Origin of the sequence: Nannocystis sp. RBIL2, assembly GCF_026626745.1 — a bacterium.
Taxonomy (GTDB): Bacteria; Myxococcota_A; Polyangia; order Nannocystales; family Nannocystaceae; genus Nannocystis.
Window position 1 is genome coordinate 633,460 of sequence record NZ_JAPNJW010000002.1, and the last position, 57,671, is coordinate 691,130.

Consider the following 57,671-nt stretch of genomic DNA (forward strand, 5'->3'; position numbering starts at 1 on the left):
TGGGGCGGCGCCGATCCCAACAACCGCCTGATGTGGCGCCCCGACGACGAGCTGTCCGCCGACGAGCTGGCCACCCTCGCGCACACGCGCAAGCTCGGCACGGCCCGCCAGCAGCTCGCCCCGCTGCGCCGCGGCGCCTACGTGCCGCTGTACGCCGACGAGGACACCCTGGTGTTCGGCCGCAAGATCGCCGACGGCGACGCCGCCATCGTCGCGCTGACCCGCGCCGGCGCCCCGCAGATGGTCACGATCGACGCCGGCCCCGCGCTCGGCTTCGCGGCCACCACCGAGCTCACCGACGCCCTCGCCGGCGGCAAGGCCACGGTGACCGCCCTCGGCAAGCTGAGCTTCACGATCCCGGCGAGCGGCTCGCTGATCTTCGCCCCGTGACCTTTCGGACATGTCGTCCAGGGCATGCCCGTCGCGGCATGTCCTGGCGGGCATGTTTCAAAGGACATGTGTCATGAGGCAGGCCTCGTCAGCCTCGCGGTGACCGGCCGAGGCCCCTAGGACGGGTCGACTCCCGGACCACAGCGCGTCGCAGCGTGTCGCTGGGATCGCCGACCTGGTAAGCTGCGCGCATGTGCATCATCGTCGGTTCGTTCGCGCCGACGCGGGCCGACCTCGATCGCCTCGACCCGCGCTTCCGCCTGCCCGCCGACGTCTGGCGCGAGCTGCCGGCCTACGACGACTGGGGCTTCGTCGTGTTTCAGTTCCGCCCGGGCGCGCAGGACGTGCATGCGATGGCGCTCGAGTTCCCGTCGCGCTTCCCCGACTGGTTGTACTTCCCGAGCGTGCACGTCCACGACGGCCGGATGCACGCGACCGCGCGCTTCGATCACGTGCTGTACTTCCAGGGCCTGTCGCGCGCCGCCTACCGCGACATCGTGTTCGGCGACGACCTCCGGGTCACGCCTCATTTCCTTTACAAGGGCGAGAACAGCGGCCAGCCCGCCGGGAGTTTCGCCTCGGCCGCCGCCGTTCGCTCCGACGTGGTCGACGCAGGCGCGCCGGTCCTGCGGCTGTTGCTGGCCGGTAAACTGCCGAACGAGGACACCTGGCTGCGCGAGCCCGCCTGATTGCACCTCATGTCCTTCGCCAACTACGAAGCCCGCGAGATCAACTTCAAGGTCGTCTACTACGGCCCGGCCCTGTCCGGCAAGACGACCAACCTGCATTACATCCACACCCGGATCCGCCCGGACCGGAGGAGTGCGCTGCTCATGCTGCCGGCGGTGCACGACCGCGTTCTGTTCTTCGACTTCATGCCGGAGACGCTCGAAGCGATCGGCGAACTGAGGCTCCGCTTCCACCTGCACACCATCCCCGGCGCGGTGTTCTCCGACACCTCGCGCAGGCAGGTCCTCAAGAACGCCGACGGGGTCGTGTTCGTCGCCGACTCGCAGGACGCGCGCCGCGAAGCCAACGTCCTGTCGTTCGCGGATCTCGAGGCCGGCATGGCCGCGCACGGCCTCGACCTGCGCGCAACCCCGCTGGTGGTCCAGTACAACAAGCGCGACACGCCGAACGCGATGCCGGTCGCCGAACTCGACGAGCTGCTGCCGACGATCCCGTGCCCGCGATTCGAGGCGATCGCGTCGACGGGAGTCGGCGTGTTCGACACGCTCAGGGCGGTCGCCAGGGCGATCGTCGGCCGGCACCGCGCCGAGTCTGGCGACACACCCACCGGCTAGCTGCGGGCGTCACAGCGCCTCGCCGGGCGTGCCCGTGGCTGTGCGCGCCGTCGCGGGCTTCGACCGGCAGCACCAACGAGCTCGTCGCCGCGGAACCGCCGCTCACTTCGCGCAGCCCTCGCGCAGCGCCGCCTGCACCTTCGGCCACGGCCGGCGCTGCGCCTCCGCGCGGGCCTCGTCGGCGCGGCCGAGGGCGCACAGGGCCCGCACCCGCACCTCCGCGCGGTGCTCGACCAGCTGGCTGTTCGGGTAGTCGCGCGCGTGTTGGTCGGCGTAGGCCAGCGCCTGCCCGGGCGAGCCCTTGAGCGCCTTGCGGGCCGCGCCGAGCATCTCGAGCTCGACGATCACGTTGCCCGGGTCCTTCGCCGCCGCCTCCGCCTCGCGCCGGGCCTGCGCCTCCTTCTTCGCCGCGACGTCCGGGCCGCGCCCGCCCTTCTTGCGCACCACCACCTGGCGCTTGGACCCTGTACTTTTCGCCATGTCCTTGGGGGCATCCAGGATCGGCCCCTCGATCGGCGGCGCCGGGGTCGGCACCGCCGCCTCGTGCAGCGGCGGCCGCTCGCTCGCGGTCGCGGCCACCGGGGCCAGCGCCGGCTCGGGCGCGGGCACGGGCGCGCGCGGGCGCAGGGCCACCAGCACCGCCACCGCCAGGATCGCCACCGCCGCCGCGGCCGCCCGCGGGATCCCCGGCTCGCCTGCCTCTTCGGACATGCCCAGAAGTTCAGCCAGCGCCTGGGCCCGCCAGCCCGGCGGCGCGCGGTCGACCACCACCGACTCGGCCAGCACCGACGCCGGACCGCCCGCGGCTGCCACCGCCGGGTCGGCCGCGAACGCTCGCCGCAGCCCGACGATGAGCGCCTGGCCGGCCGCGGGCGGGGCCCCGATCGCCTGCGCCAGTTGAATCGCGTCGAAGCCGCCCAGCTCGGCCAGCGCGAACACTGCCCGCTCCTCGCTCGAACGGCGGCCCAAGAAGCCGAGCAGCGCCGCCTCGCCGCTCGCGCGCGGACCCGGCGGCACCTCGGACGGTCGCGCCCGCGCCAGCGCGCGCATGAGCGCGGCCCAGCCGGTCGCGCTGTCCTCGGGGACAGCCGCCGCCACGCCGCGGAAGCATTGAGTCACGGCCGCGTCACGCTCGTGGTCGTCGATCCCGAGCCAGCGCGCCGCCGTGCGCAGCCGCTCCGCGTGGCGGTCGTGCAGCCGTCGCAGCGCCCCGGTGGAGTCCCGGGGGGCGCGACCTGCTTCCGGGCCCGAGTGCATGGTCGGCGCGATCCTACCCGACTGCTCGCAGCGCGGGGCGCTGGCTTGTGCGGCGGGGCCGTGCCACAGTGCTGGCCTCCCCGTGCCCGCTCGGCTTCGGTTCGTCCCGCTCTTTTTCGCCGCGGCCCTCGGCTGCGGGCTGCACCTCCACCGTCCGCGCGACGCGGCCACGGCCGAGGGGGCCGACGGCGAGCTCAAGGCCTCGCGCCTGGTCGACGGCTTCACCGAAGAGCTGGCGCAGTCGCAGGCGATGCTGACGGACGAGGTCGCCGCCGCCCAGGCCTGGGCCGAGGTCGGGCGCAACCGTGATCTCCTCGACATCCTCGGCGCCCGCGGCGAGGCCGACCCGGACGTCCAGATCCTCTTCTTCACGCGCTGCCGCGCGCGCTTCAAGGGCGACGGCTGGACCACCTTCTGCAGCAAGATCTCGACGCGCCTGCACGCCCTCGTCGGCCACGCCTTCCCGCTCGCCGAGCCGCCCGCGCCGGTGGTCGGCAGGCCCAAGTCGCCGCCTACCCCCGCCCCCGATCCGTCCGCCGACCTCCTGCGCGAGCTGCGGACCCTGCAGCGTCACTGGAAGGGCCCCGACAGCGGCGAGAGCCGCCTGGCGCGCGCCGTCAACGAGCACCAGATGGCCGCGCGCGCCCTCCACCTCGGCTCGGCCGACGCCGCCGGCCCGGGCTGCCCAGGCCTCCTGCAGCCTGGCACCTCACCTGTCCTGCAGGCCAGCCGCGATCGCCAGCGCCGGCTGTGCATGGACCGCCGCGACAACCTCGCGGCCCTGCGCGAGCGCGTCGTCTGCAACGGCCCCGCCTGCGCCCCCAGCGAGCTCGGGGCTCAGGTCGATCAGCTCCTCGCCGTGCACGACGCGCTGCAGCAGCACCACGAGGAGCTGTCGCGCCGCCTGTTCGCCTACGAGGCCGCCAAGCAGCCCTGCTCCGCGCTCGAGCCCCCCGCCAAGGGCAAGGCCCGGCTCACCCCCACGCCCCGGCCGGCAAAGTCGCCGTCCTCGAGCCAGCCCGAGCCCGCACCGGCCACGTCGGCCCCGTCGCCCGCGCCCGCGCAGCCCGAGCAGCCGCGCCCCGCCTCGGTCGCCTCGCTCCCTGTCCCGGACGCCGCGTCCCCCCATACCGGCCCCTTCGCCCTGTCCTCGATCGAGATCGAGCCTGTCTCTCTCGACATGCCCTCTGAAACAGGTTATTTCGAACCTGTCGCCAGGAGCATGTCCCCGAGCACAGGTCCCTTCGCGCCTGTCCGCTTCGACCTGCTCCAACAGCCAGCCGCCCACGCAATCTTCCCCGGCGCCGGCCTCATCGGCAAGCCCTGGCTCGCGCCCGCCCCGAGCCCCGCGCCCGGCGACGCATCGGCCCCTTCCGGCGCATCCACCACCTCGCCCGGCGCCCCGACCCCCTCGCCGACGCTCGCCCCGGGCAACGCCACCCCCTCGGCGTCGCCCGCCCCGAGCACCGCGACCTCGGGCCCCGCGCCCGCCCCGATCTTCACCCCGGTCAGCCAGGCCTGCGACGACACCGTCCTGCAGACGCGCTTCGCCGAGCTCGCCGAGGTCCCGATCCCCGCGCTCCTCACCGCCTACGACCTGCGGCCGCTGGCCGAGCTCGGGCGCTGGTACCAGCTCGCCGAGCAGCTCGCTGCAGTCGACGCCTTGATCGAGGCGGGCCAGATCCGGGCCCGGCGCAAGGCGGCCGCCGACGCCGATCCTGCGGCCGCCAAGGCCCTCGCCGGCGCCCCGCGGTTCGCCCGCGTCGTCCACACCACCATCACCGGCATCGACCGCCTGCAGCAGACCGTCGACACCCTCGAGCTCGCAGTGCTCGCCCTGATCCGCGAGACCCTGCGGGTCGAGCACGACGCCCTCGTCGCCGCCATCGGCCACGGCGAGCGGCGGCTGCGGCTCGCGCGGGCCAAGCTGGTCGCCCAGCTCGACGAGGCGGTCCTGCTCATGGAGGCCCAGGCCAGCCTCGTCAAGCTCGAGCGCGCCGGCTGCCCCGCGCAGGCGCTCATGGCCGCCTACGAGGGCGGCAAGTGCCGCGACGAGCTCACCAAGGCGCTGGTCGCTTTCGGCAACGCGTGGACGCTCGGCCGCGCCGACCAGAAGCGGGCCGACGCGCTCGACCTCGGCGTGCGCCACGACGCCAGCATCGTCCGCTCGCGCGCCGCCATGGCCCTGCGCCAGGTCTACCTCGCCGCCGGCGTCACCGAGCTGGTCAAGTTCACCAGGGGCGGCATGGCCCCCGAGGCCCTCGCCCAGCTCATCGTCTCCACCGTCGGCTTCGGCGTGCTCGCCGGCGCCGTCCTCGCCCCGTGATCGCCATGTCTCATCGCACATGGACCTTCGGACCTGTCCTCTTCGCCCTGTCCCTCGCGCCAGGCTGTGCGCAGCGCGAGATGCGGGCCCAGGCTGCGGTGCTGGCCGAGGCCGGCGCGCGGCTCGAGCGCGAGACCGCCGAGTTCGCGGCCGCGCGGGCCGCGGTGGCCCAGCTGCGCCAGCGCAACCTGGTCGAGCGCCAGCAGCAGATCGCCGAGCAGGGCCAGTTCAACGTGCGCACGATCCACTTCTGGAAGATCGCCGGCGACCCCGAGCGCGCCAAGCAGCTCGCGCTCTACGACGCGCTGGTGGCCGCCTCGACCGCCGCCGACGCAGTGCAAGATCGCTCGTTCGAGTGGGAAGAGTCGGTGCTCGCGCGCACCCACGGCCTCACCATCGACAGCGCCGCGCTGCACCGCTTCGTCCAGCAGCTGCTCATCCTCTCGAGCCCGCCGCGCTTCCTCGACGGCGCGCGGTTTTACGTCGAGTACGGCGCGATCGTCGGGCAGCAGGTCGACGCCGGGCTCAAAGACGTGCGCGCCACCGTCGGCGCCGCCACTGCCAGCGGCGGCAGCTCGGGCGGCGGAAGCAGCGGCGGCAGCGGGAACGGCGTCACCGGTCCGGGGACCATCACCGCGCCCGACGACGAGCCGCCTGACGAGCCGACCCCGCCCACGCGCGGGCCCGACGAGCGGCGCCCGACCGAATCGCACCGCGAGCCGGGCAACCCTGCGGGGCCGAACCCGACCCCGCCGTGACGCAGTCGCCCGCGTGTCGCGAACGCGCCGCATCGCCCGGCTGGCGCCCTCGCGGCGAGTTGCGTAGTGTTTCCCGGTGGCGAACAGACGGCAGCGCAAGCGGCCCGCGCGGCCCGGCGACGCCGCCGCCGCACCGCCCGCGAAGTCCCTCTCCGGCCCTTTTGCCCCGAACCTCGGCATGAGCAACAAACACGAACTCCTCGAAGACCTGTCGCAGGCGCTCGCGCGGCTGACCGAGGCCAGCGAGCGCATGCGTCAGCGGCTCGACCAGGTCGATCCGTACGAGCAGCCCGCCCGCTGGAGCGCCATCAACGACCAGATCCGTGGCCTCGACGAGCGGATCAGCGTCCTCCGCGACGAGCACCAGCGGGTCAGCCTCGTCGTCGTCGAGCTCATGCCGCTCTCGCGCGACGAGCTCGAGGGGCTGCGCCAGGCGATCGTCGGCCTCTCGGGCATCGTCCGCGCCATGGGCACCTCCGCCGCCGTCGCCGAGGCCGCGGGCAAGCTCGCGGTGGTCGCCAGCGACCTGGTCAAGAAGACCTTGCCCAAGGGCTAGGTCGCCCGCGGCCCGATGTCCTCCTCGTCGCCGCCTGCGTCGCTCGTCCCGCGCCGCGCGGGCCGTGTGCCCGCGGTGCTCGAGTTCACGGTCACCGCCGACCCGGCCGAGGTCGAGCGGCGCTTCCTCGACTCGCCCGAGGTCGCGTTGTTGCAGGCGCACACCGGCCACGGCGAGGACCCCGGCTACGCGCTCGAGCGCAGCCCGCAGGGCTTCTACCTCACCGCCGATCCGGGCGCGTGGCGGCCGGGCACGCGGGCGATCTGCGAGGTCGAGCTGACCCGCGAAAGCGAGGGCGCCCGCGTCGTCGTCCGCTTCCGCCTCCACCCGCTCACGCGCACCGCGTTCGCGTACATCATCGCGCTCGGCCTGGCGATGGCCGGCTTTCAGCTGGCGATCGCCGGACCTGTCGTCGCCGCCACCTTGCTGGTCCCGTTCCTCATCGTCGTCGGCCTCCTCGCCGCCGATCGCAGCAGCCTGCGTCGTCAGCAGCGAGCGCTGCGGATGCTCGTCGAGGCGACGCTGACGCCGATCGCCGTCCCGCACGAACGGGCCCGTACGGCCCCGTTCCGCCGCGGTACGGGCGATTGAGCGCGTACGCCGCCAAAACCGCGTCGACGTGTTCCGGCACTGCGTGTCGTCGGCGACAGCCCGCTGACGGCCCGCCTCACCTGCCCAAGCCGCGCCAGATCCGATACACCCGAAGCATGGCAGGCACAGGCGATCAGGTCCCCGGCTATCGCCGACCGCACGAGGACGCGCGTCCCGCCGCCGCGACCGACGGCCCGCGCGAGGCGCTCGGGCGGCTCGAGCTCCCGGTCGTCGGCCCCCTCGATCTCGAGCTCGCGCTCGCCGCCCCGCTGCGCCTCGCGGTCGACGCCGAGGTCCTCGAGATCGACCCCGGCAGCGCCTTGCTGGCGCGCCTGCCCGACCTCCCGACCGTCGAGCTGCGGCGGACCCGGATCGACCTGGTCCATGGGACAGTCACCGCCGACGCCGACGCCATCGGCCCGTTCCTGTTCACCGCCGCCGGCGTCGCCCTGCGGATCGCCCTCCGCCGCGGCCTCGGCTGGCACCCCGGGCGCAGCGTCGTCGACTTCCTGGCCCAGAACCTGCCCGCAGATCCGCATCGCCGCGCCCGCCGCCTGGTCCACGGCCCGCTCGGCCTCGGCGCCTGGTTGCCGATCGACGCCCGCCTCGTCGCCGAGCTGCGCGGCGACCGGGCCGAGGTCGCCCTGAGCCGGCCCGCCGTGGTCCACGTCCTCGGCCTCGCCCTGCCGATCCTCGCCGTCCGCCTGCTGTTCGGCCCGGCCCGCCTCGAGATCGACCCCGGCCCGACCGGACCTGTCCGCCGGGCCATGTTGCACTTCGCCGCCTGGGTCGCCACTCGCTGGCTGCGCGCCCGCCTGCCCGCCGCCATGACCATCCCGGGCTACGACCTGTTCGCCGACGAGCAGCGCCGCGTCCGCCTCGCCGACCTCGTACGCCGGCTCCGCGGCCAGAAGCGCCCGCGCCGGGCCCCCGCGCGCGGCGGCGCCGCCAGTCCCGCCGGACAGGCCCCTGCGGACATGTCCGCAGCGACAGGCCCTATCGGCCATGCTCCTTCCGACATGCCTGCTGCGACAGGTCCCGGAGCACCTGTCCCCAGCGACCTGTCCCCCGCGCCAGCCACCGGCCTGCGCGCCCGCCTGGCCGACATCGTCCCGCCCGAGCTGCACGCCGGCCACCCGCCGCTGGCGGCCCGGGTGCTGGCCCGGATCTCGCTCGGCGCCCGCGGCGAGCTGGCAGTGATCGCCGACCGCGAGCTCCTCCTCACCCGCGCCACCGGCGGGGCCCGCTTCGAGGCCGCTGGCGGTCTCTACGTCCACTGCGACGAGCTGCCCGAGCTGGCCGAGCTGCGGCTGGTCCGCGCCCTCCTGGTCGCCGCGCCTCCGGCCGCGCCGGGCGTCGAGCCGCGGGTCCGCGTCGAGATCCAGACCGACCCGCCGCTCGGTCCGCTGATGCGCGCGCTGCTCCGCCGCGTCGTCGACGCCCGCGTCATCCCTCGCCTCTCGTCGGCGCTCCTGGCCCGCCTCGGCCTCGTCGGCGAGCCCGACCCCGACGAGCTGGTGCTCCTCGACCAGCCCTTCAATCCGCGCACCGGCGTGCGGCTGACCACCGACGCCGACGCCGAGGTCCGGGTCCGCCACGCCAGCGACGCCCTCGTCGTCGAGGCCCCCGCCGGCCTGCGCCTGCGCTTTCACGGCCTGCCGGTCCTGCCCGACGCCGAGATCCACCGGATCGAGTACCGCTGGCACGACGGCAGCGTCGTCACCGAGGCCACCCCCGACCTCGGCGAGTTCGGCCACCTCGCCCTCGCCCAGCTGATCCGGGTCCGCGCCGCGCCTGTCCTTCCGGACATCCTCGGCGTGCGCCGCGACGGCGGCCCGACCCTCGACCCTCGGCTCGAGAAGCAGCTCCCGGCCCTCCTGGCCAGCGTCCGCGTCCCGGTGGTCGGCCCGCTCGACGTCCGCTTCGACCCCGCCGACGTCCTGGCGGTCCGCCTCGCCCCCGACGCGCTCCGCCTCACCAGCGCGCGCAAGCTCGCGGTCGTCGCCCCCGAGCTGGGCCTCGTCCTGCGCGTCGCCGCGATCGATCACGACATCGCCACAGTCGCCCTGGTCGCCGACAGCGACCCGCCGCTCGGCGACTACCTGTCGCAGCTCGCGGCCCGCTGCGTCGAGCAGTTCGGCCTCGCCCGCGTGCGCCCGCACCTCCCGCTCGCCCCGCAGCAGCTGCCCGAAGCGCCATGGCTCTTGGCGCATGTCCCCAAGGACACCTCCAAGCGCGTCCGCCTGCGCGCCGAGCTGCCCGCCGGCGCCGGTCTGCGCCTCGAGCGGCGCTCCGACGCGCTCGAGCTGCGCGCCGAGGCCCCGCTGCAGCTCGTCCCCGAGGGCACCGCCCTGCTCGCCCAGGTCGCCGTCCACGGCCTGCGCTGGCGCCCCGCCGTCGCCTCGCTCGAGCTGCTGAGCGACCCGCCCGCCGGCCCGCTGGTCCACGAGATCTTGCGGCGGCTGTTCGCCCGCTTCGTGCCCGACAAGCCGCTCGCCGAGCTGCTGCGCCGCCTCGCCCTGCCGGCCGCCGCTCCGCTCCCGCCGCCGCTGCCGGTCCCGCCCGGCGCCGTCGTGTGGGAGCAGACCGTCGGCGCGTTCGGGGCAGTGCGCGTCAGCGCCGACCAGGCCCGCACGGTCGACCTCTCGCTGCGCCGGGGCGGCGCCCACATCGCCTTCGGCAAGGGCGCCACGGTGCGCGTCGTCGGCCTCGGCCTGCACATCACGGTGCGCACGGTCGACCTCACCTTCCTGCCGTGGACGCTCGTGATCGACGCCTCGCCGCCGGCCGGCGAGCTCGGGCAGCACCTGCTCAGCCACGCCATGCGGGCGCTGTTCGCCGAGTTCATGCGCCACTTCTGGCCCAGCGACCGCTCGCCGCGGGCCGGCCACGACACCCTCCTGGCCGTCGGCGCCGACAAGCCGTGGGGCCCGCTCAAGATCTGCGTCGCCAAGGGCGGCTCGATCGACCTCCACCTCGACCACGACGGCGTCGCCCTGCGCTCCGCCGCCGGCCTGTTCGTCACCGGCGAGGCGCTCGACTGGCTGCCCGACTTCTACCTCCACGACCTCGACCTGCGGGCCCGCGACGCCGCAGTGAAGCTCGCTATCAGCGGCATCGCCGAGGAGCACTACCACGAGGCCGCGGCGGTCAGCCCCGTCACCGAGGCTGTCCTTTCGCACCTGTACAAAGTGCTAGCTGCGCCGAAGCTGCCCGCGGTGTGGGCGCAGCGGCTCGGCCTGCCGCGTCCTCCGCTGCCGCCGGCCCCGCCCGACGCTCCCTCGCGGATCGCAGTGTTCTCGGCCCGCCTGCCCGGCGACTACGGCGAGTTCGCGCTGCTGATGGATCCGGCCGACACGGTCACCCTCACCGCCAACGAGACCGAGATCGCCGTCGAGAGCGAGCGCGGCCTGTCGGCGCGGATGCCCGGCCTGCGCCTGGCGATCCAGCTCCGCGGCGCCCGCTATCACCTGCAGTCCGGCGAGGTCCAGGTCGGCGGCCTCGGCCAGCTCGAGAACGCCCTGGTGGAAGCCCTCGTCCGCCGCCAGATCGGCGACCCCGCCGACCCCGGCGCCTCCGGCGTGCGCGGCGTCCTCGACCGCTTCCCCGCCGACGAGCGCGGCCGCCTGGTCCTGTTCCACCACCCCCTCGTCGACGTCCTGCTGCTCCCGGGCACCAGCGTGCGCCTGCGCCTCGACGACCGCGGCCTCAAGATCGGCGCCGACCCGGCGCTCGTCGTCGACGGCCCGGCCCGCCTCAACTTTCTCGTCTGCGGCCTGCGCTACAGCTTCGGCGACGCCCGCTTCAGCATCGATTTCGAGGGCGACACCGTCGTCGCCGACCTGTTTGAAAAGATCGTCGACGCCCGCGCCGAGAAGCGGCTCAACGACCAGCTCCTCCCGCTCCTGCCCGCCGCCATGCGCACCCCTGGCTACCGCCTCAGCACCGATCCTCAGGTCCGCGCCAACATCGCCGCCCTGATCCGCTCGTTCGCCCGCCGCAAGCGCACCTCGTGACGTGTCCTCAAGGACCTGCACGAACAGTCATGCTCTCATGAACCTGTCGCCGGGAGCATGTACGATCGAGCCTGCCCGCAAGGACATGCGCGTCACCGATGCGCGGCGTCGCCGCCCGCTGCTCGCCTCGCGGGGGCGGCATGAAATGCGATTACCGCCGCAAGCTGCTCCGCGCGAACGCGACGCCCTCGCACCGCCGGCCGCGCAGCCCCGCCGCGCCTCGCCGCCGAACGCTGTCACGCTGCCTGCTCCATGTGTCCCGAGAGACAGCCCTCTCGAAACCTGTCCTTGAGGTCATGGATGATTCCGCCCACGCACGCGTGACCTCGCCCGGGGGCGTCAGGACGCGCTTTGGACCCATGCAGTGTCTGCCGCCGTGACCCCCGTCCCGGAAACCCGAGCCGCCGGTCCGGGGGCCGGATCGCCTGTCTCTGGGGACAGGTGTCTTGCGCCCCCTCCTGGATCGGCGTGCTACGGTCGAGCTCGATGAAGCCCGACCCGTCGCCCTCGTTGCCGCAGCACGAGCCCGACCCGGCCGCGCGGCGTCGGGCGCTCCGCCTCGCGCGCGAGCGCTACACCTACGCGCGCAGCGAGGACAACCCCCTCGCGCCGATCGCCGTCGCCGGCGAGTTCCCGCCGGGCGAGCTGTACGGCCCGCGCTGGGCCCTGCCGTACCTCCCGCACCTGCTGCGCTCCGTCGCCGGCGCTCAGGGCAAGAAGCTGTGGTACCGCCTGCGCGGCGTCCTCGGCGGCGTCGACAAGCTCGCTAGCTTCCGCGGCCTGTTCAGCGAGCGCCTCGGCCTGCGCGCCCCCGCGGCGGTGACCGAGCACCAGCGCGACGGCCTGTTCGCGCGCAACCGCATCGACGGCCCCAACCCGCTGCTGCTCGCGCGGGTGCGTGACCTCGCCGACCTGCGCGCGCGCCTCCCCGTCAGCGACGACCAGCTCGCCCGCGTGCTCGGCCCCGGCGTCACTCTCGCGGGCGAGCACGCCGCCGGCAACCTGTTCATCGCCGACTTCGAGCTGCTGGCCCGCAGCCTCGGCCAGAGCGGCGCCGTCGGTCGCGACTCGCGCTGGCGCGGCAAGTACCTCCCCAGCCCGATCGCCCTGTTCTGCCAGCGGCCGGGCCGCGATCCGCAGTGCGACCTCGTGCCCGTGGCGATCCGCGTCGACCAGCCCGGCGCCGCCGATCCCAACCCCGTCTACCTGCCCGACGGCAGCGCGCGCTGGGACCTGGCCAAGACCTACGTCGAGATCGCCGAGTTCAACCTGCAGGCGCTGTCGAGCCACATCTACCGCCATCACTACGTCGCCGAGCCGTTCGCGGTCAGCTCGCGGCGCCAGCTCGCGCCCTCGCACCCGATCCACGTGCTGCTGCGGCCGCACACCCAGCACACCATCGCGGTCAACCGGGCCGCCTTCAACCTGCTCAAAAAGCCAGGCGGCGTGTTCGCCACCCTCTACGCCGGCGAGCTCCGCGAGACCCGCAACATCATGCGCTGCAGCTACGAGCGCTGGTCGGTGCGCGAGCAGGAGCTCGAGGCCGACCTGGCCGCGCGCGGCGTCGCCGACGGCCCGCGCGAGTACCCGTGGCGTGACGACGCCCGCCTGTGGACCCCCGTCCTGCGCCGCTTCGTCGCCGACTACGTCGCCCTCTACTACCCGAGCGACGCGGCGGTGCGCGACGACGCCGAGCTGCAGGCCTTCGTCGCCGAGCTGCAGGCCGACGACGGCGGGCGCCTGCGCGGCCTCTTGCCCGCCGGCGAGCTGGGCGGACGCGACGTCCTCGTCGACCTGCTTGCGCAGTTCCTGTTCATCGCCGGCCCCGGTCACGCCGCGGTCCACTTCCCGCAAACCGACCACTTCACCTACGTCCCCGCCTTCCCCGGCGCCGCCTACCGGCCCCCGCCGCGCGAGGGCGAGCTCGTCGACGCCGCCCGGATCGCCGCCACCTTGCCCCCGCTCGACGTCGGCGTCACCCAGTTCCAGAACAACCAGATGGCCTGCTACCGCTTCGATCGCTTCGGCGACTACGACCGCTACGAGCTCGGACGCGTCGCCGCGGCCCGCCCGCTGGTCGCACGGCTGCACGCCGACCTCGCGGCGGTGGAGCAGGAGATCGAGCGTCGCAACCGCGCGCGGCCGCGGCCTTACCCGTACCTGCTGCCGCGGCTGGTCCCCAACAGCATCAACATCTGACGAGCGAACCCGTGGAGCTGATCGCGAACTACAAGTGGCGCAACTGGAACGACAACCTCGGCTGCACCGCCGACCTCTATCGCCCGTGCGGCCTGCACGAGCTGCGCGAGGCGGTGCGCCGGGCGAGCCGTAAAGGCCGGATCCGTCCGCTCGGCAATTCGTGCTCGTGGAGCCCGCTGGTGCCCACCCACGGCAGCCTCATCGATCTCGGGCGGCTCCGCGGCATGCACGAGACCAGCTTCGACGGCGCCCCCGCCATCTGCGTCGAGGCCGGCGCGACCGTGCGCGACCTCGTCAACTTCACGCAGGCCCGCGGCCTCACCCTGATCACCCCGACCATCTTCCAGGACATCTCCGTCGGCGGCGCGATCGCGGTGGCGGCTCACGGCACCGGCCTGCACACCTCGACGATGTCGGACGAGGTCGTCGCCCTCACCCTCGTCGACGCCCGCGGCGACGTCCACCACCTCAGCGCCGCCGACGGCTCGCTGTTCGACGCCGCCCGCTGCTCGCTCGGCGCGCTCGGGGTCGTCCACGACGTCACCATGCGCTGCTGGCCCGAGTTCCACCTCCACGTCGAGGACCGCATGATCGGCGTCGACGACGTCCTCGGCAACCTGCCCGACCTGCTGGCCACCTACGAATTCGTCGAGCTCTACTGGTTCCCGTTCACCGACACCCTGTGGTGCAAGCTGATGCGCCGCACCGACGAGCCCGACGCCGGCGCGGGCCTGACCGACCGGCTCAAGTTCGCCTTCACCTACGCCTGCACCTTCGCCTCGTGCAACGGCCTCTTGCCGCTGCTCGGCCGCGTCGCCCCCGAGCTCACGCCCGCCTTCATGCAGCTCGCGCCGTGGCTGACGATGACCGCCGGCAGCGCAGTCGCCCCGGCCTCGCGCGCCTTCCACTACCAGCGGGCCTACCCGCGCTGCTGGGACATGTCCTACGGCGTGCCGCTGGCCGACGCCGAGGAGGCCTGGCGGCGCACGATCGGCCTCATCGAGCACCTCGCCCGCGCCGCCAGCTTCCCCGTCAACATGGTCGTGCACGCCCGCTTCATCGGCCCCAGCGCCGCCCTGCTGGCCCCCGCGCACGGCCGGGCGATCTGCGACATCGAGGTCGTCACCACCCGCTCGGCCCGCGACGCCGACGGCTTCTACGAGCAGTGGAGCGGCGAGATGCTCGCCATCCCCGGCGCCCGCCCGCATTGGGGCAAGTACCTGCTGCACCCCCGCGCCGTCCGCGAGCGCTACCCGCAGATGGACACCTTCCTCGCCCACCGCGCCGACCTCGACCCCGACGGTATTTTTTTGAATGACTGGCTCGAGGACGCGGTGTTCCAGCTGCGCCCCTGAGCGAGATGACATGTTTTCAAGGACATGCGCGATCGGGCATGCTCTCCCGGCCATGCCCGATCGAGCCTGTCCCTCCGGGCAGGCTCAGCCGACCACCGCGCGCACCAGCCGCGGCAGCTCGAGCGGCGTCCCTGCCCGGTGATCGGGCGTCTCGGCGCCCGGATCGGCCGCGTAGCCCCACGCGCACCAGATCGTCGTCGCCCCGAACGCGCGCCCGCACTTCACGTCGGCGGCCGAGTCGCCGATCATCAGCGCCGAGCCGGTGCGGCCGACGCGGCGGCTGGCCTCGGCCAGGACCCGCGGGCTCGGCTTGCTCTCGGGCAGCGTGTCGCCGCCGATCACCGCCGAGAACAGGCGCCCGACCCCGAGCGCCTCGAGCAGCGCCGCGCTCAGCCGCTCGGGCTTGTTGGTCACGCAGGCCAGGCTGCCGAGCGCCGCCAGCTCGACCAGCGCGTCGCCCATCCCCGCGTACAGCCGGGTGGTGACGGCGATGTGCGCCAGGTAGTCGGCCTCGTAGGCCGCACGCACGTCGTCCACCGTCCCGCCCGCGCCCACATAGTCGGCGAAGCACTGGCGGTACAGGTGGTCCATCCCCGCGTTGACGTACGGGCGCCAGGTCTCGCCTGGCTGTTCGGACAGGCCGAAGCTGGACCGCACGCGCAGCACCGCCGCGACCATGTCGTCGCGGCTGTCCTCTAGCGTGCCGTCGAGGTCGAGGGCGATCAGGTGGCTCACGACTCGCTCTCCTTGGCCAGGGCCTCGACGCTGCCGCGGCCGTCGCCGTGCTCGGTCACGTGGCGCTCGCCGCTGCGCGAGCCCTTGTAGGCCGAGAACGTGCGCCCGTTGTGGCTGCGGACCTCGTGCTGCACCCCCGACGGGATGATGAGGATGTCGCCCGCCTCGAGCGTCACCGGCCCCTCGTCGAAGTGGAACGTCGTCACTCCGGTGACTGCCCCGCGGATCTCCTCCTCGTCGTGCGCGTGGCGGCTGCGGAAGAACCACGCCGGCACCGTCTGGAGGTCGTAGCTGCGGAACCCGAACCGGGCCATCTCGGCCGCCACCGACTCGGCCGTCGGCTCGACGTTGTGCGGCCACTTGTACACTGTCACGCCGTTGGGGAGCCTCTGCGTCGGTTGCATCGCGCCGATCCGTAGCGCGAACCACCGCCCCTGCGCAACCGCGGCGCGCGAGCGAGCCTGGGCCCGCTCGGGGCGCGCCCACAGACGCGGCCGACGAGGCTGCGAGCGGCGCGAGCAGCGGGGCTCACTGACACGTGGCGCCGAACACCTGCCCGCTATCGAGGTCGACCTCGGGGCCGACGCACTGCTCGCCGGGGCTGCAGTCGCCGTCCGCCCCGCACTCGCCGCAGGCCCCGAACTGCAGCAGGCCCATGACGGACGCCGAGCCGCAGTGTCCCGACGCGCAGGCCGCGTCGTTCTGGCAGCCGAAGCCGTCGGGCACCGAGCCCTGGGCGACGCAGTCGAACCGGCCGCCGAAGTTGGCGAGGTCGTACTTGGGCGCGCATACCGGCGTCTGGCCGCCGCAGTCGGCGTTCGTCTCGCACTCGCCGCAGGTCGAGACCGTGATGATGCCCGGGACCTCGTAGAGCGTCCCGCACACGTCGTTGCTCGCATCGGAGCAGACCGCGTCCGACTGGCAGCCGTCGCCGGGGCCGCCGTCGTTGCACGCCGCGCCGACGCCGGCCAACGGATTGGCCACCGTGCAGCCGCCGCCGTCGCAGTCGGCGTCGACCAGGCACTCGCTGCAGAAGCCGCCCAGCACCGGCACGACGAAGCACTTGCCCGAGCTGCAGCCGCAGCCGCTGCTGTCGGTGCAGGCCCCGTCCTGGGGGTGACCCGGCTCGTCGGTGCACGGGCCGACGTCGGTGGTCATCGGCCCGCCCGACGGGTCGCTGTCGGAGCCCTGGGTCGTCGTCGCCCAACCGGTGGTCGGCTCGCCGGTCGTGCCGACCCCGCCGCCGCCGCAGGCCGGCTCCTCCGGGTACAGCATGCCGAAGGTGTTCAGGCTCGACGCGCAGCTGTCGATGCAGCCCTGCGCCACCTCCGGGGAGCTCTGCCAGTAGGTGCCGGCCGGGCCGAACGTCGACTCGGCGGTGGGCAGCGCGTCGGGCGAGACGACCGCGACGCACTCCAGATACTGCTCGCACGACCCGTGGCTCTGCCCGCCCGTGTCGGTCCCGCTGCTCGTGCCCCCGTCGGTCGGATCGCCGCTCGGGCCCCCGCTCGGCCCCCCGCTCGGCCCGCCCGTCGGCCCGTTCGAAGCTCCGGTGGCAGAGTCGAGCGGGTCCCGATCGGAGCCGCAGGCCGCCAGCCAGAGCGCGGAGACGACAGAAAACGTCGACACATGGCGAGCGACCGCGACTACCATGCGAGGAGCTCTATCAGAGCCGCGAATACCCCGCAAGCGCGGCTTCAGGAACGACGCGCCGGCGAGGGCGATGCTGGCCGCACACGGCGGTCGAATTCCTGTCCCAAGGGACAGCTCGCTCGTCACGCCCCGAGACGTCGACGTCAGCCCATGCGAGGCGAGGTCGTCGGCCATATCGGCGGCCTCGATCGCCACGCCTCTCGTGCGCAGCGTAGGTCGGCCCGCTTCGAGGTGAGGTCGACGGCCACATCCGCGGCTCGAACGTCGCGGCTCTCGAGGCACCCTCGAGCGCCACGCACCATCACCCGCCACGACCATCATCGACCTGACCGATCGGTCATGCCCGATCCGACATGTCCTGAAAACGCAGTTCGACGGTTGTTCGCGCGCATGCGGGCGGGCTGCGGGATCACCCGAAGGAGGCCGGCCCTGTGCTGCGGATCACGGGTCCGGGCGGCGCCGGCGCCCGTCCTGCGCGACATTCGGCCGCGCGAACGAGTTTCCGCACGGGCCGGCGCGCGGCGGAGCGGGCGGCCTCCTGGGGCTAGCAGCTACATTGCCGGGGCTCATGGCCGACCGCCTCGACATCTCGCAGCGCAAGAAGGACCACCTCGCCCTGTGCGCCGGCGACAACGTCGGATTCCGCGACAAGACCAGCCTCCTGGAGCAGGTCGAGCTGGTCCACGACGCCTTGCCCGAGTTCCACCTCGACGACGTCGACCCGAGCGTCGAGCTCCTGGGCAAGCGCCTGCGCGCGCCCGTCGTCATCGCCGCGATGACCGGCGGCACCGACGAGGCCGCGGTCATCAACCAGGACCTCGCGCGCGCCGCCGACCAGCTCGGCCTCGGCTTCGGCCTCGGCAGCCAGCGGGCCATGTTCGTCCGCCCGCACACGGCGCACACCTTCAAGGTCCGCGAGCACGCCCCCAACGTCCTCTTGCTCGGCAACCTCGGCATCGTCCAGGCTCGCAGCATGACCACCGCCGAGATCGCGACCCTGTGCCGCGACACCGGCGCCGACGCCCTCTGCATCCACCTCAACCCGGCCATGGAAATCGTCCAGCCGGGCGGTGATCGCGACTTCTCGAACGGCCTCGACACCCTGCGCCGCCTCGTCGAGGAGCTGCACATCCCGATCGTCGTCAAGGAGACCGGCTGCGGCCTGTCACGCGGCGTCGCCGAGCGGGTCCGCAGCGTCGGCGTCGAGCACCTCGACGTCAGCGGCTCGGGCGGCACCAGCTGGGTCGCCGTCGAGGCCCACCGCGCGGTCGACCCCGACGAGCGGGCCCTCGCCGACGAGCTGTGGGACTGGGGCATCCCCACCGCCGCCAGCGTCTTGCAGGTCCAGGGCCTCGGCTTCCGCGGCGTCGTCGCCACCGGCGGCCTGCGCACCGGCAGCGACGTCGCCCGCGCAGTCGCCCTCGGCGCCACCGCCGGCGGCCTCGCGGCCCCGGTGCTCAAGGCCCACCGCGCCGGCGGCTTCGACGGCGTGGTCGCCTTCCTCCGCCGGGTCGTCCTCACCGTCCGCAGCATCATGCTCCTCACCGGCTCGCGCACCGTCGCCGACCTGCAGCGCGCCCCGCGGGTGCTCGGGCCCACCCTCGCCCGCTGGGTCCCGGAGCCGCGGCGATGACCATCCCGCTGCACCCGCGCGCCGAGGCGCACGGCAAGGTCATCGTCCTCGGCGAGCACGCCGTCGTCTACGGCTACCCCGCCGTCGCCGCCGGCCTGCCGCAGGGCATCGTCCTCGAGGCCCAGCCGCGGCCCGACCCGCGCCTGCCCGTCACCCTCATCATCCCCGCCTGGGACCTCGACCTCGAGCTGCACCCCGGCAGCGATCATCCGGTCGCGCGCGCCTGCCTCGAGGTCCTCGCCCACTGCGACGGCCCCGTCACCGGCTGGGCGATCCGTGGCAGCAGCGCCTTGCCCTCGCGCGCCGGCCTCGGCTCCTCCGCCGCGCTCACAGTGGCTCTCGCCCGCCTGGTCTATGGGCCAGACGCGAGCATCGACGACGTCGTCGCCGCCTCGCTGGCCGGCGAGCGCGTGTTCCACGGCGAGCCCTCGGGCCTCGACAGCCGCGTCGCCGCGCAAGGCGGCGTCCTCCGTTACGTCCGCGGCGAGCCCCCGCGCACGATCAACCCCGGCGCCCCGCTGCCGCTGTGCATCATCCCCAGCGGCATCCCGCGCAGCACCGCCGATCAGGTCGCGCGCTGCCGCAGCCGCCTCGAGCACCTGCCGAGCGTCGTCCGTCCGGTCCTGATCGCCGTCGGGCAGGCCGTCGAGTCGGGCATCCACGCCATCGAGCACGGCGACCTCGACACCCTCGGCGTCCTCTTCGACGTCGCCCACGGCCTGCTCGGCGCGCTCGACGTCTCCTCGCCCGCGCTCGACCGCATGGCCGCCGACGCGCGGGCCGCCGGCGCGCGCGGGGCCAAGCTCACTGGGGCCGGCCGCGGCGGCTGCCTGCTCGCCCTCGTCGGCGACGCCCCCGAAACACTCACCGCCGCCTTCCCCAACCTTCGCCCGCTGTTCGTCGAGGTCGCCGCGTCATGAAGAGCGCCCGCGCCGTCGCCCACACCAACATCGCCCTCGTCAAGTATTGGGGCAAGCGCGACTCGTCGCTGGCCGATCTCAATCTGCCGGCCGTCGGCTCGCTGTCGCTGACCCTCGATCGCCTGCGCAGCGAGACCGCCGTCGCGCCGGCCGAGCAGGACTCGTTCCACCTGAACCAAGAGCCAGCCTCGGGCGAGGTCGCGGCCAAGGTCCTGCGCCACCTCGATCGCGTGTGGCAGGCCGCCGGCCACTCCGGCGCGCGCCCGACCTGCGAGGTCCGCTCGCACAACTACCTGCCGACCGCCGCCGGCCTCGCCAGCTCGGCCTCCGGCTTCGCCGCGCTGACCCTCGCCGCCGCCGCGGCCTTCGACTACGACCCCGGCCGCCCCGCGCTGTCGGCCCTCGCGCGCCGCGGCTCCGGCTCGGCCGCGCGCTCGCTGTGGGGCGGCTTCGTCCGCCTCGATCGCGGCGTCCTGCCCGACGGCAGCGACTGCCGGGCCTACCCGCTGCAGCCGCAGTCGTTCTGGGACGTCCGCCTGCTCATCGTCCACACCGAGAAGGGCCCCAAGGCGATCGGCTCGACCGCCGGCATGCAGCGCAGCCGCGACACCTCGCCCTACTACGGCCCGTGGGTCGACACCTCCGAGGCCGACCTCGCCGCCGCCGAGGCCGCGCTGGCGGCCCGCGACCTGCCTGTCCTCGGGGACATCCTCGAACACTCCTGCTTCAAGATGCACGCCTGCATGATGGCCAGCCGCCCGCCGATCGTGTACTGGCGCGGCGCCACCCTCGACGTCATCCACGCCGTGTGGCGCCTGCGCGCCGAGGGCCTGCGCGGCTACGTCACCAGCGACGCCGGCCCGCACGTCAAGGTGCTGTGCGCCGTGGACCAGGCCGACGAGCTGGCCGTCCGCCTGCGCGCCGTCCCCGGCGTCCACGCCGTCGACGTCGTCGGCCCGGGCCCCGATCCGACCGTCGAGGTGTCCGCGTGACCCGCCTCGCCGTCTCTGCCCCGGGCAAGGCGTTCCTGATCGGCGAGTACGCGGTGCTCGCCGGCGCCACCGCCCTCGTCACCGCCGTCGGTCGCCGGGCCGTCGCCGCCGACTGCGACGACCCCGATCGTCCGCCGGCCTCGCCGCTGACCGAGGCCGCCTACGCGCATGTCCGTCAGTTCCTGTCCGAAAGCGCAGGAACCAAAGCACCTGGCCCATTGACCAGCGTCGACACCGGCTCGTTCGCCGCCGGCGCGCGCAAGCTCGGCCTCGGCAGCTCGGCCGCCGCGGTCGCCGCGGTGGTCGGCTTCCACCTCGCCGAGGCCGGCCACGACCCCGAGGATCCGGCCGTCCGCGCGGTCGCCCTGCGCCTGGCCCAGGCCGCCCACGCCCAGGTCCAGGGCGGCGGCAGCGGGGCCGACGTCGCCTGCGCGGTGCTCGGCGGCACCATCGCCTTCACCCGCGGCGAGGCGCCCGTCCCCGTCGCCCACCCGGCCTGGCTGCACGTCGGCTTCTTCGACGCCGGCGCCCCCGCCGACACTGCTTCGTTCGTGCAGCAGGTGCGCGCCGCCGGCGAGCGCGACCCCGCCGCCTACGCGGCCGCCACCGCCCAGCTGCGCCGCGCCGCCGAGCTGTTCCGCAGCGGCTACGACAGCCCTGAGTCCGCCATCGGCCTCACCGCCATCCGCGACGCGGTCGCCCTCCACAACGACGGCCTGCGCGCGCTGCAGCGCCTGAGCGACGCGCCGATCGTCACCCCGACGATCGCCGCGATCGTCGACCAGGCCGCGCGCATGGGCCTCGCCGCCAAGCCGAGCGGCGCCGGCGGCGGCGATCTCGTGGTCGTGTTCGCCAGCCGCCAGGCCGACCTCGACCTGCTCGCCGAGCGGCTGCAGCGCGAGCACGGCCTGTGCGCCATCGGCCGCCTCCCGGTCGCCGCGCCCGGCCTGCGCCGCGACGAGCGGCCGCCGCTGTCGTCGCGCATGTCGGGCTTCTTCCGCCTCGGCGTCGACGGCCGCCGCGACGCGGTCGCCAGCGCCACCCGCATCGCCCGCGACCGCTTCGCCGCGCTCGACCCCGGCAGCCTCGACCTCGGCAGCGCGGACAACCTGATCGAGAACGTCATCGGCACGCTCGAGCTCCCGCTCGCGGTTGCCACCAACTTCCGCATCAACGGCCGCGACTTCCTGGTGCCGATGGCCGTCGAGGAGGCCTCGGTGGTCGCCGCCGCCTCCAACGCCGCCAAGATGATCCGCGCCGGCGGGGGCTTCTACGCCCGCAGCGACCCGCCGTGGATGATCGCCCAGGTCCAGCTCACCGCGCCGAAGAACAGCCAATCTGCCGAGCTCGCCGTCGCTGCCATTCACGCCGCGAGGGCCGACCTGCTCGCCCTCGCCGACTCGGCCCACCCGCGCCTCGTCGCTCGCGGCGGCGGCGCCCGCGACCTGCTGGTCCGCGTCCTCGCGCCCGACATGCTCGTCGTCGACGTCGTCGTCGACTGCCAGGACGCCATGGGCGCCAACCTCCTCAACACGATCGCCGAGGTCCTCGCGCCCCGCCTTTCGGACATGACCGGATGGACAGCCGGTCTGCGGATCCTCAGCAACCTCGCCGATCGTCGGCGGGCCCACGTCACCTGCCGCGTGCCTCCGGGCGCGCTGGCCGGGCGCGGCTTCTCGGGCGCCGCCGCGGCGGCCGGCATCGCCTCCGCCTCGCGCTTCGCCGAGCTCGACCCTTACCGCGCCGCGACCCACAACAAGGGCGTCATGAACGGCGTCGACGCGGTCGCCCTGGCCACCGGCCAGGACTGGCGCGCGATCGAAGCCGGTGCCCACGCGTACGCGGGTCTCACCGGCGCCTACCGTCCGCTCGCCACCTGGCGGGTCGACGCCGACGGCTGGCTGTGCGGCGCGATCAGCCTGCCCGCGGCTGTGGGCGTCGTCGGGGGCGCCACCAAGGTACATCCCGCGGCCCGGCTCGCGCTCGAGATCCTCGGCCCGACCTCGGGCGCCGAGCTGGGGCAAGTCATGGCCGCCGTCGGACTCGCCAGCAATCTCGCGGCCTTGCGCGCGCTCGCCACCGAGGGCATCCAGCGCGGCCACATGTCGCTCCACGCCCGCTCCGTCGCGCTCGGGGCCGGGGCTCAGGGCGCGGAGGTCGACCTCCTCGTCCACCGACTCGTGGAGTCGGCCGAGATCAAGCACGATCGCGCCGTCCAGCTGCTGCGCGAGCTCCGATCCGAAACCCGTTAGACTCCCGCTCACTTCAGCGGACCCCGAGCGGCCTCGCGCCACCTGCACCAGCAGCACCACCCGCCGCAGCCGCCCCCTAGCTCTCCTCGCCTCGCCTGCTACTCCTCGGAGAAACCGTCATGGTCAGCGCCACGGAACCCCGCCTCTTCTGCGTCCCTCCGCCCCCTGAAGGCGACCTCGAGGGCCAGCGCGTCAGCTCGCCCGACGGCGCCCCGCCCGGGCCGTGGACCCTCGAGACGGCCTACCGCTACTGCGAGCGCATGGCCACCACGCACTACGAGAACTTCCCGGTCGCCTCGCGCTTCCTGCCGGCGCACCTGCGGCCGAACATCATGGCGATCTACGCCTTCGCCCGCACCGCCGACGACTTCGCCGACGAGCCGCGCTTCGAGGCCCGCCGCGTCGACGCCCTCGATCGCTGGGAGCAGCTGCTGGTCGCCGCCTACCACAAGGAGATCCAGCACCCGGTGTTCCTGGCGCTGCGCGACACGGTGCGCCGCCACAACATCCCGATCGGCCCGTTCAAGGCGCTGCTGACCGCCTTCCGCATGGACCTCACGCAGAAGCGCTACGGCACGTTCGCCGAGCTGCGCCACTACTGCAAGCACTCGGCCCACCCCGTCGGCCAGCTCGTGCTGTTCGTCCACGGCCACCACGAGCCCGAGCTGCACCGCTTCAGCGACGAGATCTGCGCCGCCCTGCAGATCGCCAACTTCCTGCAGGACCTGAGCGTCGACACCCCGCGCGGCCGCTGCTACCTGCCCGAGGAGGACCTCGTCCACTTCAACGTCACCCGCGAGGACCTGCTCGCCGGCCGCCACACCCGCGCCTTCAAGGAGCTGATGGCGTTCTCGGTGTCGCGCTGCCGCAGCATGTTCCTCCGCGGCTACCCGCTGGTCCGCCGCGTCGAGCCCGGCCTGTCGATGGAGCTCGAGGCGACCTGGCGCGGCGGCATGGCCATCCTCCAGCGCATCGAGGACCTCGACTACGAGGTGCTCGGCTTCCGCCCCACCCTCGAGAAGCAAGACATGCTCGGCATCGCCGCGCGCTCGATCTTCTCGTTCGGCCGCCGCTTCCTCCGCGGCGAGGTGTAGCTGTCCGATGGCCCAGTTCATGGAACTCGCGCGCACGATCCCGAGCGGCGCCGCGGCCCTGTGGCGGCGGCTGGTGCAGCGCTCCAACTCGAACTTCAAGTTCGCGTTCCTGTTCCTGGGCCCCGAGCAGCGGGAGGGCCTGCAGCAGGTCTACGAGTTCTGCCGCGTCGTCGACGACATCGTCGACGAGCGCGAGCCGGGGCCCGAGGGCGAGGAGACGGCCCGCCGCGCGCTGGCCGGCTGGAGCGCCGAGGTCGCGCGGATCTACGGCGACGCCTACGTCGACGACGACCCGCCGCACACCGAGCTCGGGCGCCAGCTCGCCGAGAGCAACAAGCACTTCCACTACCCGCGCGAGGCCTTCGACGAGATCATCGCCGGCGTGGCGATGGACCTCGACCGCAGCACCTACGACGACATGGAGCAGCTGCGGCTGTACTGCTACCGCGTCGCCTCGTGCGTCGGCTTCCTGTGCGTGGCGATCTTCAAGGATCAGCGCGAGCCGGCCCGCCGCTACGCCGAGCACCTCGGCCTCGCGCTGCAGTACACCAACATCCTCCGCGACGTCGCCGAGGACGCCGCGCGCGGCCGGATCTACCTCCCGCTCGAGCTGCTGGCCCGCCACGGCCTCCAGCCCGACGACATCTTCAACTACCGCTACGACGGCCGGTTCGTCGGCGCCGCCGCCGACTTCGCCGCCGCGGCCGAGCGCGAGTACCACGCCGCCTGGGCGCTGCTGCCGGAGATCCAGCAGCGCCGCCTGCTGCCGGCCGAGATCATGGGCCGGACCTACTACGAGATCTTGCAGGAGATCCGGGCCCGCAACTACAACGTGTTCACCCGCCGCGCCTCGCTGCGCCGCCGCGACAAGCTCCGCGTCGCCTTCCTCGCGCTGGCCCGCGCCGGGGCCAGCGTCCTGTCCTGAGCGTCCTGTCCTGAGGGCCATGTCCCCCGGGACCTGTCGCATCGGCCCTGTCCTCTCGAGAATGTCCTTTCCGTCATGTCCGAAAGCACCCGCAGCGTCATCGTGATCGGCGGCGGCCTCGCCGGCCTGTCCGCCGCAGTGCGCCTGGCCGAGTCCGGCCGGGTCGTCACCCTGATCGAGGCCACCCGCGCCGGCGGAGGCCGGGCTCGCTCGTTCCACGACGCCACCCTCGACCGCGAGGTCGACAACGGCCAGCACCTGATGATGGGCTGCTACCGCGAGACGCTGGCGTTCCTGCGCGCGATCGACAGCACCGACGGCATCTACTTCCAGAAGAACCTCGAGGTGACGATGGTGAAGCCGGGCGGCAAGCGGCTGCACCTGCAGTGCCCGGCCCTGCCGGCGCCGCTGCACCTCGCCACCGGCCTCCTGGCGATGCGCGGCCTCGGCTTGCTCGACAAGGCCGCGGCCCTGCGCGCCGGCCTCATGCTGCGCGGCGAGGTCCAGCGCCCCGACGACAACGAGACCTGCGACAGCTGGCTGCGCCGCCTCGGCCAGACGCCGACCCTGCGCAACGCCTTCTGGGACCCGCTGATCTGGGGCACCCTCAACGACGACCCGCTGGTGTCGTCGGCGGCGATGTTCACCGCGGTGCTCGACCGCGCCTTCCTCACCAGCCGCGACGCCTCGCGCCTCGGCGTGCCCAAGGTCCCGCTGTCGCGCCTCTACGTCGAGCAGGCGCTGGCCTTCCTGCGCGCCCGCGGCTGCGAGCTGCGCCTCGGCGAGTCGGTGCGCGCGCTCGAGGTCGTCAACTCCCGCGTCACCGGCGTGACCCTCAAGTCGGGCGACACCCTCGCCGCCGACGTGGTCGTCTCGTCCGTCCCCCCGCAAGCCTTCCTGGACATGCTCCCGGGCACCTTGCCGAGCCACCCCGTCTATCAGGACATCGCCCGCCTGCGCCCGTCGCCGATCGTCAACCTGTGGTTCTCGGTCGACCGCGCCCCGTTCGAGGACCCGTTCATCGGCCTGGTCGCCGGCCCGCTGCACTGGATGTTCAACCGCTCGCGGATCGAGGGCGAGGTCGGCGGCGAGGTCATGATGAACTGCACGATCAGCGCCGCCCGCTCGTGCGTCGACGACCCGCCCGAGACCCTGCAAGCGCTGCTGCAGTCCGAGCTGCAGCGCTACTTCCCGGCCGCCGGCCCGCAGGGCCCCAAGATCAAGCGCTTCAAGGTCATCAAGGAGAAGCGCGCCACCATCTCGCACGCCGCCGGCACCTACCACTGCCGCCCCGAGGTCACCGGCCCCGTGCGCGGCCTCTACATGGCCGGCGACTGGGTCCGCACCGGCCTGCCCGCCACCATCGAGTCCGCGGTCCAGAGCGGCCACGACGCCGCCAAGGCGATCCTCACCAGCGAGCGCAACTGAAGCGCCCCGGCGCCGCGAGCTCCGTGCAGCACCTGTCTCGGCGTACGAGCTCGCCGCTCCCCGCTCGTACGAACCACAGCGCTCGCGCGACTGCACCTGAAGCAATGCGGGCGCGGTGAGCTCTCCGCAGCGACGGTCCCGCCGCACGAGCTCGTCGCTCCTGCTCGCATGACCGCAGCGCTCGGGCCGCTCCGCCCTGCCTGCGCCCGCTCTGGCGCCCGCGCGCGACATGGGCGACCCTGCCCGCAGTGCCGATCGCCGTCGACGCCCGTCCTGCTCCCGAACAGCTCGTCGACGCCTTTCGCAAGCTCCGCGCCGCCGGCCACGACGACGAGCCGGCCGTCCTCGTCCACGACCTCGATCGCCTGCGCGCCAAGCTCGACGACCTCGCCGCAGCCTTCGCCGTCCCGCGCGCGCTGCACACCGTGGCGATCAAGGCCAACCCCCTGATCGGCGTCCTGCGCGTCGTCGTGGCCGCGGGCGCCGGCCTCGAGGCCGCCTCGATCGAGGAGGTCCACCTGGCCTTGCGAGCAGGTTGCAGCCCCGACCGGATCGTCTTCGACTCGCCCGCCAAGACCGAGGCCGAGCTGGCCGAGGCGCTGCGCCTGGGCCTGCGGATCAACGCCGACAACTTCGCCGAGCTCGAGCGGATCGCCGCCCTCCACGGCCCCGCCAGCGCCAGCCGGATCGGCCTGCGGATCAACCCCGAGCTCGCCGAGGCCGCCCTCGCGCTCACCAGCGTCGGCCACCGCGGCAGCCGCTTCGGCGTCCCGCTGTCGCAGCGCGCCGCCATCGTCGACGCCTTCGTCCGTCACCCCTTCCTCACTGGCCTGCACGTCCACATCGGCTCGCAGGGCGTCACCATCCCCGAGCTCGTCGACGGCGCCGCTCGCGTGTGGCAGCTGCGGCGCGAGCTGCTCGCTGCGCGACCTGGCCCGATCGACATGTTCGACCTCGGCGGCGGCCTGCCCGCCCAGTACAGCGACGACGCCCCGCGCCTCACCCCTGCCGCCTACGTCGCCGCCCTGCGCCAGGCCATCCCCGACCTGTTTCGCGACGACGTCTTGCTCGTCACCGAATTCGGCCGCTCGCTCCTCGCCGACTGCGGCTTCGTCGTCTCGCGCGTCGAGGTCGTCAAGCCCGGCCCCGTCGCAGTCCTCCACGTCGGCGCCGACCTGTTCGTGCGCCGCGTCTACCGCCCCCACGAGTGGCACCACGACTTCCTCGCTCTCGGGCGCGACGGCCAGCCCCTCGCCGGCGACCCCGTCGCCACCACGCTCGCCGGCCCGCTCTGCTTCGGCGGCGACGTGCTCGCCCGCGACCTCCCGCTCCCGCCGCTGTCCGTCGGCGATCACGTCCTGATCCGTGACACCGGCGCCTACACCCTGTCGATGTGGTCGCGCTACTGCAGCCGCGCGGTCCCCCTGGCCCTCGGTCTCGACCGCGGCGAGGTCACCGTCCTGCGCCCGCGCGACACCATCGCCGACGTGGTCGCCTTCTGGGGCGGATAGCACTTCGGACATGTTTTAAATGGCATGCCCCCTCGGACATGTCCCCATCGACATGTCCTGAAGCGCGAACCCGCTGCCGGCGGCTCACCTCCCTCGGCTCGCCAGCTCGACCCGCCCGACTTCGCGCGGCCCAGGGAAGACCAGAGGTTCGACCCGCGCGAGATCACGCCGGAGCGCCGACCTACGCCCCGCCGCCGGCGCCCCCTCGTCCCACCGCGCTTCCGGGCGCACGGCGAGTACGACCGCGACGCTGGCTGCCCTACCCGCCCGCCAAACCCTCGTTTGCAGCGAGATTGACCCTCCCCCGCCACATTTTTTAAAGTCGTGGATCGGAGCCGCGAGCGACACCCCGCGTCGATGATCATGCCCATTGTCTTCGAAGAGCTCCTGACGCCCCGCGGTCGCCCCTACGTGCGCGTGGCTGTCTCCGGCGATTTCGATCTCGCCGACGCCCAGCAGTTCGTCACTCGCTTCGGCAAGGACGGGCCCTACTTCATGAAGCCCTCGATGTCCGTGGTCCCCCGGGGCACCGAGTACACCAGCGACGCGCGCAAGCACCTGCAGACCATGGGCGACGCCGGTCCGACCGCCACGGTCACCACCAGCCCGCTGGTCCGCGCCGCCGTCAACCTGATGCTCCGCCTGAGCGGCCGTAAGAACACCCTCCGCATGTTCGGCACCGAGGCCGAGGCGCTCGCCTGGCTCGACGAACAGCTGACGTGAACCCGCGGCGGGACATGTCCCCGAGGCCATCACTGCGCGGCAAACCGTGCGCGACGCCCGACCCCGCCTCCGCTAAGCTCCGCCCATGCTCGGCGCGCTGCAGCTCCACTCGCGAGAGGCGTTCCAGATCTGGCTCGCAAGCGACGTCGAGCTCCGGGACGAGCTCCACGCCCTGATCGGCGAGCCGCTCGCCACCGACCTCGAGTCGCTCGACGTCCTCGAGGCCTTCCTCCTGTCCCGGTACCGCACGCAGCGCAAGATCTTGCAGCTCGGCGAGCGCGAGATCCTCGACGCCGCCGCCCGCCACGTCGGCCTCGTCATGCTCCTCAACCTCGACGGCGCCGCCTGGGCCATCGAGCTCGACGACGAGGACAACGCCTACTATCGCCTGCCGATCATCCGCCTCGCCGACGACGCCGAGGAGTGCCCGCTGACGATGATCACCGCCGCGCTCGATCGCCGCAAACGCGGCTACCTGCGCGGCATCGTCGACAGCTACGCCTGACGGGCCGCGCGCGGACCTGTCCCAAAAGACACCTCTCGCCGAACCGACGGCGCTCGCGCGCCGCCTAGTGGTCGAGCATCGGCTTGCCCTCGTGCGCGACCAGCAGGTCGTGCATGTCGTTGGCGTGCTCCTCTTCCTGCGCGAGGATCCTTTCAAGAAGCATGCGCGTCGTCGGGTCGTGCTCGGCGAAGTAGCGGATCATCTCGCGGTACGTCTCGATGGCGATCCGCTCGGCCACCAGGTCTTCCTTGATCATGTCGACCAGGTTCTTGCCCTCGACGTACTGCGACGCCGAGCGGCTCGACAGACCGTCGGGGTTGAAGTTGGGCTTGCCGCCGAGCTGGTTGATGCGCTCGGCGATCCACAGCATGTGCGCCTCTTCCTCCTGCGCGTGCTCCTCGAACTCGGCCTTCACCGACTCACTGGCGATCCCGGTCGCCGTGACCGCGTGGAAGCGGTAGCGGAGGACACAGACGATCTCGGTCGCCAGCGCCTCGTTGAGCACGCGGATCGCCGTCTCGACGTCGGCGCCGTAGTTGGGCGTGAGCGCCCCCTTCTCGAGGTGCTCGCGCGCTCGCTTGCGGATGGTCGCGATGTCGGTGGAGAAACTGCCTTGCCCTGTCGTCATGGCTTCTCCATGGCACGAGCGCGGCCGCACGCACCTGCACGCCGCCGACGCTTCCCGCTCCCCCCCGTAAAACCGTCCCAATCGGCCTCCCAAGCCCCATCGCCGGGCCCGCCGCGGTCTCGGCGCCAGCCTCGGCCGACCTCGCCGGATCGCTGGGCGCTAGGCGCGCCTCGCCATGCTCGAGCTCGCTGGGTTCGCCACCTGTCCTGAAGACCAGCTCCCTGCGGACGGCGAACTCGAGTTCGCCGAACTCGCCCGCACCTCGCCCTCACGGCGACCGACCTCCACCTGTCCCAAAGAACATCCCGTCTTCGATGACGACGCCCTGAGAGACGGCCCCGTGCCCACCCACCTCGCGCCTCGTCAGCGCGTCCGCTGCCGCGCCCGGGCGCCGGCTCGCTGAAGCGCCCAGCCTCGTCCTGCCTCGCCAGCGAGGCGGCCTCAACCGGCAGCGCGCAGCGGCGCCAGCTCGACGGGGAACGAGATCGGTCGCCCCCCGTCGCGCCGCAGCGGCCCCGACAGATGGAACTCATGGCCGAGCAGCGCCTTGCAGGCCTCGCGGATCGCCGCAGTGGCCACGTGGCGGGCCACGCAAGCGTGTGGCCCCTCGCCGAACAGGAAGTCGGGGTGCTCCGGCCGGTCGACGCGGAAGTGCTCCGGCTCGTCCACGCGCGCCGGATCGAAGGCCGCGGCCGCAGTCGCCACCACCACGGTCGCGCCCGCGGGCACGACCACCTCGTCGGCTGTCCCTTGGGCCAGGTGATGACTCTGCCCGCAGCTGCGCGCCAGCATCAGGCGTGGCGGCGAGAACCGCAGCGCCTCGCGCAGCACCGCCCACAGCTTGTCGTCGTCGCCGCTCGCCGCGGCCGCGCGGGCCACCTGCAGCGCCCCCGGGCGGTCGATCAACTCGCCGAGCGCCAGCGAGATCGACGCCGCGATCGGCTCGACCCCCGCCGCCAGCAACCCCAGCAGCACCTCCCGGAGGCGACGCTCCTCGAGCCGCAGGTGCGCCACGTTCTGCAGCGCCACCAGCCGCCCCAGCACGTCGTCGCCCGCCATCCGGCCCGACGATCGCTGGGCCCTGCGCGACGCGACCATCGTGTCCGTGTAGCCGCCGAGCTCCGCCGCGGCCGCGCGCGCCTCCTCGTGGATCTCGCTGTCGCCCGTCGGGTTGCGCTCGATGTCGCGGCCGATCGCCTCGACCCACCGCACCAGAGTGCTCTCCTCCGGACCGCCGACCCCGAGGTACTCGGCGGCCACGCGACCGGCCACGACGTGGGCCAGATCTCGCACCACCTCGAAGCGCCCCTGACGACAGCCGGCCGAGACCGCCGCGGTGGCCGCCTCGTGGGCGATCGACGCCACCCGATCGGCATCGTCGCCGCGCACGCACAGCCGCACCAACGCGGCCTCCGCCGCCGCGCGCGGCCCCTCGCGCTCGTCGAGCGAGAACCCGCCGAACAGCGGCTGTCGCCTGGCCTCGAGGGCATGTCCCAAGAACACATCGCCGCGGGTCAGCACCTCGATCGCCTCGGCCTGGCGCGTCACCAGCACCAGGCCCGGCGTGGCGAAGACCGGCCGCTCGCGCTGCAGCTCCGCGAACAGCTCGCGCGGGCGCTCCGCCAGCCACCGCAACGTCAGGGCCCTGCGCGCCCCGGCCTCGCTCGCCGCGTACTCGCGGAGAAAGCTCATCGCCCAACGATACCGGTCCGCCCGGCAACGGACAAATGCTCGGCCGCCCGCGCGGCCGGCGTGAACCCCCCCGCGCACCCGCGATCGCCGGTCCTGGCCGCGGCCCGCCCGCCGCGGGTCCTATCCGCGATTCATCGCCTCGACCACCGCCGCGAGCATCGCCTCGTCGGTCAGCCCGCCGGCGACCGCGTCGGCGCGCAGGTCCATCGACTCGAGCGCGCCCGCCGTCACCGGACCGAGCGCGATCAGCCGCGCCCGGCGCAGCACCTCGCGGGTCAGCGCCTCACCGTGGGCCTCCATCAGCGTCTCCACGAAGTGTCGCGCCGTCTTGCCGCTGGCGAAGCAGATCGCGTCGGTGCCCTCGCCGCCGTGTTCGGGCGGCAGCAGCGAGCGCGTCAGCAGCCCCGGCACCTTCGGGCGGATCACGCGGTAGCCGATCACCAGGCGATAGCTCCCGCCCGCCGCGCGCACCGCCTCCGCGATCAGGTCGCGGCCCTCGTCGGCGCGCACGTGCAACCACCGCCGGGCCAGCAGCCCGCGCGAGCCGAGCGTCTCGACCAGCCCCTCCGAGCGGGCCGCCGACGGCACGATGTCCGGCCGGATCCCACGCTCCCAGCACGCATTCGCGGTGCCGGTGCCGATCGCCGCCATGCACTTGCCGTGCAGCGCGCGGACGTCGAGCTCGAGCCCGGCCAGCGCGTCGAACCACGCGCGCACCCCGTTCGGGCTCGACAGGATCACCCCGTCGATCTCGTCGAGGCTCTGCGCCGCCGTGCTCAGCGCCGCCAGATCTTCGGGCGGCGCGATGTCGAGGCACGGCACCGACACCGCGTCGGCGCCTTGACCGGCGAGCAGCTGCAGCAGCTCGCTGGCCTGATGCCGCGCCCGCGTCACCACCACGCGCTTGCCGAACAGCGGCCGGCGCTCGAACCACTGTGTCGTCCGCCGCAGGTCGACCACGCTGCCGACCACCATCACCGCCGGCGGGCGCAGCCCTTCGGCCTCCACGCGGTCGGCGATCTGGGCCAGCGGCGCGATCACGGTGCGCTGGATCCCGCGGGTGCCCCAGCGGATCACCGCCGACGGCGTCGCCGGATCACGCCCGGCCGCGATCAGCCGCTCCGCGTTCTGCCGGCAGTTGCGGACGCTCATCATCAGCACCAGCGTACCTGTCCCTTTGGCCAGGTGCTCCCAGTCGACCGCCCGGCCGCCTTTCTCGTACGCCTCGTAGCCGGACACCAGGCTGACGCAGGGCGCGTGGTCGCGGTGCGTCACCGGGATGCCGGCCGCCTCGGGCGCGGCGATCGCCGCGCTGACGCCGGGCACGAACTCGAACGGGATCCCGCGGGCCGCCAGCACCTCGGCCTCCTCGGCGCCGCGGCCGAACACCATCGGGTCGCCGCCCTTGAGGCGGACCACGAACAGGCCGGCGGCCGCGCGCTCGACCATCAGGCGGTTGATCGCCTCCTGGTCGGGCACCGGCTCGCCGTGGGCCCCGCCGTGCGGGCTCTCGGTGCGCTGGAACAGGTGGACGTCCGCGCGGCAATGGGAGAAGAGGGCCGGATTGACCAGGTAATCCGCGATCACCACGTCCGCGCGGGTCAGCCGCTCGCGGCCCGCCAGGGTGAGGAGTTCCGGGTCCCAGGGACCGGCGCCGACGATCGAGACGAAGCCCGTCACGTCGGCAAAGATAGCCCACCTACCGGCGAATGGCTCCAAGGACGCGCGCCAACGCGCCCGCCGCCGCCCGAACGCCGATTCCCGGGCCGCTGCCGCCGACACGCCACGGACGCACGAATGCGCCCACCCGTCTGCCGCTTTCGGCCGGACCGAGGCAATCGCGCGTCCGGCGAATGCCGGACTCGAACCGGAGACCTGCTGATTACGAATCAGCGGCTCGGCCGACGATCCACCGGCGCGCGCGAACTCGCACAAGCTGCTCTGCCGGCCCTCGCGCCGGCGCTTGGACGCCCGCCGCGGTCTGCTACCCTCGCGCCGCCGTGGAACCCGTCGTCATCGTCGTCGGAGCCGGACACGCCGGGCTGGAGGCCGCCTTTGCCGCGGCGCGGGTCGGCGCGCGCGTCCTCGTCGTCACCGGCAGCCTCAAGACGATCGGCCAGACCCCTTGCAACCCCAGCGTGGGCGGCGTCGCCAAGGGACACCTCGTCAAGGAGATCGAGGCCATGGGCGGCTTCATGGGCCGCGCCGCCGACGCCTGCGCGATCCACGGCCGCGTCCTCAACCGCTCCAAGGGCCCGGCAGTGCGCAGCACCCGGGTCCAGGTCGACAAGGCTCGCTACGGCGAGTACGCCCGCGCCGCCCTCCTCGGCGATCCGCGCGTGCGCGTCGTCGAGGGCCTCGTCGCCGCGGTCCACCTCGAGGGCGGGCGGGCCCGCGGCGTCATCCTCGAGGACGGCGCCATCCTCCCTGGCGACGCAGTCGTCGTCACCACCGGCACCTTCCTCGGCGGCCTCCTCCACACCGGCGAGCGCACCACCCCTGGCGGCCGCGTCGGCGAGCCGCCGGCCCTGGCTCTGTCCGAGCACCTGCGCGCCCTCGGCTTCTCCCTGCGCCGCCTCAAGACCGGCACTCCTGCGCGGCTCGACGGCCGCACCCTCGACTACGCCCGCACCGAGGAGCAGCCGAGCGAGGACCCGCTGCCGCGCTTCACCTTGCCCGACGACGGCCCGCCGCCCGTCCTGGCCCAGGTCCCGTGCTGGATCACCTGGACCACCGAGGCCACCCACGAGCTCGTGCGCGCCAACCTGCACCGCTCGGCCATGTACAGCGGCCAGGTCGTCGGCCGCGGCCCGCGCTACTGCCCCTCGCTCGAGGACAAGATCGTCCGCTTCGCGTCCCGCGACCGCCACCAGATCTTCCTCGAGCCCGAGGGCCTCGGCACCGACAGCGTCTATCCCGGCGGGATCTCGACCAGCCTGCCCGCCGACGTGCAGGAGGCCTTCATCCGCACCATCCCCGGCCTCGAGCGGGCCGTCATGCTGCGCCCCGGCTACGCCGTCGAGTACGACGCGGTCGACGCCCGCGACCTCGACCACACCCTGCGCGCGCGCGACATCCCCGGCCTGTGGTTCGCCGGCCAGATCAACGGCACCTCCGGCTACGAGGAGGCCGGCGCCCAGGGCCTCGTCGCCGGCGCCAACGCGGCCCTCGCCGCCCTCGAACGCCCCCCGCTCGTCCTCGGCCGCGAGCACGCCTACGCCGGCGTCATGATCGACGACCTCGTCACTCAGGGCTGCGACGAGCCCTACCGCATGTTCACCGCGCGCGCCGAGTACCGCCTGCTCCTGCGCGAGGACAACGCCGACGCCCGCCTTTCGGACATGTCCTTTGCAGCAGGTCTCATCGACCCTGTCCGTTACGACAGGGCCCGCGCCCGCGTCGAGCGCGTCCAGCAGCTGCTCGCGCGCCCCGACCCCGACGCCCCCGCGTGGTTGAGCGAGCGGGCCGAGTCGCAGCGCTGCTACGCCGGCTTCCTCGAGCGCCAGGAGAAGGAGATCCGGGTGATGCGCGGCGGCGCGACCGACCTCCCGATCGACCCCGACACCGACTACCGCCGCCTCCCCGGCCTCACCACCGAGGCCGCCGAGCGGTTCGCCCGCGTGCGTCCGACCAGCACCGGCCAGGCCGCGCGGATCCCCGGCATCACCCCCGCCGCCCTCATGTGCCTGTGGGCCCACGTGCGCGCCGCCCAGCGCCGCGCCGAGGCGGCCGCCCTCGCCGCCGCGCACCCGCACTGATCGCCGCTCCGCGTCGCCTCTCACCATTTCCTACCGTGTGGCCAGCGCCACCGGCCCGCGAGAGCGCCGGCGCGTGTGCCTCGCGTCGCCGTCCCGACCGACTCCTCACAATCATGATTCGTATCACTGCGCACATTTCCCTCCGTCGCTCAATGTCGTGACCGCCACGCAGCGCATTGCCTCGGCGCGAAAACGCGCAACCCCCAAATTCCGCCGTCACGCCCCGTCTCCCCGCCCCAGCCCCTCCTGCGGGCCGCGAGCGAGGGATCGGCGTCCGGTCACATCAATATAATTTGATCATGCCGCGCGGAAATGTGGGCACATGCTGAATGCGGACAGCCGCGATCCAGCGAGGCCCGACATGCGACACATCGTGTATTTGCCCCTCGGTCTGGCGACGCTCATGGCCTGCATCGAGCCGGAGAAGCCGTCCGGCTTCGGCTTCGGCGTCACCGACAGCGCCGGGCCGCCGCCTGGCGTCACCACGGCAACAACGGCCGCCAGCGCGGGCCCGCCGGCTCCCGGCACCGATTCCACCGGCACCACCACCACCGACTCCGAGCCCGTCGCGCCCACCACCGACACCACCACCACGTCCGGCGCCACCCCGCCCGACCTGCCCGCAGACGACGGCACCACCACGACCACCTCCGGCGCGCCTGAACCGACCAGCGGCGGCGCCTCGACCACCGCGCCACCCGTCCCGGTCGGCGAGGGCCAGCTGTGCTTCGAAAACAACGATTGTCCTGATCAGGCCCCGTACTGCGCCCAGGACGATCATCAATGTCACGACGGCGACGAGGGCGACCCCTGCGATAACGACGGCGACTGCGCCGACTTCACCCCGAGCTGCGTCCAGGGCGTCTGTTACGACGGCAACGAGGGCGATCCCTGCAAGAACGACCACGACTGCGGCCCCACCTCGCCCGCGTGCATGCTCGGTCAGTGCTGGGACGGCCAGGAGGGCGACCCCTGCGCCAGCCACAACGACTGCGCCCCCTTCTTCGGCTGCTACGACGGCGCCTGCACCGACGCCAGCCCCTGATCGCCGTCATCCCGCGCCTCGCGACTGCCGACCCGAAGCACCGCCGCCGACGATCCCGAAGCACTCCCGCCGCTCGGCCCCTCGCGGAAGCCCCACCCCGATCGCCGCAATCTCCTTCGGGCCGTCGGCCGCCCCGAAGCGATCGCAGCGCATCCGTCCGGCTTCGGACCCGCGCTGCCCTGACCGTCGCGCGGTCGATCCCCCTGGCGACCCACGTCTCTGCGCGCACCCTGCCCCGGAAGCCCCTCGGGCCTCACCGCGCCCCGCGAAGCCCCGCTGACGCCGCGGCTCGAACCGCCTGCTCGGCGCCTGCGCGCCCGAGGCGCCACGCGCATCACGATCGCCGGATCGTGCGCGCCACCGACCTCGCGCACGCTCGATCGCCGCTGCTTCGCATCCCGGTCGGCGGACCGTCCTGTTAGGCTTGGCGCCCGTGTCCGCGTTGCGCCCTGCCCGTGCTCCTCGCCGCTTGCGCGGGGTCCTGGCGCTGCTCGGGCTCGTCCTCGCCTGCCTCGTCTGGCGCCCTGCCGAGGCCGCCACGCGCGACCCACGCTGGCGCACCCTCGAGACCGACCACTTCTACGTCCACTACTACCAGGGCAACGAGTACGTCGCCGAGAAGGCCGCCATGGTGCTCGAGCGGGCGCACGAGCGGCTCTCGACCAGCCTCTCGCACTCGCCGTGGCTCAAGACCCATGTCGTCTACCAGGACCACACCGACGCCGCCAACGGCCTCGCCAACACCAGCCCGTACCCGCGGATCGTCGCCTACGTCACCGCCCCCGACTCGATGTCCGTGCTCGAGGGATACGACGACTGGATCGACATCCTCCTGACCCACGAATACACGCACATCATCCACCTCGACACCACGCACGGCGTCCCGCGGCTCATCAACGCCTTGCTCGGGTTCGGGCGCGCCGGCAAGGTCTGGCAGCCCAACGTCATCCAGCCGCGGTGGTTCGTCGAGGGCCTCGCCAGCCACGAGGAGACCCGCCTCACCAGCCAGGGTCGCGGGCGGCACACCCAGTGGGAGATGTACTTGCGGGCGCCGATCCTCGAGCACGGCTTCATCCCGATCGATCGCGTCTCCTCCGGCGCCAACATCTTCCCCCACGGCAGCAGCGTCTACCTCTACGGCCTCTATCTCCTGCGCTACATCAGCAACCGCTACGGCGAGGACAAGCTCGCCGAGCTCAACCACGTCTACGGCGGCCAGACCCTCCCGTTTGCCATCAACCGCGCCGTCGAGAAGGTCCTCGGCGTCAGCTGGGAGAAGCTGTGGGAGGAGTTCGAGCTCGACACCGTGCGCCGCTTCCAGGGCCAGGCGCGCGCGATCCGGGCGCGGGGCATCCGCGAGGGGCGACGGATCACCTTCACCACCTCCGCCCAGGCCTCGGGCAACTTCGTGCGCCACCCGTTCTGGTCGCCCGACGATCGGCACATCTATTACTTCGAGGACGACGGCCACTCGAACCCCGGGATCCGGCGGATCCGCAGCACCGGCGGGGCGATCCGCGAGGGCATCGGCATCGGCAAGCAGGGCCAGACCGTCGGCGTCGAGCGGATCGTCGAGCTGCAGGACGCCGGCTCGGGCTCCTTCGTCGGCGTCTCCGAGGACATGATCTTCGAGATCTGGGGCGTCCACGACCTGCGCTACTCGTGGACCGACCTGTGGCGCTGGCGACCGCCCGCCAAGGGCGCGCGCGACGTCCGGCAGAACCCCGGCGACCTCGAGCAGCTCACCTTCGGCGCCCGCGCCCGCGACCCGCACGTCTCGCCCGACGGTCGCACTGTCGTCTTCTCGCGCAACGACTCGGCCCAGGCGCGCCTCGCCTTCCTCGACATCGAGACCAAGGAGGTCACCGAGGTCGCCCCGTTCGAGCGGATCCAGATCGTCACCGGCCCGCGGTGGTCGGCCGACGGCAAGAAGGTCGCCTACTCCGCCTTCCGCGAGGGCGGCATGCGCGACATCTACATCTACGACCGCGAGTCGCAGACCACCGTGCGGGCCACCGCCGACCGCTTCCTCGACAGCGAGCCGAGCTGGACCCCCGACGGCAAGTACGTCCTCTTCAACAGCGACCGCGACGGCGTCTTCAACATCTACGCCTACGAGGTCGCCAGCGCCCGCGTCCACCAGGTCACCAACGTCCTCGGCGGCGCCTTCGAGCCGGTCGTCAGCCACGACGGCAAGCGCCTCGTCTACCTCGGCTTCACCAGCCACGGATATGACCTTTGGGTCATGAAGCTCGACCCGGCCGAGTTCTTCGAGCCCTTGCCGGTGCAAGATCCGCTGCCGACGATCGACGACCCGACCCCTGACGAGGTCGGCGATCGCGGCCGGCCCGTCAGCCTCAAGAGCCAGCGCTACAAGGCCTACCGCACCTTCTTCCCGCGCACGATCTTCCCCTCCGCCCTGGCCTCCGCCACCTCCGGCAGCTTCGGCACCGAGATCGGCGCCTCGATCGGCGTCAGCGACGTCCTGCAGTTTCACAGCCTCGCGATCAACGGCGGCTACAACACCGCCTTCCGCGCCCCCAGCGGCTCGGTCGTCTACGAGTGGTCGCGCCTCCTGCCCACCTTCCGCGTGCTCGTCAGCCGCGACTACGCCCGCCGCGGCAGCTTCGAGCGCTACGAGTACGGCCCGCCCGACGACCTCGCGCCCGGGGCCAGCCCGCCCTCCTACCTGCAGCGCGGCTACGACGAGCGGATCACCACCGCGCGCGCCTCCGTCAGCGTCCCGGTCGTGCGCCACCCGGTCCACAACGCCTTCGCCAGCCTCAGCTACGCGTACACCCACTACGCCAACGTCAATAACGTCCCCGCGGTCGACCCCAACGCCCCTTCCTCCACGCTGCCCGACCTCGGCGGCCTCGGCTCCGTCGCCTTCGGCCTCGACTACGACGGCCGCCGCAGCACCCGCTACGCCTACGGCAACGAGACCGGGCGCGCCGCCAGCATCACCGTCAACCTCATCGACCCGCACCTCGGCGGCCGTTACTCCGACCTCTGGGTCACCGGTCGCTACGTCGAGATGCTGCGCATGCCGTGGCGCGGCCACCAGGTGCTCGGCATCTCGCTCGAGGGCGGCGCCTCTGCCGGCACTCTCGGCCGGCGCTCGCCGTTCTACATCGGCGGCACCTCGCAGCAGAACGAGGTCCTGCGCAGCTTCCTCTTCCGCACCCCCTACGGCGACTGGGGCAACCTGCGCGGCTATCGCCCGTTCGCGTTCCCCGGCCGCTACTACGGCGTGCTCAACGTCGAGTACCGGATCCCGCTCGCCGACGTCGAGCGCGGCCTCGGCACCCTGCCCGGCTTCCTGCGCCGCCTCACCCTCGTCCCCTTCATGGACCTCGGCGCCGCCTGGGGCGCAGGCGGCGAGAAGTTCACCCGCCAGATGCTGAAGTGGGGCGTCGGCGCCAGCTTCGTCGCCAGCTTCAAGCTCGGCTACGGCGACGCCATCGACCTCATGCTGCAGTACGCCCGCGGCTTCGACGACGAGTTCGGCCTCAACTACTTCCGCGCCGCCGTCGCCCGCAGCTTCTGAGCCCGCGCAGCATGTCTTCGCGGACATGTTCTTGAAAACATGTCCTTTCGGCAAGTCGACGCGGCGCGCCTCACACTCCGAGCCCGCGAGAACACCTCGGCGCACCCGGCCGCCCGCCGCCGCGTGAATCACAGCCACGGCGCGGATCGGCGCGGCCGGACGGCATCGCCGGACCCGCCGCGCCGCCGCTCGACGCCACGAGGCAAGCACCGCGTCGAGCGGCGAAGCGGACGACCTGCGCCGATCCTCGGCCTGCACGGCCCCGGCGCCAGCGGCCGGCCCGCCGCGCCGCGAATTAGCCGAGGTCACTTGCCGGGAAGGCGGCCTTTTCCACCGTAGTGGCCGCATAGGAGGTGAGCCGTGAATCAAGCTGACGCCAAGCGCATCGCCGCGGATGCCGTTGACTGTCCGACGCCACGACCCATCCCGTCGGCTTACGCGGCCAACGTGCAGGACGGCGAGCTCTACCGCGTGTACGAAGGCACCCGCGTCGGCGACTGGTGGTGGGTCGTGCTCCCGTCCGACGTCCCGAGCCAACGGCCGATCGACGACGCGATGCTGGGCTTCACCTGCCGCATGGAGAAGCACGACGACCTCCACTGGCGCGTGCAGGTCCAGGCCCACTTCCGCGACGGCGGCTCACGACCCGGCAGCGCAGTCGCCCTGCTCATCTACCGCGGCAGCGCCGAGGCCCGCTCCGCCGCCAGTTCCCGGGGACATGTCGCTTCAGGCATGTCCGTTCACACGACGCTCCACCCCGAGCGCGGCGCGGCGCGGCCGCGATACTGACAGCGCGGGCGCGACGCTCGAACCGAGCGCCGGCACTCACGGCGCAGCAAGCGAGCGACCTCCACCTCGGCGCCTTGGCCAAGCCGGAGATCGCTCCTGCCACTCAACAAAAACCCAAGCCACTTTCCGGACTCGAACCGGAGACCTGCTGATTACGAATCAGCTGCTCTACCAACTGAGCTAAAGTGGCGCAGCGAGGGTCGGGCTTTTACCCGGCTCTTCGGGGCTCGTCAAGCACTTTCTCGGCTGCCGTCCGCGCAGTCCGCGAACGGCCCGAGCCCCGGCAAACCGCGCTCCCCGGGCGCCCTTTCACGCGCTGCCCGCGTCGGCGCGAGCCTTCGCCCTGGACGCCCCCCGCGCCTTCGCATCAGGTCGGCGGCGGCTCGGGGCACGCACCGGGCGAGTAGCCGACGACCGCATGGTCGCCGCAAGCCACGCACTTGTTCGAGTACGACTTGCGCGCCCCGTCGGACAGCTTGCCGCAGACCGGGCTGTACTCGCGCGTGCACATGCTCGAGCGCGTCGTGCACTCGACGAACACCGTCGTGGAGTCGCCCGACGCGGGCGGATTCGTCGGCGAGGCCGCATCACCGGCCGTCGCGGCGACGGGCGTGCCCTCGGGCGTGGCCTCCGGCTTCGTCTCGACCGGCGTCTGCGCGCCGCCACCACCCGCGCCGGCGGTCCCCGCCGGATCGGCGACGGGCCCGGGCACGCCGGAGCCGGCTCCCGAGGTGTCCTTGCAGCCCCCAGCGAACAGAAGCGTGGTGCCGAACGCGAGGGTGAGGGTGCGAAGTAGGGCCTGCTGAATCATGGCGCTCTCCTGACGCCGCATCGGTAGCACGCCTCGGCGAGCCGCGCATCCGGCTACTGCCCGCTTGCAGATCGCGCGAGCATGGCGGACGCTGGTGCGGTCAAGACTGCTGTCCTTCTCCACGGGAGCTGCTCATGCGCCGCGCGTTGTGCCTGTGTTCGCTCGCTGCCCTCGTCGCGCTCGCCCCGACCACCGCGACCGCGAAACTCCGGTCCTGTCGCCTGCCGGTGCGGTCGGCCGCGGCCGGCAAGCCGTGTCAGGACCCCGGCACGACGAGCCTCGACGTCCAGTACCCGCGACCGCGCGGCCTCAAGTCGCTGATCGTCGGCGCCAGCCTGTTCGCCTTCGGGATCCCCACCACCATCGTCGGCGCCATCCTCGTCATGAACCCGCAGCCCGCCCCCGAGGGCCCGGCCCCCGGAGGCCCCTACGCCGGCCTCCACTTCCTCGTCCCCGGCGCCCTGATGATGCTCGTCGGCATGCCGCTCACCGCCATCGGCGCGGTCCGCTACGAGCGCTTCACTCGCGACCGCGACGACTGGACCGCCCGCGTCCGCGTCAAGCCGGCCGCCGGCGGCCTAGCGCTGCAATTCTAGGCCGCGCGGGCGACAAGCGCTTTGCTCGCTGCCGCGACGGCGTCAACCGGCCCCCGGCGGCCGCTCTCGCCGCCCCAGGGCCTCCGAGGAGGTCGCGCGGCCTCCTTGGGCGATCGGCCGGCATCCTCGTCGCGTCGCTCGCAACCGGCTGCTTCGTCGCTCGCCGCCTCACCTTCGCCGGCGCCGTCGACCCAGCAGCAGCACCAGCGCCAGCGGCCCCGCCGAGCCGGTGCGACAGCCACGCGCGTCGTCCTCGGCCGGCGCCCCGCTCGTCTCGGGCGCGTCCTCGCTGAGCACGAGGTCGGCGCATTGATAGTAGAGGTCGTTGCCGTCCCCGTACGGCGCCTTGTCCGTCATCACCTGCACGAGCTGCAGCGTGCAGCGCTCGCAGCTCACGTCCGGCAGCGTCACCGCCTGCTCATACGTCTGCGTCCCGTCCTTGTCGGCGACGAGATCGACCAGCACCACCGCAGGGTCGCCGCGCTCGCCGGCCGCGGGCGGATCGGCGAACGCGTCCTGTCCTTCCTCGTCGAAGCTGATCCGGAAGTACCCCGGGTGCGGCACCGTCTCTTGCCAGCGCACGGTGATCGTCTGCCCCGGCCGGAACGTGCTCACCGCCTCGCCGCGCGCGTCGTCGGTGCCGGCTCCGCAGGGCCCGGCCTTCTGCTGCTCGTGCCGCGGCACCGGCTCGATCAGGCGGATGTGCGCCAGCGCGGTCGTGGGCAAGCACCAGACGCCCAGCGCCAGACCGACCCATCCCGCGCCTCGCGGCCGGCCGTGACGCTGCGCCCCCGCGGGCCCGTGTACGCGCACACGCCGGCCGCTAAGCACGCCGCCTCCGGCGCGCCAGCAGCAACAACAACGCTGCCGCCGCGCCGCTGCTCCTGGCGCCTTCCGTGCGGCACGACCCGCAGCCGCCCTCGCCCCCCGACATGCTCTCGGTCGCGTTGCCCGTCCCCTCACTGTCGTTGCCGCTCGCGGCCGTCGTGCCGTCGCCCGTCGTGCCGTCGTCGGCCGTCGTCCCGACGTTACCGCCGGTGGTCGGCTGCGTGTCCCCGCCGGTCGAAGTCCCGGGCTCACCCGACGTGGTGGTGCCGACGCCGGTCGTGTCGCCCGTGCTCTCCTCGCCCGTCGTCACCTCGCCCGTCGTCGCCTCGCCCGTCGTCTCCTCGCCCGTCGTCTCCGCCGCGCCCATGAGCACGATGTCGGCGCACTGGTAATAGAGGTCGTTGGTCCCGATCTCGTACGGCGGCTTGTCGGTCATCACCTGGATGACCTGCAGCGTGCAGTTGTCGCAGCTCATCAGCGGCAGCGTCACTGCCTGCTCGTACATCTGCTGCGGCCCGTTCTTGTCGGCGATCTCATCGACCAGCACCGCCGGGTTCGAGTAGAAGTCGTCGTAGCCGGCCGGGTCGCCGAAGTCGTCGTGGCCGTCGTTGTCGAAGCTGATCCGGAAGTGCCCCGGATGGTCGACCGTCTCAGTCCAGCGGACCATGATCGTCTCGCCGCCCTGGAAGGTCGCCACCTCGTCCCCGCGAGCGTCGTTCGGCCCCACCCCGCACGGTCCGGACTTCTGCTCGACGTGCCGCGGCAACGGCGAGCTCAGGGCGATGTGGGCGGAGGCCGCCGTCGCGGTGACGGCGACCGAGGCGAACGCGAGGACAGGAAAAGCGAAGCGGTGCATGTCGATGTGCTCTTTCGCGCACACCGATTGTACCGGCTCCAGCGCCGCGGCGCCTACTCCGGCGCCTCCAACTTCGAGTCGTCGCGCGCGCTCCTGATCCCGTCGAGCAGCGACTTCGCGCGGTCGGACTTGAGCGTCCCGTCGCCCTTGTGCGCGGCCACGAGGCGCTCCAGCCACGGCTCGACCTCAGCCCGAATTTCTGGAGACGTGGCGCGGATTTGGCCCAGAACCTTGAAGATGTGGTTCTCGTAGTTGTCGACCGGCAGGAGCAGTTCGAAGTGGTCCTGCTGACCGTCGGGCCGGAGGTACACCACCTCGACCGGGCACGTCGTAGTCCGCTCCTCCGGTGTCGCGGTGTCGTACGCGTGCATCAGGGGCACGTTCGCGCGCTCGTTGCCGAGGATCCCGAGGCTGAACACGATCGCGCAGCGCACCGGGAACGCGGCCGACGGCAGGCGATCCGTCAGCATCGTGTCGAGGTCCTTGGCCTCGCGCTGATCGCGGTGCTGCGCGATCGCCCACGCGGCCACGCGCTGGGCCCTCTCGTCGCCGCGCTGCAGGATCTGCTGCAGCACCGGCAAAAGCTTCGGCACCTGGATGTAGCCCGCCGCGATCAGCAACCGCCGGTCGATCACGCCGGCCGCCAGGTCGCGCTCGAGCTCGCCGATCAACGGGTCAGCGACGTCTCGATCCTGGTAGCGCGCCAGCGAGATCAGCGCCTCGCGGCGGAGGTTCGGATCCGGCGACTTCACGGCGGCCCGCAGGTCGCCGAGGATGGCCTTGCGCTCGGACGTGACGTCGATGAAGCGCCCGAGCGCCCAGGCCCCCCACGCCCCGACCTCGCCCCCGCGGACCAGTTGCTGGCGCAAAGTCGGCACGATCGTGGGGTGCCGGCGCACCGACAACTCGGCGATCGCCTGCAGCCGGCGGGTTTGATTCTCGGGTTCGTCCCCTCGCAGAGAACTGACGTGAATTCCAACTCTTCGGTAATAAGAGTTGAAGTCCTGGTTCACGAAGTTGAAGAGCAGGTACGTCAGCCCGCCGGACAGCAACAGGACGATCGGGAAGCTGACCGACGAGCGCTGCATCGTCGCAGCCACCATCGCCGCCTCGTCGCTCGCCCTGGCGTACTTCGGGTCCTTGCCCTGCAGATGGGTCAGGCGGAACGCCCCCCCGAACATGAACTCGTCGACGAGCAGCGCGTCGGCGACCGCGACCACGCACAGCGCCGTGTAGTAGGCGACCAGCAGCATGGTCTCGGTCGACGCGTCGGCCGGCACGTCGCGGATGAGCCGGGCCAGGAAGACCGCCGCGATCATGCCGGCCAGGTTGGCGATCACCGCGGCGATCAGCAGCTTGTTGCGCACGGGGACCCCGCGCGCACGCGGGCCATAACCAGGGGGAGGACCGGAGGGTTCGGCGGGCGCCACGGGGCTCGTCATACCGCGGATGGACGCCGCCCGGGGCGACCGGTTCCGGCAACCTCGCTCGTGCCGTCCGCGGCCGACGAGGAAACAAGCGCCCCCGGCCCGCGCGTCCCTCCGGATCGACCCCGGCGCCACCCGCCGCCCCGCCGACCTCTCCAGCGGCCTGAGCTCCTCGCTTGCCTCCCGATTCTCCTCGCGCCCCTGCCGGCAGCGTCGGCCCGCCATGAGCGCCGCCCCGCGGCCAGTCTCGCGAAACACTATTCGGCGACCCTCTTTGGGTGCCGCCGCGAGCCACCGGCGGACCCAGACTGGAGTGATCGAGTTCGCTCGCTAAACCGTGCCAGCGGCGAGGTCCAGTTGCTTCTCCGATCGGCCCGAAGTCGAGCCAACCAGCGCTTCCGCCGAACCGCTCCTCTTTTCGCCGTTTTTTGGACTTCCTCCGCGGACGTGCCTAGCGTCCCCCCTGTATGTCGCAGCCAGCCCCGCGCGCCGCAGCGGCCGCTCGCACGCTGGCCCCTCGCCGGGCCCAGCCGCGCACGCTCGTGCCGACCGCCGCGCCCGCGCTCGAGCTCGAGCTCCTCGAGACCCCTGACGCCGCGCCCGAGACCGCCCCTGCCGCGCGTCGACGTCGGCTCGGCGTGCTGCCGGTCCTCGAGGCCGCCGCCATGGCGCTCGGCCTCGCCGCCGTCGCCGCCGCCCTGTGGCAGGACCTCGCCGCTGCCCGCGATCAGGACAGCGTCGTCGCCGGCGTGCGCCTCGGCGGCCACGAAATCGGCGGCCTGACCGCCACCGAGCTGCCCGCGATCGCTGAGACCGCGGTCCTCACCGCCCTCGACCGCAAGCTCGTGCTCGCCGCCCCCGGCGTCGAGGTCGAGACCACCGCCCGTGCGCTCGGGGCCGTCCCCGCGCCCGAGGCCGCGATCGCGGCCGCACTGCGCGTCGGCCACAGCGGCGACCTGCTCGCCGACCTGCGCGCCCGCGACCGGGCCCTGCGCGGCGACGTCGACCTCGCCCCCGGCTTCCGCTTCAACGAGGACGTCGCGCTCGAGCAGTTGCTCGCCCTCGCCCCCAAGGTCGAGCGGCCCAGCCTCGCCACCCGCTTCGACATGGACAACCGGCGCGTCCTGCCGGCCCAGCGCGGCACTCGCCTCTCGGCCTTCGACTCGCTGTCGGCGGTGGCCGTCGGCCTCGCCTCTGGCGCCGAGCGCATCGACCTGGTCACCCAGCCAGGTCCCGAAGTACCTGACCCTTGGGCCAGCATCGCCGACGGCCTCGACATCGGCGCAGTCCTCGCCTCCTTCGAGACCCCGTACTCGACCGAGGCGAACTACGCCGACCGCGCCTACAACCTCAAGATCGGCGCCGCCCCGCTCGACGGTTACGTCCTGCTGCCGGGCGCCACCATGTCCTTCAACCAGGTCGTCGGCGATCGTACCGGCGAGGCCGGCTATCGCTACGCGGGCGGCATCGCCGACGGCGAGCTGATCGACACCGTCGGCGGCGGGATCTGCCAGATCAGCTCCACCCTCTACGGCGCCGCCTTCTTCGCCGGCCTCGAGCTCCTGCACAGCCGGCCGCACAGCCGACCGAGCGCCTACGTCGACATGGGCCTCGACTCGACCGTCGTCTACGGCCACGTCGACATGAAGCTCAAGAACTCGTTCGACTTCCCGGTCGTGTTCCACACCCGGGTCGCCGCCGGCAAGGTGCGCGTCGAGGTCCTCGGCGCGCGCAAAGTGTACGACGAGGTCGCCTTCGAGCGGCGCGTGCAGGAGGTCCTGCCCTTCAACACGATCGTCCGCAACGACTCCAACCTCGCCTCCGGCACCGAGACCGTGTCGCAGCGCGGCATGCGAGGCTTCAAGGTCGTGCGCACGCGCAAGCTCTTCCAGGCCGGCCAGGTGGCGAAGACCGAGTCCTGGGACCTCTTCTACCCGCCCACCACCGAGATCCTCCGCCGCGGCACCAACCCCCGCGGCGAACGCCCCGAGGCCAAGAAGCTGCAGCCCCTGCGCGACCCGGCCCGCGAGCTGCGGATCGTCCAGTAGCCGCCGCGCTGCTGTCTCTTCAGACAGCAGCCCCGGCCCGCGCCCACGTTCCCAGTCTCTCCAGACAGCAGCGCCCCTGTCTCTTCAGACAGCCGCTCGCGCTCGGTCTCTCCGGACAGTCGCTCGCCGCCGCGCTGCTTGTCTCTGGGAGCCTCGACTCCGACGCGGCCTGTCTCTTCGGACAGTCGCTCGGCCCCGCGCTCTCTGTCTCGTCCGGCAGTCGCTCGCGTCCGCGTCACCTGTCTCTTCAGACAGCACCGCAGCCGCTGATGCCCACAGCCAAAACGCCTGCTTCGCCGGCGACAACGACCCCTGCACCCTCCTGGCGCCGTCCGTCGTCGACACCATCCGCTCCGTATCGACCTACCAGGAGGAGCGGATCGAGCAAGCCAGGTGTTCCAGCAGCGCTGGTTCTCGCTGGCGTCCGGCGCCGTCCAGGACCGCCACGAGGTCCTGCGCACCTGCCGATGCATGCGCACGTGGTTCGCCGACCTCGAGGGCACCGGTGAGCCGGCCATCAACGACCTGGTGCACTCCATCGAGGCCCTCGCGCCGACGCCGACGAGCCGTCCTCCGACGCTCACCACGACGCCTTTCCGGGCACCGGCCTGCAGCCCACCGGCACCTGGGACGAGTTCGACCGCGTTCATGCCTGACTGACGGCAACCGCCCGCGCCGATCGCGGCGTCGCCGGGCGGACGGCGGCCGGCCGTGAGACGGATCGTCGGCGCCGCCGAATTTTTTGTCCCACACCGGACCTGACCTACAAGGAGGCATTCGCCGGAGCCCCACCATGCCAGAGCTGACCGCCTCGAAGGAAAAGGTCGATTTCTCGCTCGACAACCGCCAGGTCTTCTTTTTGTTCTTCGGCCTGTCGGTGGTCGGATGCTTCGTCTTCGCGCTCGGCGTGATGGTCGGGCGGCGCAACGACGCCGGCCACGCCAACGCCCAGGTCGTCGCGCAGAACGAGGCCCGCGCGGTGCTCGCCGACCCCGAGCCGCTGGTCGCCGACGCCGGGTACAGCTTCAAGGACGGCCTCCAGCACCCCGCGACCGAGGGCGTGCCGGAGACCCGGGACCCGGCGGTTCCCCCGCGCGACGAGGACGTCGTGCGTGCCGAGCGTGAGGCCGCGATGGGTGGCGTCCCCGGCAAGAACAAGAAGAGCAAGAAGCCGATCCCCGCGCCCGGCAAGGAGCCGGCGATGGCCTCGGCGCCCAAGGTCCTCCCGCCGCTCGCCAGCATCGAGCCGCCGGCCGCCCCGCTGCCCGCCGCGATCCTCGAGAAGGAGCCCGCCAAGGACAGCATCGTCGCCGCCGTCAAGGGCGACGCCGCGGTCAAGGGCGACGCCCCGGCCGCCAAGGGCAAGAAGGGCTTCGCGCTGCAGATGAAGGCGTTCGCCAGCCAGGACGAGGCCGCCAAGCTGGCCGACAAGCTGCGCCGCAACGGCCATGAGGTCCGCGTCGAGTCGGGCGAGACCGCCGGCCGCATGTGGCACCGCGTCCGGATCGGCGAGTTCAACTCGTGGGACGCCGCCGTCTCCGCCAAGCTGGCGTTCGAGAAGCAAGAGTCGGTGATCGCCTACGTCGTCTCCCTGTGAGCGACCCCCACCGCCGCGCCAGGCCGCGCTCCCCTCGGGGACCGCGGCCTTTCTCATTGGTTCTGAAGGGCATGCCCCCAAGGTCATGCCCTTTTGCGCATGCTTTTAAAGGCATGTCCTTCAGACCATGCCCCCGGGGACGGTCACTGCCGAAGAGCATGGCCTCGAGAACATGTCTCTCGAATCATGCCCCGGAGAGCAGGTCCATCCCGCTCCTGGGCTAGCCCGCCGACCCTGAGCGGACACGCCCTGCGACCGCGCTAGCGAGTTCGCACCGCGAACACCTCGCAGGTCGCGGTGCGGCACGAGAACAGCCGCGTGAATCGCTCGGGCTGCCCGCGCAACCACGCCGCGCGCGGCCCCTGGCGATAGACCGCGATCGCCCGCACCCGTTCCGCAGCCAGCCAGTCCGCCAGTCCCGGCCCGTCGACCACCTCCGGCGGCACGTAGGCCACCCGGCCGCGACCGTCCGGCCGCCACAACAGCCCAGGCACCTCGACGCTCTCGTCGTACGCGAAGCACTCGCCTACCCCGATCGCCTCACGCGCCGCCAGCCACGCGCGCGCCTGTCCGATCGCCGTCGCGGACTCCGCTCGCTGCAGCAGCGTCGCGTCCCCGAGCGCCCAGATCGGCGGCCCCTCCGGCGTGAACCCCGGCGCCGCCATCACCATCCCCGCCAGCGCCAGCGCCCCGATCGAGACATCCACGAGCGAACGCCACCGCCGCGACCAGTCCTCGCTGCCCGCCGCGAGCGCGACCAGCAGCGCCCCCGGCAGCGCCAGGGTGAAGCGCGGCCAGAACGCGGCCGGCGTCGCCAGGCTGACCACCCCGAGCAGCGCGATCGGCAGCGACCTCCGGCGACATGTCCCGAAGGCCAGGCTGACGATCGCCAGCGGCAGCAGCAGGTGCACCGGCCCGTGCAACCCGAGCCGCATGTCGTAGCCGTACGCGCCCGGCCCCGGCAGCGTCGACCACGACACCGCAAGCCGATCCCACCAGGCCAGCTCGGCGAAGCCCGGCGGCGTCTGAATCACGAAGAACATGCTCGCGGTCACCGGCCCTGGCAGCGCGATCGGCCCCGCCTGCAGCGCCACCGGCCACACCGGGTTGCCGTGGACCAGCCAGCCGCGCGCGTAGCTCTCGCCGCCGAGCACCAGCGCCGCCGCGACGGCCGCCAGCGCCCCGGGCCATTGTCTGCCGCTGCGGATCGCCAGAGTCGCCGCCAGCAGCGCGAACGGCAGCGGCGCCGACGGCTTGCTGCCGAGCAGCAACCCGAGCGCCAGCGCTGCGCCGACCAGCCGCCCGCGATCGACCGGCCCCGTCACGAACACCACCGCGAGCACGGCCAGCGCCGCGTGGGCCACGTCGACGTACGCGTGCGCGAGCTGCAGCATCACCACCGGCGTGGCCCACCAAGCCAGCGTCAAGCCGGCCGCGCGTCCTGCTCGCACCCCGGCCCGCCGCGCCAGAGTCGCCAGCCCGACCGCACCCGCGAGCGCGAACGGCAGCTGCCCGAGGTCGACCAACCTCTCGTCCGGCAGCAACAGCCGCCACAGCGTGAACACCCGCTCGACCGCCTGCGGGTACGCGCGCGCGTAGGCCACGTGCGTCGGCACCTCGCGCACGCGACCGGTCTGCAGCGCGTCGTGCACCGGCGGCAGGTGATACGCCAGCGCGTCCCAGCCCCACGACTCGAGCCACAGCGCCGCCAGCGATGCCAGCCCGACCGCGACGATCCCCGCGGCCGCCGCGAGCGCCCACGGCCCGCGCAGCGCCGCCACGGCCACGCGCCCGAGCTCCGCCGCGTCGCGCCTCACAGCCCCCAACCCGGCCCGTCGCGTCACCGCCGCGGCGAAACCCAGGCACCCGACCAGCCCCGCCGGCCCCGTCAGCCACCCGAGCGCCCCGAGCAGCTCGACCAGCGCGAACGCGGCCGCCAGCGCGATCGTCAGACCGAGGCACAGCCGCTCGCGCAGCGGCCCCGGGCCTGGCAGCAACATGGTCGCAAGGACATGTCCTCCGAGCCACAACGCCGCCGCCCCCAGCGGCAGCCATCCGACCACCGGCGGCACGGCCTGTCCGTCAGCGCGTCAGCCACCGGCCGTTGCGCACGGTGACCAGCGACCAGGGGTAGATCCACTGCAGGCACAGGAACGCGAAGAACGCGTAGCCCACCCCGTACAGGAAGTCCGTGCTGCGCTCGGATCGCAGCGTGTACAGCGACTGCACCAGCGCGAACACCGAGATCGTCGCCACCACGCGGAGGATGTCGAGCGGCGCCGCCAGCAGATGCGCCACCAGCAACACGACCGCCACGCACGCCAGCGGCACCTGGCCGAGCTCGAGCAGGATGTCGATCGTCGGCCACCAGCGGTCCTCGCGGCGCCAGCGGGTCAGCAGCACCGGCAGCAGCGTCAGCCCCTCGCGCAGGTTGCCTCGCTCCCACCGCAGGTACATCCGAGTCAGCCCGGCGTAGTGCGTCGGCACCAGAGTGTGGACGACCGCAGTCGACTGGTACACCGCCCGGTGACCGGTGCGCAGCAGCCACGTCGTCAGCGCTCGATCCTCGCCGATCGTGCACGGCTCGCCGAGGAACGTCTGCGTCGACCAGCGGCCTAACACCGCCATCACCGCCGACCGGCGATAGGCCGTGAGCGCCCCCGGGCAGCACAGCACCGCGCCGAACCGCGACTGCGCGGCCCGCCCGAGGTCGAACGCGAGGAAGAAGCGGATCGCCAGCAGGCGAGTGATGAGCCCGCTGTAGCGGTTGAGCACCAGCACCTTGCCGGCGACCGCGGCCACCCGCGCGTCGGCCATGATCGGCGCGACGATCTGGCGCAGCGCGTCGGGGTCGAGGCGCGAGTCGGAGTCGACGCTGACGACGACCTCGCCCGTGGCCGCCGAGAAGCCCGCGCGCAGGGCCTCGCGCTTGCCGCCGTTCTTCGGCATCCGGATCGCCCGCACCACGTCCGGGTGCTCGCGCGCGATCCGCTGGATGTGCGACCACGTGTCGTCGGTCGAGCCGTCGTCGATGGCGAGGATCTCGAGCCGGTCGCGCGGGTAATCACCGACGAGGATCGATCCGAGCGCGACCCCCACCATCGGCCCCTCGTTGTACGCCGGCACGATCACGGTGCAACGCGGCAGGTCTCGCCGCGGCGCCGGCGTCGGCCGATACAGCAGCGAGAAGACCAGGGTCAGCGCCGCGTGCCCGAGCAGCAGCGCCCCGCTGGTGAGGAGCACCGTGCGCAGCACCGGCAGGCCCACCAGCTCGTCGAACTCGACGAGGAACGGCGACAGCCCGTAGTGCAGCGGCACTGCGATGAGGCCCGCGAGGGCGCAGACGATGGCCAGCTTGAGCAGCGGATCGATCGGCCCCGGCCGCCCTCGCCCCGCTTCGGGCACGGACCGCCCGAGCAGCGACTGCAGCCGCGCGGTCACCTGATTGCGGGCCGGATCCGGCCGTCTCGACGTTTGACGATGCATCGATGATTCTCCGTCGTGGAATGCGAATGCGGGAATGCCAGGTCATGGCCCGGCGTCCGCGAATCGCGGGGCGCGCGCACCGACCGAACCGGTCGTCCGCCTGCCAGAACGCCGTACTGGCGCTAGTTGCGACCGATTCCTTCGGCGGAGAAAGAATTCGCAGCGACGATATGCCGCGAACTCTGCCACGAATGGTCGCAAACACCGCGAGGAACGCGCCAATCACCGGACTGAACCGCTCCACGTCCGTCAGGTACACAGAATTTTAGCCTGGAAGCGCATCCCGCGGCGCTACGATGAATGTCATCGGCCCCGAGCGCTCGCCCCACGAAATCGATGTCGGCGGATTTTTTTCAATCGACGAATCACCCTTCCTCCGTGATCGCCGCCGAAGCCGAACGCCCTGAAACGCCGCTCCGGCGCACGTCCAGGTGCTGGAAGGAGGCATTTCCCCGAAATCCCAGGAATGCGAGGAATCAAGGCACCACGCAATCCCGGGGAGCCCCGAGACCGGTCGAGCAGGTGCCAGCGAATCGGGGTGGCGCCCGACGCTCCATTGCAGCGACCTGAACAATGGTCGAGGTGCTCGCTACGGTCGCTGCGCGAGATGGCTGGCGCCGCTGCTTCTGCGCTGCTGGCCACTCGCGCCGTGCACGGCCCCCAAGCTCGATGGCCGAGGGATGGAGGGCGGGCGACCGGACTGTTCGAGCCGTCCCCGCAGCCCATCTCGCCGTCGACCGCGCCGGCTGTGACCTCCGGGCCTGCCTCCCCGAGCCAGAGGCGGTGCTGCGGTCGGCCGCTCGCGGCCTCCTGTTCAGGTCCAGCGGGACCCGCGGAGCCGTGAGCTCGGCCTCCGCGAGCGAGTCATCCAGCAGCGGCACCTCGTCCCGCGCGGCTTCGATCCTGTACCGGCCGCCCTCGGGCACCTCGCCGGATGACCTGGCTTAAAGACCAGGTCTTCACGGGCGCCGCGAGCCAGCGGCGGAGACGGCATCTCGCGCTGACGTTCGGCGTCGCGCCTCCCTGCGCGGCCCCATGCCTCGCGAGGAACAGCTCAGCGCACCACGGGCAGCTGCACGCGGTCGCTGTGCCCCGAGAACGGCACGCTCGCGTCCATCCGGATCTCCGGCAGCGGCGCTCCGTCGTCGACCCAGCGCACCCCGTAGAGCGTGTCGCGTTCGACGGCAGTGCGACCGGCCTCGCGGATGAGCCGCACCAGCTCCGCGCGGGACAGCGCCATCGGCGTGTCTGCGCCGGCCATGTGATAAATTTTTTCTTCCTGCACCGTGCCGTCGAGGTCGTCGACGCCGAAGCTCAGCGCGATCTGGGCCGTCTTCACCCCGATCATCACCCAGTAGGCCTTGATGTGCGGGATGTTGTGAAGCATCAGGCGGGCGACCGCGTACGTGCGCAGGTCGTCGACCCCGGTCGGCTCGGGCAGCTTGCGGAAGTCGTTGTGCTCGTTGTGGAAGGCCAGCGGGATGAAGGTCTGGAACCCGCCGGTCTCGGCCTGCAGCTCGCGCAGCGCCAGCATGTGCTCGACCCGCTCCTCGAGCGTCTCGACCGTGCCGTAGAGCATCGTGCAGTTGGTGCGCAGGCCCAGGCGGTGGGCCGTGCGATGGACCTCGAGCCACTGGCGCGCGTCGGCCTTGTCGCGGCAGATCTTGCGACGCACGCGGTCGGCGAAGATCTCGGCCCCGCCGCCCGGCATGCTGCCGAGGCCCGCCTCGATCAGCGCCCGCAGCACCTCCTCGTACGTCATCCCGTACTTCTCGGCGAAGTAGTGGATCTCGACCGCCGTGTACGCCTTCAGGTGCACGTCCGGGCGCAGATCCTTGAGCCCGCGCAGGATGTCCGTGTAGTACGAGAACGGCACTCCCGGGTGCAGCCCGTTGACCACGTGCACCTCGGTGATCGGCTGGTGCGCCCGCTCGATCACCTTCTGCCGCACCTGCTCGACCGTCATCGTGTACGCCTGCGGCATGTCCGGCGTCAGGCGGGCGAACGAGCAGAACTTGCAGTCCGCCTCGCACACGTTGGTCGGGTTGATGTGCAGGTTGACGTTGAAGTAGGTGCGGTCGCCGTGCAGGCGCTCGCGGACCTCGTTGGCCAGCGCCCCGAGGCCCAGCAGGTCGCGGTGGCGGTACAGCGCGACCCCGTCGTCGCGGTCGAGCGGCACCCCTGCGCGCACCTTGGCCGCGATCGCGGCGAAGCTCCGGTCGCCGGTGTGGATCGCCGGCGCGGCGGCGTCGGAGGCGTGGGCGGCGGCGGACGGGTGGGCGGCGGTTTCGCTCATGGCAATGTCTCCGAGGTCATGTCGTCAAGGACAGGTTCGAGCCCGGCCCGCTCGATCAGCGCGGCCAGGCCCGCGGGGGTCGCCTCGTCCGGGCGGGGCACCCCTGCCAGCGGCAGCTTGCGCGTCTGCGCCAGCGGCCCGGCCAGAGTGTCGGCGCCGAAGCCGAGCGCGACCTGGGCCAGGCGGATGCCCAGCAGGTCGTGCCGCGCCTCCACGCGCACCCGCCCCGGCAGGGCGACGCGAGCGGCCGCGATCAGGTGCAGGCGCATCAACCCGCCCGCCAGCGCGCAGAACGGCGCGACCGACAGCCCCTCCGGAGCCGCGGCCGCCAGCCGGCTCAGGTACTCGAAGTAAGCGCCGAGCCGGTCCCGGTCGACCTGCAGCACCAGGCGGTCGCCCGCCCGCAGCGCCCCCGGCTTCGGCCACCCCGGATCGCCGTTCGCGTTCGCGCCATGCCCGTTCGCACCTGTTGCATCGGACATGGCGCTCGCGCCATGACCGTTCACACCTGCCGCGCCGGACATGGCGCTCGCGCCCTGCCCGTTCGGACCGGCCCCATCGGACATGTCCGCAATTGCCTGGCCCGAGAGACCTGTCCCAACGGCCATGGCCTGAGCGACATGCTCCTCGGACCAGCTCCCCAGATCGACCAGCGCCGGCCCGCCGCCGCGCACCAGCGCCGCCACGGCCGGCGACGGGTGCTGCGCGACCCCGCGGACGAGCACCCGGCGGCCGAAGTGGGCCGCGCGGGCGGCCTGGGCGCGGGCGCCGGCCTCGGCCGGCAGGTCGAACAGGCGCGCGAGCTCGGCGGGTGTCATGCGCTCTCCGGGGCGCCCCAGCGGCGGGTCAGCGCGATGCGGAGCCCTGCATGGTCGAGGGCGCGGGCGACGACGGTGTCGACCGCCTCCTCGAGCGTTTGGATGCCGCCGTAGAAGGAGGGCACGGCTGGCAGGACCACGGCCCCGGCCTCGGTCGCCGCCACCATGTTGCGCAGGTGCACCAGGCTCAGCGGCGTCTCGCGCACGACCAGGACCAGGCGCCGCCGCTCCTTGAGCGCGACCTCGCAGGCGCGGGCCGCCAGGTCCTCGCCGCCGCCGTGGGCCACCCGGCTGAGCGCGCTCATCGAGCACGGCATCACCAGCACCGCGTCGGGCGCGTTGCTGCCGGACGCGAACGGGGCCGAGAAGTCCTGCCGATCCCAGCGGCGGATCTGGCTGACCAGCGGCGGCGACTCCGACGACCCGCCCGAGCGCAGCGTCGGCGTCCCTGACGGGCTCGCCGCCCGGGCCCCGCGCGCCAGCACGTTCGAGCCGAACACCTCGGTCGGCGGGTTGGCCCGCAACGGGCCCGACTCCCGCCTCGCCGCCGCCGCGCTCGGCAGCGCCGGGGGGACCGGCCGGTCCTCGGGCGCGTCCGCCGGGGCCGCGAACGCCGGCGCCCCGATCTCCTGCGGCATCGGCTCGCCGAGCTCCGTCAGCCACACCTGCGGCGCCGTCGCCGACGCCACCCAGTCGACCTGCAGGTCCTTGTGCGCAGGTTCGTTCGGCCATGTCCCGGCGCACAGGTCCGCGAGGACATGCAGCAACCGGCGGGCGTAGATCGCCCCGCTCGCCCCAGTCACGATCACGACCAACTTCATGTGCCACCTCCCGGCCGCTCGGCCCGGACGATCCCAGCCACCCCGCCGAACAGTCGCTCGCGCCCGATCACCCGCAGGCCGACCCGCTCGAGCAGCGCGTCGTAGTCCTCGATCGTCACGAACGCGCCGATGCTGCGCGGCAGGTAGAGGTACGCCCCGAGGTTGCCCGTCGCCGCCCAGCCGACCACCGGCAGCACCGTGCGGTTGTAGCAGGCGTGGAACGTGCGCGAGAACAGCCCGCGCGGGCGGAAGAACTCGAGCACCGTCAGCCGACCGCCGGGCCGCAGCACCCGCAGCTGCTCGCGCGTGGCCGCCTCGAGGTCGCTGAGGTTGCGGGCCCCGAACGCGCAGAACACCGCGTCGAAGCTCGCGTCGGGCTCGGGCAGCGCGTGCGCGTCCATCTCGCGGGCGACGATCCGCGCCCGCGCCGGGCCCTGCAGCTTGGCCTCGCCGACGGCCAGCATCCCGGCCGAGAAGTCGCCGCCGACGATGTCGGCCTCGGGGTAGCGGCGGTGCAGCTCGAGCGTCGAGTCGAGCGTGCCGGCGCACAGGTCGAGGATCCGCGGCCGCGCCCCGCTCGCGCCGGCCCCCGCGGGCAGCACCTCGGCGACCGCCCGGCGGCGCCACAGCACGTCGATCCCGAGGCTCATCCACCGGTTGGCGCGGTCGTAGCCGCGGGCGATGTCGGAGAACATGCCTTGCACGCGGGCCCCGTGGGCGTCGATCGCGGCGACGGTCTCGGCGAGCGGTGCGGGCTCAGTCATCGGGTCCTCGGGGCAGGTTGGTTCGGACAAGAACGTAGGGACAGGGCGGAAGCGACAGGGTGAAGCGAACAGGTACTTTGCGACATGTTCCTTGCGCCAGGCGCCCGACCGCTCAGCTGACGCGGCGCGACACGCTGCGGGCCAGTTCGACCAGGGCGTCGCGGGCCGACGACGGCGGCAGCTCGGCCAGCTGCGCGACCGCCGTCTCGGCGTGGGTCTCGGCCGCGCGGGCCGCCAGCTCGACCCCTGGCGAGGCGGCGACGCGGGCGACGATCGCCTCGGCGGCCTCGCCGTCGACCGGCGGTCCGTGGGCGAGCAGCTGATGGACCGCGCGCTGGAGCCCGGGATCGCGCTCGCACGCGAGGATCAGCGGCAGGGTCAGCTTGCCGTCGCGCAGGTCCTGGCCGCGCGTCTTGCCGGTGTCGTGGAGGTCGCCGGCGTAGTCGAGCACGTCGTCGGCGATCTGGAACGCGTAGCCGATCTCGAGCCCGTAACGGTGCAGCGCGACCGACCGCTCCGGCGCCGGCAACCCGCCCACGCTGGCACACCAGGCGATCAGCGCCGCGGTCTTGCGCTCGATGACGAGGTAGTAGCGGGCCTTGTCGGGCGCCGCGTCGCCGGCGATCTCGAGCTGCGCCACCTCGCCCTCGGCCATCCGCGTGACCGCGTCCGAAAGCGTCTGCACCGCGTGCAGCCGGCCCGAGTAGGCGATCGCCTGCATCGCACGCGCGAGGCAGA

General features: G+C 72.9%; 46 protein-coding genes and 1 tRNA gene (2 of these 47 only partly in view). 28 read left to right on the forward strand and 19 right to left on the reverse strand.

Annotated features, from left to right (window positions below; genetic code table 11):
* From OV090_RS27765 to OV090_RS27775, 3 genes are all read left to right on the forward strand, one after another.
* Nucleotides 1-390, forward strand: the 3' end of a protein-coding gene (locus tag OV090_RS27765) for an alpha-amylase family glycosyl hydrolase (RefSeq protein WP_267707640.1). Its footprint begins 2,073 nt before the window's first position; 390 of the gene's 2,463 nt are visible here — the last part of the coding sequence; its start codon lies off the left edge, out of view; its stop codon occupies nucleotides 388-390.
* A gap of 191 nt (nucleotides 391-581) precedes the next feature.
* Nucleotides 582-1,079, forward strand: coding sequence for a hypothetical protein (locus tag OV090_RS27770; RefSeq protein ID WP_267707641.1), 498 nt, complete (start codon nucleotides 582-584; stop codon nucleotides 1,077-1,079).
* 9 nt (nucleotides 1,080-1,088) lie between these two features.
* Nucleotides 1,089-1,694: a GTPase domain-containing protein gene (locus tag OV090_RS27775; RefSeq protein ID WP_267707642.1), complete on the forward strand. Its 606-nt coding sequence runs from the start codon at nucleotides 1,089-1,091 to the stop codon at nucleotides 1,692-1,694.
* A 102-nt stretch (nucleotides 1,695-1,796) separates the two neighbouring features.
* Here OV090_RS27775 and OV090_RS27780 read toward each other — a convergent pair whose 3' ends face one another.
* Entirely contained in the window at nucleotides 1,797-2,951 is a 1,155-nt protein-coding gene (locus OV090_RS27780; protein ID WP_267707643.1) for a hypothetical protein, read from the reverse strand.
* Nucleotides 2,952-3,033: 82 nt separating this feature from the next.
* On the opposite strand from OV090_RS27780, the gene OV090_RS27785 reads away from it, so the two are divergent.
* The 7 genes from OV090_RS27785 to OV090_RS27815 all read left to right on the forward strand — a co-directional run bounded on the left by OV090_RS27785 (nucleotide 3,034) and on the right by OV090_RS27815 (nucleotide 14,752).
* Entirely contained in the window at nucleotides 3,034-5,277 is a 2,244-nt protein-coding gene (locus OV090_RS27785; protein WP_267707644.1) for a hypothetical protein, read from the forward strand.
* 5 nt (nucleotides 5,278-5,282) lie between these two features.
* Nucleotides 5,283-6,035: a hypothetical protein gene (locus OV090_RS27790; protein ID WP_267707645.1), complete on the forward strand. Its 753-nt coding sequence runs from the start codon at nucleotides 5,283-5,285 to the stop codon at nucleotides 6,033-6,035.
* Between the two features lie 178 nt (nucleotides 6,036-6,213).
* Nucleotides 6,214-6,591, forward strand: coding sequence for a hypothetical protein (locus OV090_RS27795; protein WP_267707646.1), 378 nt, complete (start codon nucleotides 6,214-6,216; stop codon nucleotides 6,589-6,591).
* Nucleotides 6,592-6,606: 15 nt separating this feature from the next.
* Nucleotides 6,607-7,182, forward strand: coding sequence for a hypothetical protein (locus OV090_RS27800; protein ID WP_267707647.1), 576 nt, complete (start codon nucleotides 6,607-6,609; stop codon nucleotides 7,180-7,182).
* 116 nt (nucleotides 7,183-7,298) lie between these two features.
* Complete coding sequence (locus OV090_RS27805; protein ID WP_267707648.1) at nucleotides 7,299-11,198, forward strand: hypothetical protein; 3,900 nt, start codon at nucleotides 7,299-7,301, stop codon at nucleotides 11,196-11,198.
* A 486-nt stretch (nucleotides 11,199-11,684) separates the two neighbouring features.
* Entirely contained in the window at nucleotides 11,685-13,397 is a 1,713-nt protein-coding gene (locus tag OV090_RS27810) for a lipoxygenase family protein (RefSeq protein ID WP_267707649.1), read from the forward strand.
* An 11-nt stretch (nucleotides 13,398-13,408) separates the two neighbouring features.
* Entirely contained in the window at nucleotides 13,409-14,752 is a 1,344-nt protein-coding gene (locus OV090_RS27815) for a D-arabinono-1,4-lactone oxidase (RefSeq protein ID WP_267707650.1), read from the forward strand.
* Between the two features lie 84 nt (nucleotides 14,753-14,836).
* Here the strand turns inward: OV090_RS27815 and OV090_RS27820 are convergent, their stop codons facing one another.
* The 3 genes from OV090_RS27820 to OV090_RS27830 form a co-directional block, all read right to left on the reverse strand.
* The gene (locus tag OV090_RS27820) at nucleotides 14,837-15,487 is read right to left on the reverse strand and encodes an HAD-IA family hydrolase (protein ID WP_267707651.1); all 651 of its coding nucleotides are present in this window, start codon (nucleotides 15,485-15,487) and stop codon (nucleotides 14,837-14,839) included.
* Complete coding sequence (locus OV090_RS27825) at nucleotides 15,484-15,891, reverse strand: AraC family ligand binding domain-containing protein (RefSeq protein ID WP_267707652.1); 408 nt, start codon at nucleotides 15,889-15,891, stop codon at nucleotides 15,484-15,486. The genes OV090_RS27820 and OV090_RS27825 overlap by 4 nt, the downstream gene beginning before the upstream one ends.
* A 124-nt stretch (nucleotides 15,892-16,015) precedes the next feature.
* Nucleotides 16,016-17,116 (reverse strand): hypothetical protein, encoded by a 1,101-nt coding sequence (locus OV090_RS27830; protein WP_267707653.1) that lies wholly within the window; start codon nucleotides 17,114-17,116, stop codon nucleotides 16,016-16,018.
* Nucleotides 17,117-17,708: 592 nt separating this feature from the next.
* Between OV090_RS27830 and fni the strand changes: the two genes are divergently transcribed.
* From fni to OV090_RS27885, 10 genes are all read left to right on the forward strand, one after another.
* Entirely contained in the window at nucleotides 17,709-18,773 is a 1,065-nt protein-coding gene (gene fni, locus OV090_RS27835; protein ID WP_267707655.1) for a type 2 isopentenyl-diphosphate Delta-isomerase, read from the forward strand.
* Nucleotides 18,770-19,693 carry a mevalonate kinase gene (gene mvk, locus OV090_RS27840; RefSeq protein WP_267707656.1) on the forward strand — a complete coding sequence of 308 codons (924 nt, stop codon included), beginning with the start codon at nucleotides 18,770-18,772 and terminating at the stop codon, nucleotides 19,691-19,693. The genes fni and mvk overlap by 4 nt, the downstream gene beginning before the upstream one ends.
* Nucleotides 19,690-20,685, forward strand: coding sequence for a diphosphomevalonate decarboxylase (gene mvaD, locus OV090_RS27845; RefSeq protein WP_267707657.1), 996 nt, complete (start codon nucleotides 19,690-19,692; stop codon nucleotides 20,683-20,685). Before mvk ends, mvaD begins: the two co-directional genes overlap by 4 nt.
* Nucleotides 20,682-22,937, forward strand: a complete 2,256-nt coding sequence (locus OV090_RS49920) for a hydroxymethylglutaryl-CoA reductase, degradative (protein WP_346660404.1) — start codon at nucleotides 20,682-20,684, stop codon at nucleotides 22,935-22,937. Before mvaD ends, OV090_RS49920 begins: the two co-directional genes overlap by 4 nt.
* A gap of 119 nt (nucleotides 22,938-23,056) precedes the next feature.
* Entirely contained in the window at nucleotides 23,057-24,031 is a 975-nt protein-coding gene (hpnC, locus tag OV090_RS27860; protein ID WP_267707658.1) for a squalene synthase HpnC, read from the forward strand.
* Between the two features lie 19 nt (nucleotides 24,032-24,050).
* A complete protein-coding gene (locus OV090_RS27865; protein WP_267707659.1) occupies nucleotides 24,051-24,956 on the forward strand; it encodes a squalene/phytoene synthase family protein in 906 nt (301 codons plus the stop codon).
* 75 nt (nucleotides 24,957-25,031) lie between these two features.
* Nucleotides 25,032-26,384, forward strand: coding sequence for a hydroxysqualene dehydroxylase HpnE (gene hpnE, locus OV090_RS27870; RefSeq protein WP_267707660.1), 1,353 nt, complete (start codon nucleotides 25,032-25,034; stop codon nucleotides 26,382-26,384).
* A 248-nt stretch (nucleotides 26,385-26,632) separates the two neighbouring features.
* Nucleotides 26,633-27,895, forward strand: coding sequence for a diaminopimelate decarboxylase (locus OV090_RS27875; protein WP_267707661.1), 1,263 nt, complete (start codon nucleotides 26,633-26,635; stop codon nucleotides 27,893-27,895).
* Between the two features lie 363 nt (nucleotides 27,896-28,258).
* A complete protein-coding gene (locus OV090_RS27880; protein ID WP_267707662.1) occupies nucleotides 28,259-28,618 on the forward strand; it encodes a hypothetical protein in 360 nt (119 codons plus the stop codon).
* Nucleotides 28,619-28,703: 85 nt separating this feature from the next.
* Nucleotides 28,704-29,123, forward strand: coding sequence for a hypothetical protein (locus tag OV090_RS27885; RefSeq protein ID WP_267707663.1), 420 nt, complete (start codon nucleotides 28,704-28,706; stop codon nucleotides 29,121-29,123).
* A 64-nt stretch (nucleotides 29,124-29,187) separates the two neighbouring features.
* Here OV090_RS27885 and OV090_RS27890 read toward each other — a convergent pair whose 3' ends face one another.
* The 3 genes from OV090_RS27890 to cobA all read right to left on the reverse strand — a co-directional run bounded on the left by OV090_RS27890 (nucleotide 29,188) and on the right by cobA (nucleotide 33,123).
* Nucleotides 29,188-29,751 carry a ferritin-like domain-containing protein gene (locus OV090_RS27890; protein ID WP_267707664.1) on the reverse strand — a complete coding sequence of 188 codons (564 nt, stop codon included), beginning with the start codon at nucleotides 29,749-29,751 and terminating at the stop codon, nucleotides 29,188-29,190.
* Between the two features lie 441 nt (nucleotides 29,752-30,192).
* Nucleotides 30,193-31,443: a cytochrome P450 gene (locus OV090_RS27895; protein WP_267707665.1), complete on the reverse strand. Its 1,251-nt coding sequence runs from the start codon at nucleotides 31,441-31,443 to the stop codon at nucleotides 30,193-30,195.
* Nucleotides 31,444-31,563: 120 nt separating this feature from the next.
* On the reverse strand, nucleotides 31,564-33,123 hold the full coding sequence (cobA, locus tag OV090_RS27900; protein ID WP_267707666.1) for a uroporphyrinogen-III C-methyltransferase: 1,560 nt from the start codon (nucleotides 33,121-33,123) through the stop codon (nucleotides 31,564-31,566).
* Nucleotides 33,124-33,443: 320 nt separating this feature from the next.
* Between cobA and mnmG the strand changes: the two genes are divergently transcribed.
* From mnmG to OV090_RS27920, 4 genes are all read left to right on the forward strand, one after another.
* A complete protein-coding gene (gene mnmG / locus OV090_RS27905) occupies nucleotides 33,444-35,201 on the forward strand; it encodes a tRNA uridine-5-carboxymethylaminomethyl(34) synthesis enzyme MnmG (RefSeq protein WP_267707667.1) in 1,758 nt (585 codons plus the stop codon).
* Between the two features lie 361 nt (nucleotides 35,202-35,562).
* Nucleotides 35,563-36,246, forward strand: a complete 684-nt coding sequence (locus tag OV090_RS27910; RefSeq protein ID WP_267707668.1) for a hypothetical protein — start codon at nucleotides 35,563-35,565, stop codon at nucleotides 36,244-36,246.
* Between the two features lie 433 nt (nucleotides 36,247-36,679).
* Nucleotides 36,680-39,796, forward strand: coding sequence for a hypothetical protein (locus OV090_RS27915; protein WP_267707669.1), 3,117 nt, complete (start codon nucleotides 36,680-36,682; stop codon nucleotides 39,794-39,796).
* Nucleotides 39,797-40,156: 360 nt separating this feature from the next.
* A complete protein-coding gene (locus OV090_RS27920; RefSeq protein ID WP_267707670.1) occupies nucleotides 40,157-40,585 on the forward strand; it encodes a hypothetical protein in 429 nt (142 codons plus the stop codon).
* A 117-nt stretch (nucleotides 40,586-40,702) separates the two neighbouring features.
* Here OV090_RS27920 and OV090_RS27925 read toward each other — a convergent pair.
* Both OV090_RS27925 and OV090_RS27930 read right to left on the reverse strand, forming a co-directional pair.
* Nucleotides 40,703-40,775 (reverse strand) — tRNA-Thr (locus OV090_RS27925).
* Between the two features lie 177 nt (nucleotides 40,776-40,952).
* Nucleotides 40,953-41,396 carry a hypothetical protein gene (locus tag OV090_RS27930; protein ID WP_267707671.1) on the reverse strand — a complete coding sequence of 148 codons (444 nt, stop codon included), beginning with the start codon at nucleotides 41,394-41,396 and terminating at the stop codon, nucleotides 40,953-40,955.
* 134 nt (nucleotides 41,397-41,530) lie between these two features.
* Here OV090_RS27930 and OV090_RS27935 point away from each other — a divergent pair, with 134 nt between their 5' ends.
* Nucleotides 41,531-41,992 carry a hypothetical protein gene (locus OV090_RS27935; protein WP_267707672.1) on the forward strand — a complete coding sequence of 154 codons (462 nt, stop codon included), beginning with the start codon at nucleotides 41,531-41,533 and terminating at the stop codon, nucleotides 41,990-41,992.
* Between the two features lie 168 nt (nucleotides 41,993-42,160).
* Here the strand turns inward: OV090_RS27935 and OV090_RS27940 are convergent, their stop codons facing one another.
* From OV090_RS27940 to OV090_RS27950, 3 genes are all read right to left on the reverse strand, one after another.
* Nucleotides 42,161-42,718, reverse strand: a complete 558-nt coding sequence (locus OV090_RS27940) for an SCE4755 family polysaccharide monooxygenase-like protein (RefSeq protein ID WP_267707673.1) — start codon at nucleotides 42,716-42,718, stop codon at nucleotides 42,161-42,163.
* Nucleotides 42,719-42,815: 97 nt separating this feature from the next.
* Nucleotides 42,816-43,676: an SCE4755 family polysaccharide monooxygenase-like protein gene (locus tag OV090_RS27945; RefSeq protein WP_267707674.1), complete on the reverse strand. Its 861-nt coding sequence runs from the start codon at nucleotides 43,674-43,676 to the stop codon at nucleotides 42,816-42,818.
* Between the two features lie 53 nt (nucleotides 43,677-43,729).
* Nucleotides 43,730-45,043, reverse strand: coding sequence for a hypothetical protein (locus OV090_RS27950; protein ID WP_267707675.1), 1,314 nt, complete (start codon nucleotides 45,041-45,043; stop codon nucleotides 43,730-43,732).
* Between the two features lie 527 nt (nucleotides 45,044-45,570).
* Between OV090_RS27950 and OV090_RS27955 the strand changes: the two genes are divergently transcribed.
* From OV090_RS27955 to OV090_RS27965, 3 genes are all read left to right on the forward strand, one after another.
* On the forward strand, nucleotides 45,571-47,151 hold the full coding sequence (locus OV090_RS27955) for a VanW family protein (protein WP_267707676.1): 1,581 nt from the start codon (nucleotides 45,571-45,573) through the stop codon (nucleotides 47,149-47,151).
* A 393-nt stretch (nucleotides 47,152-47,544) separates the two neighbouring features.
* Entirely contained in the window at nucleotides 47,545-47,811 is a 267-nt protein-coding gene (locus OV090_RS27960; protein ID WP_267707677.1) for a hypothetical protein, read from the forward strand.
* Between the two features lie 133 nt (nucleotides 47,812-47,944).
* Entirely contained in the window at nucleotides 47,945-48,748 is an 804-nt protein-coding gene (locus tag OV090_RS27965) for an SPOR domain-containing protein (RefSeq protein WP_267707678.1), read from the forward strand.
* 260 nt (nucleotides 48,749-49,008) lie between these two features.
* On the opposite strand, the gene OV090_RS27970 is transcribed toward OV090_RS27965, so the two are convergent.
* The 7 genes from OV090_RS27970 to OV090_RS28000 all read right to left on the reverse strand — a co-directional run.
* Nucleotides 49,009-50,748, reverse strand: coding sequence for a hypothetical protein (locus OV090_RS27970; protein WP_267707679.1), 1,740 nt, complete (start codon nucleotides 50,746-50,748; stop codon nucleotides 49,009-49,011).
* Between the two features lie 82 nt (nucleotides 50,749-50,830).
* A complete protein-coding gene (locus OV090_RS27975) occupies nucleotides 50,831-52,234 on the reverse strand; it encodes a glycosyltransferase family 2 protein (protein ID WP_267707680.1) in 1,404 nt (467 codons plus the stop codon).
* A 1,054-nt stretch (nucleotides 52,235-53,288) separates the two neighbouring features.
* A complete protein-coding gene (gene mqnE / locus OV090_RS27980) occupies nucleotides 53,289-54,530 on the reverse strand; it encodes an aminofutalosine synthase MqnE (protein WP_267707681.1) in 1,242 nt (413 codons plus the stop codon).
* Complete coding sequence (locus OV090_RS27985; protein WP_267707682.1) at nucleotides 54,527-55,348, reverse strand: hypothetical protein; 822 nt, start codon at nucleotides 55,346-55,348, stop codon at nucleotides 54,527-54,529. Before OV090_RS27985 ends, mqnE begins: the two co-directional genes overlap by 4 nt.
* Nucleotides 55,345-56,169: a UbiX family flavin prenyltransferase gene (locus OV090_RS27990; RefSeq protein ID WP_267707683.1), complete on the reverse strand. Its 825-nt coding sequence runs from the start codon at nucleotides 56,167-56,169 to the stop codon at nucleotides 55,345-55,347. The genes OV090_RS27985 and OV090_RS27990 overlap by 4 nt, the downstream gene beginning before the upstream one ends.
* Nucleotides 56,166-56,933, reverse strand: a complete 768-nt coding sequence (locus tag OV090_RS27995; RefSeq protein ID WP_267707684.1) for a ubiquinone/menaquinone biosynthesis methyltransferase — start codon at nucleotides 56,931-56,933, stop codon at nucleotides 56,166-56,168. The genes OV090_RS27990 and OV090_RS27995 overlap by 4 nt, the downstream gene beginning before the upstream one ends.
* Before the next feature lie 112 nt (nucleotides 56,934-57,045).
* On the reverse strand, nucleotides 57,046-57,671 hold the 3' portion of the coding sequence (locus OV090_RS28000; RefSeq protein ID WP_267707685.1) for a polyprenyl synthetase family protein. Its footprint extends 394 nt past the window's final position; 626 of the gene's 1,020 nt are visible here — the last part of the coding sequence; the start codon falls outside the window, past its right edge — the gene reads right to left on this strand; it ends in the stop codon at nucleotides 57,046-57,048.

What these genes read in the sequence shown, in the direction of transcription:
- OV090_RS27770 (WP_267707641.1), top strand. Translation starts at nt 582, where the DNA reads ATGTGCATCATCGTCGGTTCGTTCGCGCCGACGCGGGCCGACCTCGAT.
- OV090_RS27775 (WP_267707642.1), top strand. Translation starts at nt 1,089, where the DNA reads ATGTCCTTCGCCAACTACGAAGCCCGCGAGATCAACTTCAAGGTCGTC.
- OV090_RS27780 (WP_267707643.1), bottom strand. Translation starts at nt 2,951, where the DNA reads ATGCACTCGGGCCCGGAAGCAGGTCGCGCCCCCCGGGACTCCACCGGG.
- OV090_RS27790 (WP_267707645.1), top strand. Translation starts at nt 5,283, where the DNA reads ATGTCTCATCGCACATGGACCTTCGGACCTGTCCTCTTCGCCCTGTCC.
- OV090_RS27795 (WP_267707646.1), top strand. Translation starts at nt 6,214, where the DNA reads ATGAGCAACAAACACGAACTCCTCGAAGACCTGTCGCAGGCGCTCGCG.
- OV090_RS27800 (WP_267707647.1), top strand. Translation starts at nt 6,607, where the DNA reads ATGTCCTCCTCGTCGCCGCCTGCGTCGCTCGTCCCGCGCCGCGCGGGC.
- OV090_RS27805 (WP_267707648.1), top strand. Translation starts at nt 7,299, where the DNA reads ATGGCAGGCACAGGCGATCAGGTCCCCGGCTATCGCCGACCGCACGAG.
- OV090_RS27810 (WP_267707649.1), top strand. Translation starts at nt 11,685, where the DNA reads ATGAAGCCCGACCCGTCGCCCTCGTTGCCGCAGCACGAGCCCGACCCG.
- OV090_RS27825 (WP_267707652.1), bottom strand. Translation starts at nt 15,891, where the DNA reads ATGCAACCGACGCAGAGGCTCCCCAACGGCGTGACAGTGTACAAGTGG.
- fni (WP_267707655.1), top strand. Translation starts at nt 17,709, where the DNA reads ATGGCCGACCGCCTCGACATCTCGCAGCGCAAGAAGGACCACCTCGCC.
- mvk (WP_267707656.1), top strand. Translation starts at nt 18,770, where the DNA reads ATGACCATCCCGCTGCACCCGCGCGCCGAGGCGCACGGCAAGGTCATC.
- mvaD (WP_267707657.1), top strand. Translation starts at nt 19,690, where the DNA reads ATGAAGAGCGCCCGCGCCGTCGCCCACACCAACATCGCCCTCGTCAAG.
- hpnC (WP_267707658.1), top strand. Translation starts at nt 23,057, where the DNA reads ATGGTCAGCGCCACGGAACCCCGCCTCTTCTGCGTCCCTCCGCCCCCT.
- OV090_RS27865 (WP_267707659.1), top strand. Translation starts at nt 24,051, where the DNA reads ATGGAACTCGCGCGCACGATCCCGAGCGGCGCCGCGGCCCTGTGGCGG.
- hpnE (WP_267707660.1), top strand. Translation starts at nt 25,032, where the DNA reads ATGTCCGAAAGCACCCGCAGCGTCATCGTGATCGGCGGCGGCCTCGCC.
- OV090_RS27880 (WP_267707662.1), top strand. Translation starts at nt 28,259, where the DNA reads ATGCCCATTGTCTTCGAAGAGCTCCTGACGCCCCGCGGTCGCCCCTAC.
- OV090_RS27885 (WP_267707663.1), top strand. Translation starts at nt 28,704, where the DNA reads ATGCTCGGCGCGCTGCAGCTCCACTCGCGAGAGGCGTTCCAGATCTGG.
- OV090_RS27890 (WP_267707664.1), bottom strand. Translation starts at nt 29,751, where the DNA reads ATGACGACAGGGCAAGGCAGTTTCTCCACCGACATCGCGACCATCCGC.
- OV090_RS27895 (WP_267707665.1), bottom strand. Translation starts at nt 31,443, where the DNA reads ATGAGCTTTCTCCGCGAGTACGCGGCGAGCGAGGCCGGGGCGCGCAGG.
- OV090_RS27910 (WP_267707668.1), top strand. Translation starts at nt 35,563, where the DNA reads ATGCGACACATCGTGTATTTGCCCCTCGGTCTGGCGACGCTCATGGCC.
- OV090_RS27930 (WP_267707671.1), bottom strand. Translation starts at nt 41,396, where the DNA reads ATGATTCAGCAGGCCCTACTTCGCACCCTCACCCTCGCGTTCGGCACC.
- OV090_RS27935 (WP_267707672.1), top strand. Translation starts at nt 41,531, where the DNA reads ATGCGCCGCGCGTTGTGCCTGTGTTCGCTCGCTGCCCTCGTCGCGCTC.
- OV090_RS27945 (WP_267707674.1), bottom strand. Translation starts at nt 43,676, where the DNA reads ATGCACCGCTTCGCTTTTCCTGTCCTCGCGTTCGCCTCGGTCGCCGTC.
- OV090_RS27955 (WP_267707676.1), top strand. Translation starts at nt 45,571, where the DNA reads ATGTCGCAGCCAGCCCCGCGCGCCGCAGCGGCCGCTCGCACGCTGGCC.
- OV090_RS27965 (WP_267707678.1), top strand. Translation starts at nt 47,945, where the DNA reads ATGCCAGAGCTGACCGCCTCGAAGGAAAAGGTCGATTTCTCGCTCGAC.
- OV090_RS27970 (WP_267707679.1), bottom strand. Translation starts at nt 50,748, where the DNA reads ATGTTGCTGCCAGGCCCGGGGCCGCTGCGCGAGCGGCTGTGCCTCGGT.
- OV090_RS27975 (WP_267707680.1), bottom strand. Translation starts at nt 52,234, where the DNA reads ATGCATCGTCAAACGTCGAGACGGCCGGATCCGGCCCGCAATCAGGTG.
- mqnE (WP_267707681.1), bottom strand. Translation starts at nt 54,530, where the DNA reads ATGAGCGAAACCGCCGCCCACCCGTCCGCCGCCGCCCACGCCTCCGAC.
- OV090_RS27985 (WP_267707682.1), bottom strand. Translation starts at nt 55,348, where the DNA reads ATGACACCCGCCGAGCTCGCGCGCCTGTTCGACCTGCCGGCCGAGGCC.
- OV090_RS27990 (WP_267707683.1), bottom strand. Translation starts at nt 56,169, where the DNA reads ATGAAGTTGGTCGTGATCGTGACTGGGGCGAGCGGGGCGATCTACGCC.
- OV090_RS27995 (WP_267707684.1), bottom strand. Translation starts at nt 56,933, where the DNA reads ATGACTGAGCCCGCACCGCTCGCCGAGACCGTCGCCGCGATCGACGCC.